This window comes from Streptomyces sp. NPDC127119 (assembly GCF_042677425.1).
Taxonomy (GTDB): domain Bacteria; phylum Actinomycetota; class Actinomycetes; order Streptomycetales; family Streptomycetaceae; genus Streptomyces.
In genome coordinates, this window is sequence record NZ_JBHXTO010000034.1 from 21,017 (window position 1) to 73,489 (window position 52,473).

Below are 52,473 nucleotides of genomic sequence, written 5' to 3' on the forward strand. Positions count from 1 at the left end.
CCGGGCCCCCCGGCGCTGGTACCCGCTCCTGTACACCCTGGTGTTGTAACGGCCCTGGGGTACAACCGCCGGGCACCCCGCGCCCCGTCGCAAGTTGCACGCCCCCAGGGCCCGCTACCGCCTCCGCCAGATCGCCCAGCTCACCGACGGCACCTGCCCGGACCCCGAACGCCACCTGGAGACCATGCTCGTCCTGACCTGGCTGCTCTCGCCGGCAGCCGCCTAGACGCCCGGGTGCCGACGGCATCCGGGTTCCGGCGCGGCGCCGGGCTCCGTACTCCGGCGGGGAGCCCGGCGCCGTCGATCAAGCGGTCAAGCCGGTCAGGCCGCGTCGATGCCGTTGGTGCAGGCGGCTCCCGGCTCAGGGGTCTGCGGGCCCTGCACATACTTCGTGAGGAACTGCTGGACCCGCGGGTCGGACGCCTTCTCGACGGTCAGCTGCTTGCCCCAGGCGGACAGCATGAGCGCCCCGGCCTGGTCCTCGACCGGACTCATCAGCGTGTAGGGCGTCTTGGCGACCTTGTCGGCGAGCGTCTTCACATCGGCGTCCGCCGCCTTGTCGTTGTACGTGATCCAGACCGCGCCGTGCTCCAGCGAGTGCACCGCGTTCTCGTTCGGTATCGCCTTCGTGTAGACCGAGCCGTCACACGTCATCCACGCCTGGTTGTGGTCGCCGCCGACCGGCGGATTCATCGGGTACGACACGGGCTTCGAGACATGGTTCTGGGTCAGCTTCTTCGCGTTCCAGGACTTCTCGCCCTCGACCGGCTTCTTCGCCGCGGCCTGCTGCTGCTCGTCCTTCTCGTTGGCCCGGTCGACGTAGTACGCGCCGAATCCGACGAGCCCGACGACGATGGCCGTGCTGATCGAGATGGTCAGGACGCGGTTCCGGCGCTCACGGGCCTTCTCGGCACGGCGCATCTCCTCGATACGCGCCTTGCGGGCCGTGGCGGCCGACTTCTTGCTGGTTCTGCTCATGGGAATGCGTTCCTTGTCCCCGCCGCGCCGGATCGACCGGGCGGGCGGCGATGGGTGAGGGGTCGGACGGACGTCGTCGTACGGACGCCGGTCTAGATCCGCTGCACCTGGAGGACATGGAGGTCGGGGGCCCCGCGGGCGGGCGGCAGCACGGGCACGCGCTCCGCCGTGGCCGCGGGTGTCACGACGGGCATCCGGGGCGCCACCGCGGGCAGCGGGTGGGCGCCCACCGGCAGCACGGCGCGTGCCTCGTGCGTGGGCAGCCCGCAGCACTGGTCGTGCTGGGCGGGGGAGGCCAGCCGTTCGTGCGGGACGGAGACGGTGACCACCGGCGCCGCGACCGGAGCGGTCCGGCCGTGCGCCGGTACGTACCCGAGGCAGGCCACCAGTACCGCGAGCAGCACGCCGAGCAGGACGGCCAGGGCAGGGCACAGCGCCGCGTCGCGGGTGACGCGGCGCGCTCGCGGTGGCGTCCGGCTGCTCATCCCCGTGATGGTATGCGCTGCCTGTGGCAGTGCTCCCGGTACCCCGCACAAAGACGAACCGCCCTCTCCCATCGGCGCGTAGACACTGTCTACGCGGCACTGGTAGACAGTGTCTATGAGCGAACGGGAAGCGGAAGCGGGCCAGGGAGAACCGGGCCGGGGAGACGCAGGCCGGGGAGAAGCGGGGATGCGGGCCCGGCTGGTGGCCGTCGGCGTGGAACTGGTGACCCAGGAGGGCGTACAGGCCCTGTCCCTGCGGGAGATCGCCCGCAGGGCCGGTGTCTCGCACGGCGCGCCCCGCCGCTACTTCCCGACGCACCTGGAACTGCTGTCCGCGATCGCGCGGGAAGGATTCGCCGAGCTGGGGGCCGAGGTGGCCGAGGAGTTGCGCGGCGGTGAGAAGGCACCGCGGGCCCAACTCGCCGCGCTGGCACGGATCTACGTCGACTACGCGCTGTCCCACCGCGGCATGTACGAGCTGATGTTCCGCCACGACCTGCTGGAGAGCGACCGCCTGGGCCTGCGCGAGACCAGCCTGCCGCTCTTCCAGACCATGGTGGACCTGGTGGGCCGGGCCCGCCCCGACGTGCGGGCCCCGGAGGTCGCGGGCGCGCTCTGGGCCAACCTGCACGGCGTCGCGCAGCTGTGGGGCTGGGGCAGTCTCCGGCTCGCGACGGGGGCGGACGGTGTCGAATCCTTCGTACGGGCCGCTCTGGACGCCCACCTCGGACCGGAGCGGTGAACGCGGCGCTCCGGCAACGCCTCACGCTTCAGCGCAGGTCCAGTGGATCAGCACCGGCTGTCTCATCGCGGTCGCCTGTCTGCTCGTCCTCGCCGCCGCCGCCGCGGCGCTCGGCGCGCTGTCGGCCACCGGACTGCCCACCGCATCGGACGACGGAAGGCCGGCGGTCAGGGTCTGACCTGGATCGGGTGCGGGTCAGACCCGGATCGGGGCCCGACCCGGATCAGCGCCTGACCTGGATGAGGGCATGCGTTCCGCTCGTACGCCAGGACTCCGCGCCCGCGTCCAGTTCCGCCAGGGTGGCGGGCGTCAGCCCGGTCATGACGTCGCACTTGAGTGTCCGCAGGGCCGCCACCGGGCCCGGGAAGTACGCGGTGGCCCCGGCGAACGGCGTGGTGGCCGGCCAGTGCCGATCGCCCACCAGGCGGCGGTAGTTGAGGTCGCCCTTCATGACGGTGAGCGTGGCGGACGCGAAGTCCTCCCGGAGGTCGGCGGGCATCCGGTCGTAGGGGTGCGGCGCGCAGAAGAAGGGGTGGCTGCGCAGGATCAGCCGCCCGTCGCCGACGGCGTCCCGCAGCCGTCCGCCGACCTCTGCGGCGCGACCGGACGCCCCGGTCAGCCGGTCGAGACAGGCGAGCGTGTCGGTGGTGGTGGCGTCGGAGACGTAGTACGGGTACGGCTTGAGGTGCAGGACGACGGAGGCGGCCCGGCCGGTGGCCAGCAGGTGGTCGGCGAGGACGAGGTCGGGGAGCAGTTCGGGGCCGGCGTTGTCGGCGACGAGACAGACCTTGCCGGGACCGCCGGGCCCACTTGGCCCACCTGTCTCTCCGGGGGCACCCGGCTCTCCGGCCGGGAGGAGGTCCCACAGCGCGTCCGAGTCGTCGACGACGAGTCCCTGGACCCGGTCGCCCAACCCGGCCTCACCCGCTGACAGTTGGAAGCCGAGGTCGGCCCGGTTGCCCCAGAGGGAGGAGAGCAGGAGCGTACGGTCCCGCTCGTCCGGGGGCAGTTCGGCGAGGCGGTCGAGCGCGGAGAGTTCGTCGTCGACCTTGGAGCCCGCGAGTTCGGCGTTCTTGAAGGGGGCGAAGGGGTCGATGCCCAGCCAGGGTCCCGGGGTGAAGTGCCGCAGAGCGGCCAGGAGTTTGCGGTAGAAGAAGCTCTCCGCCCAGAGGAACGGCACGTCCGCCCAGCGCTGCCCGTAGTACGGCTCGTCCCGCCAGAGGCCGGCGCTCGGCTCGTCGTCGTCCAGCCGCGCGATGGACCCCTTGGTGATCTCGTCGAGGAGGGCGTCCAGTGCGCGCTGCTGCTCGGGTGGATACGGGGTGGCCCGCCGGACGCGCTCGATGAGGGCCGGGTGCCGCTCGTCCAGCACGCTGCGGGCGAAGGAGCCCGGGGTGCCGGTCACCACGGGGGCAGGGGCGGAGGGGGCGGCTTCGGCGTCGGCGGGGGCTCGGCCGGTGTCCTGACTGGGGTGCGTCATGGCCCCAGTAAACCGTCCGTGCCTGCCGCCCGCGGCCGGCCGGGCAGGGTGTCAGCCCGCGGCCCGCCGGGCGGGTGTCAGCCCCAGCTCTGCGAGTACTGGTTGCGGTAGCGCTTGCGGCCCCGCTCCGAACGGATCCGCAGGGCCACCAGCGCGAGCAGACTCCCCGCGATGACGAACAGCCCCGGGCCGAGGTTCCGGTACTCCCCGAGCCGCTCCAGTGCCGAGGAGGCGTTGTCGGTCTGCCCCTGGGGAACCGTGTCCGCCGGTCCCATGGCCCCGGGCAGGGCCGCGCCGGGAGCGGTCGAGGCGGTGCCGGGCGGTACCGCCGCGCCCGCGTCGTTGCCCGTGCCGCCGTCGGCGCCGGCCGAGGACGGGGCCCGACCGGCCGCCGCGGGATCGATCGTCAGCTTCACACCGAGCGAGGTCAGCGCCTTGGTCACCGGCTGGAAGAACGTCGTACCGCCGGCCTGGCAGTCCCCGCTGCCGCCCGAGGTGACACCCATGGCCAGCCCGTCGGCGAACATGGGGCCGCCGCTGTCGCCCGGTTCGGCGCACACCGTGGTCTCGATGAGCCCGGTGACCGTGCCCTGCGGGTAGTTCACCGTCGCGTTCAGGCCGGTCACCTGGCCGGACTGGAGCCCCGTGGTGCTGCCGCTGCGGAAGACCTTCTGGCCGACGGCCGGATCGGCCGCTCCGATGATCCGTACGCCCTGGCCGTTGCCGACCGTCACGATGTCGGCGCCGCTGAGGGCGGTGCCGGAGTTGTACTGCACGAGCGAGAAGTCACCGCCGGGGAACGAGCCGGAGACGGTGGAGCCGACCGGCTTGGCCCCCTGCTGGTCGGAGAACCACGCGGTCCCCACGGGCCCGCAGTGGCCGGCCGTGAGGATGAAGTTGTTCTGGCCGTTGGTCACGTTGAAGCCCGCCGAACAGCGTCCCGAGCCCGCGAAGAGCGCGTCGGCGCCGTTCAGCCGCGGGGTGAACGTGCCCTCGGTCCGCTCCATGCGCACGGAGGCGCCGATGCCCTCGGCGACCGCGGTCAGCCGGGCCCACGCGGCCTTGGAGACGGTGGTGTCGGCGCGGACCACCACCTGATTGGTCGCGTAGTCCATCGCCCAGGAGGTACCGGCCACCTTGGGCGCGTCCTTCAGCGCCTCGGTGGCGGACTTCAGGTCCCGCATGGTGTAGCGGACGACCTTGGCCACGGCGCCGCCCTCGCGCACCTCGGCCGCGGCCTTCTCGTCGGTCACCGCGACGACCGGGCGCCCCTTGGCGTCGATCCAGCTGCCCGCCGTACGCGAGGTGCCCAGTTCGGAGACCAGTTCCTGTCCCGTGCGGGCGGCCCGGGTCTCGGCGTTGGGAGCCTTCGTGCCGTCCGACGAGGTCTCGCTCGCCATGGCCTGCGTGACCATCAGCCCTCCGCAGGCCAGCCCGCCGATGGCGGCGAACCGTGCGATTCGCTGAACATTACGTCGTGCATGCCTCATTCACGGCTCCCGTGCGACTGTCCTGACACAGCGTCACTCCTGTTGCGGGCGAACCCGCGAGGTGAACGCCCTCACTTCAGTACGTGCCGCCGCGCGGTCCGGTTCACCGAGCCGCCCGGCCGTTCGGAGACGGCGTGAACCCGCCGGTCGTCAGGACCGGGCCGCGCGACACGTTTTGCCGAAACGGCAAGGTCCCTCGCCGCTCGGCGGAGGCACCCGCATGATCGGCAGCAGAGCGCTGAGCGGTTCGGCAGCTCGGCGGTCGGGACAGTCGAAGCCAGGAGGACGACGTATGTCGCAGGAAGCCAGCCCGTTCACCCCGGCGGGCGCCACGCATCGGACGGTGGACGTCCCAGGTGGCCGGATCCACCTGGTCGAACAGGGCACCGGCCCGCTGGTCCTGCTGATCCACGGCTTCCCCGAGCTGTGGCACTCGTGGCGCCACCAGCTCCCCGCGCTCGCCGCGGTGGGCTACCGGGCGGTCGCCATCGACGTACGCGGCTACGGGCGCTCCTCGGCGCCCGACGACGTGGAGGCGTACCGGATCGGGGCCCATGTAGAGGACAACGTGGCGGTCGTCCGCGCGCTCGGCGAGGAGACCGCGGTGATCGTCGGCCACGACTGGGGCTCGACCATCGCCGCCGACTCCGCACTGCTCAGGCCCGACGTCTTCACCGCCGTCGGCCTGCTCGGGGTGCCGTACGCGCCCCGGGGCGGGATGAGGCCGACCGACGCCTTCGCCATGATCGGCGAGGACGAGGAGTTCTACGTCAGCCACTTCCAGGAGCCGGGCCGCGCGGAGGCGGAGATCGAACCGGACGTACGCGGATGGCTCGCCGGCTTCTACGCGACGCTGGCCGGCGACACGATGCCCGCGTCGGGAGAGGGCACGGGATCGGGCGCGGTGTTCTTCGTCCCGAAGGGCGGCAGGCTCTCGGACCGGTTCGTGAAGGACCGCCCGTCCTGGCTCACGGACGAGGAACTCGACTACTGCGCGGCCGAGTTCGAGCGGACCGGCCTCACGGGAGCACTGAACCGCTACCGCAGCATGGACCGCGACTGGGAGGACCTCGCCGACTTCGACGGCGCCCCCCTCACCCAGCCGTCGCTCTTCGTCGCGGGTGAACTCGACGCGTCCATCGCCTGGTTGGCCGACGCGATCAAGGCGTTCCCCGGCACGCTCCCCGGCCTGGTCTCCTCGCACCTCGTCGAGGGGTCCGGCCACTGGGTGCAGCAGGAGCGCCCGGACGAGGTCAACCGCCTCCTGACCGACTGGCTGCGGTCGCTCGACGGCCCGACGCCACCAGCCCCGACTCGTACGCGATGATCACGAGCCGGACCCGGTCCCGGGCGTCCAGCTTGGTGAGCAGCCGGGACACATAGGTCTTGGCGGTGGCGACGCTGATGGAGAGCCGTTCGGCGATCTCGGTGTTCGACAGCCCGCCACCGACGAGCGCGAGGACCTCGCGCTCCCGGCCGGTGATACCGCCGACCGTGCGCGCGGAGGGGGCCGCGTTCGTGGCCCGCGGCACCCGCCCGAGCGTGACGGTACGGGCCCCCGGACCTCTCGGCGCTCGCGGAACTGATGGCGGGGGAGGGGGCGGAGGTGCTTCAGCGGGAAGCGGGCACGCTGACGGTGATCGGTCTGAGTGCCGAGCGGATCGGTGAACTCGCCTTGCTTAAACGGGTGTTGCTGCATGAGCTGGCCACCCGGTCCGCGTCCCTGGAGGAGGCCTTCATGGAACTCACCGCGGACAGCGTCGACCATGTCGCGGGAGCGGACCGATGACCGACACCGGCGGCGTCGACAGCACGACCGCGGGCACGGCCGTACGGGGTCAAGTCGCCGTCCCTCGTGCCCGGTTCCGTGATCTCGTCGCCGCCGAGTGGACCAAGTGGTGGTCGCTGCGTTCCAGCGGCTGGGCGCTGGTGGCCACCGCGCTGACCGTCGTCGGCTTCAACGTCGGCATGGCCTATGACACGTACCGCCACTGGTCGGAGCGGGACACGGCGTCACGGGCCGACTTCGTCCGGGACGGGATTCCGCTGTCGATCGCGTTCTCCACGGACGCCGCCATGCTGCTCATGCTGGCTCTCAGCGCCATCGGCGCGACGGTGATCGTGGGCGAGTACCGGACCGGACTGATCCGCACGACGTTCGCCGCCGTACCGGCCCGCCGTTCGGTGATGGCGGCGAAGGTGTGCGTGGTCGCGGCCGTCACGACGGTGTTCGGGGCGGTCGTCTCCGTCGCCTCGTTCGGCCTGACCCAGGCCGTCCTGTCCGGCCGGGACGCCGGTGTGGCGTTCGGCCACCCCGGTGCCCTGCGCCTCGTCGTGGCGTCCGCGCTCCTCGCGCCGGTGTCCGCACTGGTCGGCCTGGCACTCGGCGCCGTCCTTCGGCACAGCGCGCCCACGATGACGGCCAATGTGGTGGTTCTCCTGCTGCTGTCCCTGATCTTCAGCGCCGACCGCCACTGGGCGGCCGTCGTCGACCACGCTCTGCCGGCGGGCGCGTGGAACCGGCTGACGGCCGTCGGCCACCAGCCGGTCGCGCACCCGTGGACGGCCGGCGGGGCGTGGACCGTCTACGCGGTCTGGGCCGTGGCCGCGGCGGTCGTCGCGGTGGCCTCCGTGCGGCGCCACGACCAGTGACAGGGCAGGCCTGCCGCTTCGGCACACCGTTGAAGCTTGTCGCCTCCCGTCGCCTCCCGTCGCCGCCCGTTGCCGTCTGTTGTCGGCAGTCGCTAGGCGCGGGTCCCGTGCAGGGCGGTGCGGGCGACGCCGACGAAGTCCACGACCGCCTCCCAGAACGGGGGGTAACAGTCCTTGAACCGCCGGCCCGCGTCCTCCTCACCGGCGATCATCGCGTCGAGCGCCCGGTAGTTGGCGCTGGTGGAGCGGCGCAGCCGGTCCGCAGCCGAGGCGACCTCCGGCGGGCCCTCCAGGTCCGCCACCCAGACCCGCTGGCGCAGCACCGCGTACTCGCCGCGCAGCCGGATCCGCAACTCCCGCAGGGCGACCAGTCGTTCGTCGGGGTCACCGATCTCGTGGGCGTCGGTCACTGTCCAGTACAGGTCGCCCATGCGCTGGGCCTGTTCGATGAGGTCGACGTACGCCGCGCGGCGGGCGGCCCTGAGGCCGTCCGCCTGTACGGTCGCGGCGGCGGCGTCCGCCTGTATGCGGGCCGCGCGTGCGGTGCCGCGGCTGGTCACCCAGCTCGCGAGCACCGCGGTCGCGGCCGTCAGCGCGGCCACCCACAGCGTGCTGTCGCCCATACCGAAACAGTCCCCGTCCTCGCCTTGGCCAGATGCTCCGCAGGAGTGTGGCACGGGGACAAGTCACGGGGTGCAAGCCACGGGGTGCAGGCCACGGGTACAAGTCCTAGGCGTGGCGGGAGGGTTCGAGGATGTTCGTCAGATGGGCGAAGACGACGACATTGCTCTTGTAGCCGGAGTGCCGGTCGTACACGCCTCCGCAGGTGATCAGTCGCAGCTCCGGACGCTTTCGTGCGCCGTAGACCTCCCGGCTGGGGAAGCGCGCCTTCTCGTACATGCGGACGGCGTCCACCGTGAAGACGGCGGTACGTCCGTCGGCACGCAGGGCCTCGACGAGTCGGCCCGGTTTCAGCGTGCTCAGGCCGGCGAAGACGGCGGGTCCGGTACGGGTGTCCAGATGGCCGACCACCACGGCGGTGCCCGTTTCTCCGGGTGACGGCCCGCCCTCGTACCAGCCGGCCAGTCTGGGCTTGTCGACCGGCGGGGTGGTGAGCTGTTGACGCCGGTCCAGGCCGAGCCCGACGAGCGGGGCCTCCAGGCGGAGATCCGGGATGCGCAGGCTGGTGGGCTTGGAACGCGAGAGGGGCTGCGGCTGCCGCGGCTGCTGCTGCGATTGCTGTGGGTTCCGCTGCCGCTGAGGCGGCTTGGGAGGTTGGGGCGGCCGGGATGCCCGGGGTGGCTGGGACGACCGGGGTAGCGGAGGTGGGGGCGACGAGGGTCGCGAGGGACGAGGGGGTGGCGGACTGGGACGGCTGACGGGGGGTTGTGCGGGAGCGGGGGTGCGCCGGGGCTCCGGTGCCGCGGCGGCGGGCGGACCCGGGGACGCCTTCGCGTCCCCGGGTTCCACCGCCGGGGCGGCGACCGGCCCAGCGGGCCGGCCGTCGTCCTCGGACCACCAGATGCCGCCCATCACCAGCGAGAACGCCAGAACCGCGGTTCTCGCCAGGCGGTAGGCACGCGTGCGGTACCAGGGCCTGGGCGCGCGCCTACGCGGCACCGTCGGACCGGCGACGCAGCTGCCGGAGGTAGACGAAGCCGGACACGCCGACCAGGCCCACCGCTCCGGCGGCGGCGACCGCCGACACGGTCGGCGTCTCGGCGAGACCGCCGCCGCCCGCGGGCACGGCGCCGTTGGGGGTCCGCGGCTTGGCGTCGGGCTTGGCCGCCGCGTCCGGCTTGCAGTCGACCTTGAACACCTTCGTCTTGCCCGCGCCCGACCCGCCCAGGATCTTCCAGGTGAGCTTGTACTGGCCGTCCGGCAGCGCCAGCGTGTCCGTGTAGCCGGTGCCGATCGGAAGGGTCAGGGTGCCGTTGAGCGTGGCGCTGGCCGAGGCGGCCGGCTGTGGCTCGATCGTCCACGTGATCCCTTGCACGCCGTCGAAGTTGAAGGCGGCCAGATAGAACTTGCAGACCTTCGGTTCCGTGCGCTGATCGGTGGGGGACGTCGTCTCCGCGTGGATCTTGACGTCGCCGTTGTCGCCGGGGGCGGCGTGGGCGGCCGGTGCCCCGAGGAGGGCGGCGCCCGCGAGGGCGACCGTGCTGAGGGCTGCGGCGCCGGTGCGGACGCAGGCGGAGCGGGTGAGCGGTGAGGCGGGCATACGAAGTCCTCCGAGCGGAATGATTGTCGTACAAATCGGTTGTGCACCTGACTCCCTTTCACATCCGCCGACGCGAAACGCGCCGCACCGCTGATACCACGTCAGGAATCCCCCGTCCGGACCAACATTTCGACGCTGCACGCCACCAGGAACGGGCCCGCGGCCACGCGCTTCGAGCCCTGCGCCGCGTGCGGGATCCGCTCAGGCTCTGGGCCGCCCCCGCTGTCGGGCTCGGTGCTCGCTCCGCGCCGGGCTCCACGCCGCGCCGCGCGCTGGGCCGCCGTGTCGGGTCGCATCAGGCCGACTCAGCCGAGTCGGGTCCGTGCGTCGGGTGCCCGACAGGCCTCGGCGTGACCCGCGCGTCGAGCGCGGCGGACCGGTCGGCCGGTACGTGCCCACACCCATGCCCACGGCCATGCCCACGCCCGCCGCTCAGGCGTGCCCGTACCGCAGCCAGGTGTACTCGACCGGCTGGCCCGTGTTCCAGGACGCGGCCTCCTCCGCGTCGACCGGGTCGAAGCCCGCTCCGCGGTAGCAGCGCAGGGCGGGTGTGTTCTGCGGGTGGACCCGCATGCAGATCTCCGGGAGTCCGGTCAGTCGTGCCTCCGCGAGCAGCCCACGGACCAGTCGACGGCCCAGGCCCCGCCCACGCACCCCGGGTGCCACGATGATCCGGGCCAGTTCGACCTCGTCCTCCTCGGTGTCGGGCCACAACTCCCCGTACGCGAGCGGGCTTTCGTCCTCCACGAGGGCGTAGGCCGTCACGTCGGGATCCCGCTGCCATGCCGAGACCGTCCGCCCCCGCACCGGGAACTCGCGCAGTCCGCACCACATCAGCACCTCCGTCGGCGTGGTCGGCCAACTCGCCACCAGAGAAGCGTGGTTGATGGTGAAGGGGCTGAGGCGCATCGGGGAACTCCGTCCTCGTGAGGAGTGGGCCGCGGTCAGTGCCAGGGCCCGCCGTCGTCGACCAGTACCGCCGCCCCGTCGAAGCGGCCCGCCTTGAGGTCCCTCAGGGCCTCCGGGGCCCGCGACATCGGATACGGATGCGTCGTGGCACGTACCCGGTGGCGTTCCGCGAGGGCCAGGAAGTCCCGGGCGTCCGCACGGGTGTTGGACGTGACGCTGCGGATCTCCTTCTCGTGGAACAGCTCGCGTTCGTAGTCGAGCGACGGCACATCACTGAGGTGGATGCCCGCGATCGAGAGGATGCCGCCCCGGTCCAGCGCGCGTAGCGCCACGGGCACCAGATCGCCGACCGGAGCGAAGAGGATCGCGCTGTCCAACGGCTCCGGAGGCGCGTCGTACGCCCCCGCCGCCGACGCGGCACCCAGGTCGAGGGCCAGCTGCCGGGCAGCCGGATCCCGCGTCAGCACATGCACGGTCGCACCCTGCGCGAGCGCCACCTGCGCGCAGAGGTGGGCGCTGCCCCCGAACCCGTACAGGCCCAGGCGCCCGCCGGGCGGCAGGGCGGCGCGCAGCAGTGCGCGGTGTCCGATGATGCCCGCGCACAGCAGCGGGGCCAGCGCGATGTCGTCGAGGTCGCCGGGCAGCGGGTGGGCGAAGGCGGCCGGCACGGTCGTGTACTGGGCGTAGCCGCCGTCGGTGTCCCAGCCGGTGTAGCGGGAGTCCGGGCAGAGGTTCTCCGCCCCGCGCAGACAGTACGCGCAGGTGCCGTCGGTACGGCGCAGCCAGGCCACGCCGATCCGGTCGCCGACGCTGTGCCCGGTGACCTCCGCACCGATCCCCGCCACCCGCCCGACGATCTCGTGACCCGGCGTCACCCGTGCCCGGCGCACCGGCAGATCGCCCTCGGTGACGTGCAGATCCGTGCGGCACACACCGCAGGCGCCGACGCGGACGAGGAGTTCGTCGGGCCCCGGCACGGGGACCGGTTTCTCGACGAGCCGCAGCGGCCCGCTCTCCACCGGGCCGGGCTCGGCCACCTCCCAGGCGTACATCGTCCCCATGTCCGCGGTCCCGTCCCCAGTCATGTTCCCATTCTGCGAGCAGAGTCCGCGGGACGCCCTGAGCATGGCGTGAGTGTGGGCGCAGGCACCTCCTGACGAACCGCTTTCACCTGCAGAACCAGCCGTCGGACGGCCACGTCGTATTTCTGCGGGACAACGGAAAGGATCGTTGACGCGGCGGAAGCGCGGTGCCAACGTGCTCGCACCAGTCCTTCCGGCCGGTCGGGACCAGGGGTGGCGTCGCGCGGACGCCACCCGTTGCGCGGCGCGTCGAGCGAACGGAGGGCTTGTCGCCATGTCAACAGCCAGTGGAGACCCGACAACGGGGACGGCCGACTTCTCGGCGACGCCCCTGGCCGACACCTCCTTCCCCGAGGAGTGGGAGAGCGGTCAGGAGAGCGTCCGGGGTGAGTACGCCACCGACGCGAGCACGACGGAACGCACCACGGCGGAAGGCACGGAACGCGGCACGGAACGTGGGACGGAACAGCGCCGGGCCGCAGGTGGACCGGCCGCGCGCGCCGAGTCCGGCGCCGCCCTCCCCGCCCACCGCCCCACCCGTGGCCGCTACCGCGGCATCAGCGGCGGCTACGAACTGACCCTGCGCGTCGACGTCGACAGCGTCCCCGGGGGCCCGAGGGTCCTGCGGAAGGTCAGCGGCGACTTCTCCAGTACGGGCGGCGGTACGCAGGCGTACTTCGGCTCGTTCCTCGTGGACGCGCCCACCGTCTCCTGGACCCCGACGCAGGTCGTCATCAGGGGGATCGCCACCTACACCTGGCAGACCGCGTACACGCTCGTGCGGGTCACCGTCCCGCGCAGCAGGACGAACCAGCGGCCCGGCGCCGCGACCGTCGAATTCCTGCGCCCGCCCGACCAGTTGGGCGCCACCTACGTCTGCCCGTACATCTCGCCGCACTTCCGTACCGTCGAGTGGGAGCAGGACTCCGTCACCGGGGCCGTGCCGTTCCTCTCGTACGACACAGGATCGCTGCCGCAGCCCGCCAACAGCCCCGCCCGGATCCTCACCGTGCCGCGGGCCTACGCCGAGGCCGGTATCGAACTGCTGGTCTCCGGCACCGCGAACGTCATCGCGAACAGCCAGAACGGCTGGACCAACACCGAACTCCACGCCGCCATGGAGACCAACTTCAGTCTCTGGCGCAACGCCCCGCAATGGAAACTGTGGCTGCTGGTCGCCAGCAGCTACGAAGGCATGACCGGCGTGCGCGGCATCATGTTCGACGCCGCCGACTCCTTCCAGCGACAGGGCTGCGCGGTCTTCTACGACCTGATCCAGGGCGCGGGCCCCGAAGAGCAACGCGCCATGCTGCGCACGTACGTCCATGAGATCGGCCATGCCTTCAACCTGCTGCACTCCTGGCAGAAGAACCTGGCCACGCCGCCGGCCCCGCTCGGCGGCAACAACGGCTTCGCGGACCTGTCGTGGATGAACTACCCCCAGAACTACCAGCCGTTGAACGGGAACGGCGGAGCGGCCGCCTACTGGGGCTCCTTCCCCTTCCAGTTCACCGACAACGAGCAGATGCATCTGCGGCACGGCTTCTACCGGGACGTCGTCATGGGGGCCAACGCGTTCGCCACCGGCGCCGCCGACATCGAACCGGCTCTCTTCGACGAGCCCCTCACCGACGAGTCCGGCCTCCGCCTCGGCCTGCGCGCCGACAAGAGCGCCCTCTCGTTCGGCGAACCGGTCGTCGTGGAGCTGAAGCTGGAGACGACCGACCTGCGCGGCCGTGCCACGCACAACCACCTCCACCCCGACGACGAACTCGTCAGCATCGCCATCCGGCAGCCCTCCGGACGCACCGTGCTCTACCGGCCGCTGCTGCGCCGCTGCGTCGACCAGGACCAGACCGTGCGCCTGGACGCCGGCCGGCCCGCGATCTACAGCAGCGCCTACATCGGCTACGGCCGCGACGGGCACTACTTCCAGCAGCCGGGCACCTACCAGCTGCGGGCCGCCTACCTGGCCTCCGACGGGTCCCGGATCGTCTCGCCGGTGCTGCGGCTCGACGTACGGCACCCGGTCAGTCAGGCCGACCTCCGGCTCGCCGAGCTGATGATGGGCGAGGACCAGGGCAAGATCCTCGCCCTGCGCGGCTCCGACTCGCCGTCACTGCGGTCCGGCAACGACGCGCTCCAGGAGGTCATCGAGCGGCACGGCACCCATCCCTTCGCCGTGTACGCGCGCCTCGCCAAGGGCCTCAACTTCGAGCACGAGTTCAAGAGCCTGAGCCCGGACAAGACCGAGCTGACCGTACGGCCCCCGGATCCCAAGTCCGGTATCGAACAGCTCGCCCAGGTCGTGAAGGTCTCCCAGCAGGGCAAGGGCGTCGACAACCTGACGCTCAACCTGGCCTCACGGCGCCTCGCCCGCGCCTACGCCCGCCAGGGCGACCTCGAAGAGGCCAACACCACGCTCGACCGGCTGGTCCGGCACTTCGACACACCCGCGTTCAAGCCGTACGTCAAGGACGCCGTACGCGACCAGGTCGACTCCACGAAGGCGCGGCTCACCGAGGAGTTCGGCGGCTGACCCCGGCCGCCCCGCGCCCGGAAGGGCGCTCACGGGACACCCCTCTGCCCGTGAGCGCCCATTCCGCTCCCCGGAGCGGTACAACTGCACGAACGGGTTCACGCACGGGCACGGGAAGGAGGTCGTCGCGTGATCGACCTCGTCCTGTACGGGCCGGGCGGCCCCCAGCCCCTCGGCCGCCCGGCCACCGTGCGGGTGGAGCTCCGCAACACCGGCGACCACGACCTGTGGATCGCGGGCGTGCTCGACGGCTCCGAGAACGGCCTGCGCTTCCCGCACTACCGGCCGACCGTCACGCGAGCCGGTGAAGGTGAAGGCGAAGGTGTCGGTGAGGGCGACGGCGGGGGCGCAGGTGCCGCCGGGTACGGCACCGTCGTGGCGTCCCCCGCACCGGCCGAGGACCCCCTCGTCGGCCCACTGCGCCCGGCGGACCTGCGCAGACTGGCGCCGGGCGAGTCGTGGGACCCGACCTCGGGCCCCGGCTGCCTGCCCCTCATGACCTTCGCGCACTTCATCCCCAGGCACCCCGGCCGCTACCGCTACACCCTCACGCTCGACACCGACGCCGCCCGGTCCGAGGACTGGCTGGGCGGCTTCGGCGTGCCCGCCGGCACCGAGCGAGAGGACCTCCTGGCGCTCGTCGCACGCGTGCCCCGTACGAGGGTGGTGGCAGCTCCGGTGGAGGTGGACTTCCGCTGAGCGAGCGCCACCGCCAGGAGTCTCGGCCGGCGGCGCTTGAGCAGCTTGACGGGTCGCCACCACGTCGATGCCTTGCCGGACGCCGTGTCGCGACGGGCCGTGACGACACCCCGCCCGACGGCCCGGTGTCGGCGACAATGGCCGGATGCGGGACGGGGAGAACGCTCACGGTACGGGGCTGACCGGGCTCCGGCGTCATACGTGGTGGACCGTGCCGGGCATGGCCGTCGGCGTTCAGCTGCTCTTCGTGGGGGAGTGGATCCTCGACGAGGACGTCTCCCGCTGGGCCCGGGGCCCGGCCGCCGTCGCGCTGGCGGTCGAGGCGGTGGCGAGCGCGGTGCTCCTCACCCGGCGGCTGACGCTCCTGCCCAGGGCGGGTGCGAGCCCCGCGGCGCGACCGCCCGTGGGCTGGCTGATCACCGCGTGCGCCGCCGGGACCGTACTGGCCGTGTGCGCGCTCGCCGTGCGCAACTACGGGCTGTGGGCGGTGGCGCCCGCCACGGTGGTGGCGATCGTCGCGACCTACCTCGCACCGCGGGCCAGACGGCCGCTGATCATCGCTTCCGTGCTCTGCGCGCTCCTGCCCGGCGGTGTCGTCAGTCTGGCCACCGGCGACGGCGAGTCGGTGCACGCCGCGCTCTTCCCGGCCGGGCTGGTCGCGTTCACCGTCTGGGTCGTACTAGGGCCTGTCGTCAAATTCCCGACGTCCGCCCGGAGGGCGGGCCGGGCGGCGTCTGGTGCGTGCTCTCGGTGTGCCGGGCGGAAGCCCTCGTACTGGACGTACTTGGGCTTTCGCCCGGTGCGGCGAGAGGGCGTGCCAGGCGTCGGCCGGCAGGCGGGAATTTGACGACAGGGCCTAGGCCCCCTGTGGGCCTGGGACACCGCACGGCGGCTCGACGAGGCGCGTCGGCTGGAGGCGGAACTGGCGGTGAAGGACGAGCGGCTCAGGTTCGCCGCCGACCTGCACGACATCCAGGGGCATCACCTCCAAGTCATCGCCCTCAAGAGCGAGTTGGCGGCCCGGCTCGTGGCCGCCGACCCGGAGCGCGCCGCCGCCGAGATGCGCGAGGTGCGGCAGCTGGCCGCCGACGCGCTGAGCGACACGCGGGCCGTCGTGCAGGGCTACCGGCGGACGACCCTGGACGACGAGATCACCAACGCGACCCGGGTGCTCGCCGCCGCGGGCATCGACGCGCGCACGAGCCTCGAACCCGCGACGGCCACCGACGGACTCCCCGAGCCGACCCGCCACCTGCTCGGCCTGGTCATGCGGGAGGCCACCACCAACGTGCTCCGGCACAGCAGGGCCCGGCACGCGGAGGTCGACTACCGGGTCACCGGCGGCCTCGCCCGTCTGCGGGTGGGCAACGACGGCGCCGACGAGCCGCTGGACACCGCCCGGCACACGGCCCAGGGCACCGGACTGCACTCACTCGGTGAGCGACTGCGCCTGGCCGAAGGCGAGTTGACCTGGCAGCGCGACGGCGAACACTTCGCGGTCACCGCCCTGCTGCCGACGGGTCCGGCCACGGAGGCCGGCCCGGCCGGTCCCGGAACCACCGCGACCACCGCGGTCGGCCCGGCCGATCCCGGAAAGGGGACGGCACGTTGATCCGTCTGCTGATCGCCGACGACGAGGACCTCCTCAGAAGCGCCCTGGTGGCCCTGCTCGGACTGGAACACGACCTCACCGTGGTCGCCGAGGCCGCCACCACCACCGACGCGGTGCGGCTGGCCCGGGAGCACCGCCCCGACATCGCCGTCCTCGACCTGGAGATGCCGCCCACCGACGGACTGCGGGCCGCCGAGGAGATCAGAGCCGCACTGCCCACCCGGATCGTCCTGGTCACCCGGCACGCCCGCCCCGCCGTACTGCGCCGCGCCCTGACCGCAGGTGTCCGCGGATTCGTCCCCAAGACCACCTCGGCGGCCGTCCTCGCCGGGATCATCCGCGACATCGCGGCAGGCCGCCGATACGTCGATCCTGACATCGCCGCCTCCGCGCTGACCGAGGACGACTGCCCCCTCACCGACCGCGAACTGGAGGTCCTGCGCGCGGCCCGCACCGGCGCCTCGGTCGTTGAGATCGCCGCCGCGGTCCATCTGGCCCCCGGCACGGTCCGGAACTACCTCTCCGCCGCCATGGCCAAGCTGGGCACACCGACCCGGCACGCCGCCGCGCACCACGCCTGGCAGCAGGGCTGGATCTGAACGAGGCCGGTCGCCCGGCCCGGCACCACGCTCAGACCTGCCCCGCCGACCGCACCGACGACTTCACCGCCGGCTCCGCCGACGACTCGACCAGCGACACCGTGAACGGATGCGCGGGCGCCGTGAGGACGTCCCGCGCCGGTCCCTGCTCGACCACCTCTCCGCCGTCCAGCACCGCGATCCGTGTGGCGAGCCGGGCCGTGTCGAGGTCATGGGTGATGAGGACGAGGGAGAGGTCGTCGCGGTCGCGGAGCAGCCCGGCGAGCAGGTCGAGGAGGCCCCGGCGGGTGACCGTGTCGAGCCCGGAGGTGATCTCGTCGCACACCAGGACCCGCGGCCGTGCGAGCAGCGCCCTGGCGAGCGCGGCCCGCTGAAGCTCGCCCCCGGACAGCCGGGCGGGCAGGCGGGCCGCCAACTCATCGCTCAGACCGAGGCTGTCGAGAGTTGCCGACGCCTCGGTCCGCGCCTCCGCGGCAGCCACAGCCCGCAGTCTCACCGCTGTCCTGGCCACCTGGTCCAGGACCGGCCGGTGCTCGTCGAAGGAGGCGCGCGCGTCCTGGAAGACGTACTGCACGGCCGCCAGCCGGTTCCGCCCCCGGTCCCGCAGACTGCGCGGGAGCGCGACCCCGTCGAGCAGCACCTCTCCCTCGTACGTGCGATGGAGTCCGGCAAGACAGCGGGCGAGGGTCGTCTTGCCGCTGCCCGAACGGCCGAGCACGGCGAGGCATTCGCCGGGGTGCACGGCGAGTTCCGGGACGCGCAGGACCTCGGCACCGGGCCGGTGGCGGGCCCGGAGGCCCTGGACCCGCAGTACGGCCTCCGGGCGCGGGCCATGCCGAGCGGCCTCCGCCAACGGCTGCCGGACGGCCAGGAGTTGACGTGTCCAGGGATGGGTGGGAGTCAGCCACACCTGTTCCGTCGGGCCCGACTCCACGACCCTGCCGTCCCGCATCACCAGCACCTCGTCGGCGAGCGCGCGAACCGTCTCCAGGTCGTGGCTGAGCAGGACCACCCCGATTCCGCGCGCGGCGACCGCCGCCAGCTCGTCCACGACCCGGCGTCTGGTGAGCGCGTCCTGGCCGGTGGTGGGCTCGTCCGCCACGACGACCCGGGCGCCGAGCAGCAACGCCTGGGCGAGTACGAGCCGTTGCTGCTGACCGCCCGAGAGCTGATGCGGGAAGCGCCGCAACAACGCTTCGCCATCGTCTAGTTGAGCCGCTTCCAAGGCGTCGAGGACTCCTTTCCGAGCCGCCGCGCGCCGCTCACGACGAGGCATCTCGCGCACCTGAGCCCGCGCGATGTCGTGCAGCAGCGCCCCCACCCGCCGCGCGGGATTGAGCACCGTCGCCGGATGCTGCGGGACATGACCGACCAACGTCTCCGCCACCCGTACGGAACCCTCGACGCGCGCTCCCTGCGGGAACTCGCCCAGCAGCGCACGCCCCGTGGTCGTCTTCCCGCTGCCGGAGGCCCCGACCAGCGCGGTCACCTTCCCAGGCAGCACCCGCAGGCTCACACCGTCGACGATGCGCCTGCCACCGACCTCCACGGTCAGCCCCTCGATCTCCGCCACCACCAAGGGGTCGCTCGGCCTGTCCGAACCGCTCGGCCCGTTCATGAACGCGGCCCCTTCCTGAGTGCCGGGTCCCGGGGCGCCGCGCCCCTGAGCGCCGCGTCGCAGAGCAGATTGCAGCCCATGGTCAGGGCCACGATCAGCAGTGCCGGGACGACCACGGCCCAGGGCTGCACGAACAGCCCCGTACGGTTGCGGTCCACCATCACCGCCCAGTCGGCCGCGTCCGGTGCCACCCCGATACCCAGGAACGCGGCCGTGGCCACCAGATACACGACACCCGTCAGCCGTACCCCCGCGTCGGCGGCGAGCGGGCGCAGGATCGACCGGCCGACATGGCCCACGGCGATACGCCACCACGACTCGCCCTGCATCCGCAGTGCCTCCACCGCAGGCCGTGAGGCCACGTCGGCCGCGGCGGCCCGGACGATACGCGCGGCGTCCGGGATGTTCACGAGCGCCACCAGCAGCGCGAGCCCGGTGGCCCCGGGCGAGAACACGGACGCCACCAGCAGGATCATCAGCAGGGACGGTACGGCGAGCAGCACGTCCAACGGCCGCATCAGTGTCTCCTCCAGCCAGATTCGGTGCGTCAGCGCGCTGATCAGCCCGAGCGGCAGCGCCACCAGATACGCCAGCGCCGTGGCCGTGAGCGCGACGACCACCACGGGCCGGCCGCCGAGCAGCACCTGCCGCCACACGTCACGCCCCACGAAGTCGGTGCCCAGCCAGTGCCCGTCGCCGAGCGTGAACGAGGCGGCCCGCGGCCCGGGACCACCCACGGTCAGCGGCCCGAGCAGAGCGAGCGCGAGCGGCACACCCACCAGGACGGCCCCGAGCACGAAACGCCCGAACGGCAGCTGTCTCCTGAGTACTCGCACACGGCCAAGTGCCTTCACGCGGCCACCTCCGCCCTCGGCGCGAACCGGTGGGCGACCAGATCGGCGCCCAGGTTCAGCACCACCGTGATCACCCCGAAGACCACCGCGAGCCCCTGCACCACGGGCACATCCCGCTCGGCCACGGCGTTCATCAGCACGGTCCCCAGGCCGGGGATCACGAACAGGGCCTCCACGACGATCACCCCGCACAGCAACCAGTCGACGGTGCGGGCGAGTTGCTGAGCGGCCGGTGCGACCGCGTTCGGCAGGGCGTGCGCGTACCGGACCCGGGCGCCCGGAATCCCGTACCGCCGGGCATGCGCGACGTACGGCGAGGCGAGCGCGTCGATCATTCCGGCGCGTACCAGCCGGGACAGTGAGCACACCGGACGGGAGAGGAGGACGAGCACCGGCAGGACCAGGGCGGCCGGATGCGCGAGCAGGTCCGTGCCGTAGCCGACCGCCGTCGGCGGCAGCCAGTCGAGCCGCAGCGCGAACACCGTCACGAGCAGCACCCCGAACGCGAACTCCGGCACCGCGTACACCCCCAGCGTCACCGCACTGACCAGCCGGTCCACGAACCGACCCTCGAACCGTGCGGCCAGCACCCCGAGCCCCACCCCGACCGGCACCAGCAGCACCACGGTCAGCGCGGCGAGCAGCAGCGTCGGCCCGAAGGCACCGGAGAGGTACGAGGTGACGGGCCGCCCGGAGGCCAGGGAGGTGCCGAAGTCGGCGTGCAGGAGCCCGGCCGCCCAGTCGGCTAGCCGTTCGTACGCGGGCCGGTCCAGGTCCAGCGCCTCGCGGATGGCGGCGATCCGCGCCGGGTCGGGCTGGTCCCCGGCGAGGGCCACCGCCGCGTCGCCCGGCAGCGCCTCGGTGAGCGCGAAGACCAGCAGCACCACGGCCACGGTCTGCACACCGCCGAGCAGCAGCCGCCGGGCGGCCCAGGAACCGAGTCCGCTCACGCCAGCCAGACCTTGTCGAACCGTGCCCAGTCGAGCGTGTTGGCGGGCGCCTTGCGGTCAACTCCCTTGACCGTGCGCGCTGTTCCGATGATCCAGTCGGCGAACCCCCACACCAGGAAGCCGCCCTCGGCATACAGTCTGCGCTGCATCCGGCCGAACACGGCGGCGCGCTCCTTGGCGTCCTTCGTGGCCTGCGCCTGCTGGTAGAGAGCGTCGAAGTCCTTGTGGTGCCACTTGGTGGCGTTGGTGGTGGAGTCGGTGAGGAGCCGCTGCGAGATGTGCGCCTCGATGGGCATGGCTCCGGAGCGGTAGCAGCACAGGGTGCCGGAGTCGAGGATGTCGGCCCAGTACGAGTCCTTGCTGCCCATCTTGACGTCGACGGTGACGCCGGCCTTCGCGGCCTGGTCGCGGAAGATGCCGGCCGCCTCGGTGAACCCGGCGGCGACCGCCGACGTGTCCAGGGTGACCTTCAGCTTCTCGGCTCCCGCCTGCTTGAGGAGGGAGCGGGCCCGGTCGAGGTCCTGCTCGCGCTGGGGCAGCCCGTCGGCGTAGTACTCGTACCCCTTGCCGAAGAGGTCGTTGCCGACCACGCCCGCCCCGGACAGTGCCCCGTCGACGAGTTCCTGGCGGTCGGCGATGAGGAAGAACGCCTCGCGGACCCGTTTGTCGTCGAAGGGTGCCCGGTCGGTCTTCATGGCGAAGGCCTGCATGGCGCTGTTGCGCAGCCGCACGATGCCGATCCGGCCCTTGCCCTCGTGGGCGCGGGCGGTCGTCGGGTTCAGCTCATGGGCGTACTCGACCTGCCCGCCGAGCAGGGCGTTGACCCGCGCGGACTCCTCGTTGGCGACGACGAACTCCACCTCGTCGAGGTGCGGGGCGCCGTCCCAGTGGTCGTCGTTGCGCCGGAAGACCGCCGAGCGGCCGGGCGCGAACGACACGAACCGGAACGGTCCCGAGCCGACCGGCTTCTTCTCGAAGTCGGCCGCCGAGGACCCGTCGGGCACGATGTACGCGCCGAACGCGGCCAGCACATTGGGGAATTCGGCGGTCGGCCGCTTGAGTACGAACTCCACGGTCCGCTCGTCGACGGCCCGGCTCGCCTTGAGATCGATGGGTTCGAGGGACGCCTTGGCGCGGAACGCCTTCTCGGGGTCGGCGATCCGGCGGTAGCTGAACAGGACGTCCTCGGCGGTGACGGGCTTCCCGTCGTGGAAGTCGGCCTTGCGCAGGGTGACCTTCCAGCGGTCGAGCCCCGCGTTCGGCTCCCAGCCGGACGCCAGGCGTGGCTGGGCGGAGAGGTCGTCGCCGTAGTCGGCCAGCTTGTCGAAGAGCGCCTTGGCGCGGGCCACGTCGGCGAACAGGTTGGCCAGATGCGGATCGAGCGTCTCGCTCGCACCGCCGCCCGCGAAGGCGGCCCGCAGCCGTCCGCCGCGCCGGGGCTTCCCGTCGTTTGCGTCGCCTCCGCCGCTCTGGTCGCCTGAGCCGTCCGAGCTGCCACAGCCGACGAGCGCGAGGGCGCCGAGACCGGAGGCCGCCGTGAGAAGGCCTCTGCGACGGAGGCCGGGGTGGTCCTGCATGAGGAAGTCCTTGCTGTGTGAGGTACGTGCAGTGCGTGGAGCGCTTGGAGCGCGTGAGGTGTGTGCGGCGCGGTCAGCCGGCCAGGCGTGCCACCACGTGCAGCCGGTCGGCGTCGGCCGCCGTGCCGGGCAAGTCGCCCTGCTGCCAGAGCGGTTCGGTACGGGGCCCCGGGCCGTCGTGCAGCTCCAGCACGGTGAAGCCGTGCGCGGTCAGGAAGTGGCGCAGTTCCTGCGGGAGGAGCAGCCGCCAGGCCGAACGCTGTTCGACGGGGGCCGAGCCGTCGTCGGTGGTCCAGACGCGGGTACGACGCAGGAGTTGCGCGGTGCGGTCGATGTGCAGCGTGGTCGTCGAACGGTAGAAAACGCCCTGCCAGGTAAGGGAGTTGACCCTGGGCGTGTCCAGCAGGTCGTTGCGGCCGAGGAAGTACGCGCCGTTGCGCATCTCCGCGACGAGGAGTCCGCCGGGGGCGAGGCTCCGGCGGCAGGAGGCGAGGAAGCCGTCGAGGTCGTCGTTGGTGTGGCAGTACAGCAGCGCGCTGTCCAGGCACACCGCCGCGTCGAACGCCTCGGGCCCGAGGGAGAAGTCCCGTAGATCTGCGCGTACGTACCGCGGGCCGGGGTGCCGGTCGCGGGCGTACGCCAGCATCGCCTCGGAGAGGTCGGCCCCGACAACCGCCCTTCCCACGCTGTGCAGTTGGGCCGCGTCCCGTCCGGTGCCGCATCCCAGGTCCAGGACCCCCGGCCCGGCCTGGTACCGGCGCAGACAGTCCTCCGCCCATCGCCCGGCCAGCCGTTCGGGATCGGGGAACCTGGCCTCGTACAGCTCCGGGTTGTCGGTCAGCAGGTTGCCGCTCGTCATACCGTCGCCTCCACGGCAGGGGCGGGACGCACGGGCAGGGCCCCGAGGCGGCGCAGCCAGGTGAATCCGCCCGCCGACGCCAGCCCGAACACCAGACAGCAGGCCCACGGCAGCCAGGCCGCGTCCTGCCGGTCCCCGGCGTCCATGGCCCAGCCCACGGCCGTGTTGCCGACGGCCGCGGCGATCCCCGACACCATGTAGAAGATGCCGAAGTACGTGCCGGTCAGCTCCGGCCGCCCGAAACCGGGGATCAGCTCCATCACGAAGGGCTGCGCGACCATGACACCCACATAGAGGAGCAGGACGCCCACGAGCACGGGAACGACGTGCCACAGCTCGGGGGAGCCGGCCCCCGACACCAGCATCGGCGGCAGGAAGGCCAGTCCCATCAGCGCGAGTCCGGCGCCGATCGCCCGTCTGCCGTACGGCTTCAGCGCCCGGGTCAGCCGCAGCTGCAGGGCGAGATTGGCGAGCGTGCCCACGAGGAAGACCAGTCCGGCCGCGCCGTCCCAGCCCGTGGCCCGGCGGGCCCCGTCGGGCAGCAGCAGATACAGCTGGTTCTCCAGGGTGAACATGCCGACCATGGCCAGCGAGAAGGCGAGGAAGGCGCGGTTGCCGACCACCTCGCGCCAGTCCGCGAGCACACCGCCCGCACTGGGCGGCACCGGCCGCGCGGGCAGCACCAGCGCCTGCGCCACCGTGAGTACCGCGAAGATCCCGGCGGCGGTGAGCGCGGACGCCCGGAAGTCGACCAGCAGCAGCACACTGCCGAGCAGCGGTCCGACGAGCGCCCCGGTGGTCGCGAAGACGTTGAACAGCGCGAACGTCTCGGCCTTGCGCTCGCCCGCCTCCTGCGCGAGATAGGTCCGCACGGCCGGGTTGAACAGCGCCCCGGCGAGCCCGCTCAGCACGGACGCGGCCAGCAGCACCGCGAGCCCGTCGCCTAGCGCGAACAGCGCGAAGCCCGCGGTACGCACCCCGCAGCCGGCGATGATCACCCCGCGTGCCCCGAGCCGGTCCGCGGCCGAACCGCCGATCAGGAAGAGCCCCTGCTGGCTGAGGTTGCGCACTCCGAGGACGATCCCGACGACGGCCGCCGACATGCCCAGGTCCTCGCCCAGGTGCGTGGCCAGATAGGGGATGAGCAGGTAGAAGCCGGTGTTGACACCGAACTGGTTGACGAGGAGGAGCCGGATGGCGGGCGAGAAGCCGCGTATCTCGTACAGCGTCTTCACGGCCGGCCGCCCGTCCCACGCGTCTCGTCCGCCGCCCGCTCCCGTACGCCGAGTCCGGGCAGTTCGCTCGCCCGTACGACGCCGTCGGCGCCGCCGATCCCGGTCCACGGGTCGTCGGCGAGCAGCAGATGCCCGTCGAGGTCGGCCCAGCGGGCACGGTCGGTGAGGTGCACGGCGGGTGCCAGTCCGAGCGTGCTGGCGGTGAGACAGCCGAGCATCAGCTCGGTGCCGCTCCCGGCGATCAGCTCGGCCATGCGCAGCGCGGCCCGGGGGCCACCGCACTTGGCGAGCTTGACGTTCACCCCGTGCACCCGGCCCGCCAGACGGCGTACGTCTTCGAGTCCGACGGCGTCCTCGTCGGCGATCAGGGGCAGCGGTGAACGCTCGGCGAGCCGCGCCAGCGCTTCGGGATCACCGGGGGCGATGGGCTGCTCGACGGCCTCGACGCCCAACTCGTCGTAGCGGGGCAGGAGATGGCGGGTCTGCTCGGCGGTCCAGGCCCCGTTGGGGTCGAGCAGGAGCCGGGCGCCGGGCGCGGCGGACCGTACGGCGCGTACGCGGTCGAGGTCGTCCTCGGGGTCCGGGGCGCCGGCCTTCACCTTGAGGAGGGCGAATCCGGCGGCGGCGAGCGTGCGCGCCTGCGCGGCGGCGTGCGCGGCCGGGACGATGCCGATGGTGCGCGCGGTGGGGGCGCTCGGAGCGGTCCGAGCGCTTTCGTCTCCGAGCAGCCGGAACACGGGGGTGCCCGACCGCTTGCCGCACAGGTCGAGAAGCGCGGCCTCCACGGCGGCGGTGACCGCGGGCGGCCGGTCGTCCGGCCGCCCGTCCTGTGCCGCCCCCTCGCGCAACGCGCTCTCCGGGTCGGGGAAGCGGCCCAGGTCGCGGCCGGACACGTACAACCGCTGTCGCAGTGTGTCGGTGTCGAGGCCGTAGTAGACGCTGGTGACGGCCTCGCCGTGGCCGTGCAGGCCGTCGTGCTCGATGGTGAGCCAGACGGCGTCACGGGCGGTCGTCACGGAACGGGATATGCGCAGCGGCTCGGCGAGGGTGAGCCGTACGGTGCGCAGGGTGGCCTTCACGGGCTCCCTTCCAGAGGGGTGAGCAGCGGGTCGGTCACCGTGGTGCAGCGGACCCAGCCGGTGGCCTCGACGGCGCGTGCGTGCGGGATCTCGACGGGGCGGGTGGCCGCGGCAGCGGGGTCGAGGCCGTGGGCCGCCGCGAAGTCGTCGTCGTAGACCGAACCGAGATAGCGGTGCGGGCCGTCGGGGAAGACGGTGGCGACCACGGCGCCGGGATGGACCCGGGCCGCCCACGCGGAGACCAGTGCGACCGCTCCGGTGCTCCAGCCGCCGCTGACGAAACTGCCGCGGGCGAGCCGTCGGCAGGCGTCCGCGGCTTCGGCCGGGCCCACCCAGTGCACCTCGTCGAAGGCCTCGTAGGCCACGTTGCGCGGATGGATGCTGCTGCCCAGGCCACGCATCAGCCGCGGCCTGGCGGGCTGGCCGAAGATGGTGGAGCCGGTGGCGTCCACACCGATCAGCCGCAGCCCGGGCCAGTGCCGGCGCAGCGGCCCCGCGATCCCGGCACTGTGACCGCCCGTGCCGACACTGCACACCAGGATGTCCACATGGTCCAGCTGGGAGGCGAGTTCGGTGGCGAGCGAGGCGTAACCGGCGATGTTGTCGGGGTTGTTGTACTGATCGGGCCAGTACGCGTCCGGCAGCGTCCCGAGCAGCTCGCGCAGCCGTGCCAGCCGGGCCGCCTGCCAGCCGCCCACCCCGGCGGGGCGGTCCACGAGTTCGAGACGGGCGCCGTACGCGCGCAGCAACTGCCGCATGGACGGTTCGAGTTCGGTGTCGCCGACGAGCACGATGGGGTGCCCCAGGGCCTGCCCGGCGAAGGCGAGTCCGATGCCGAGCGTCCCGGAGGTGGACTCCACCACCGGTGCGCCGGGCCGCAGTTCACCCCGCTCACGTGCCCCGAGCAGCATGGACACCGCCGCACGGGCCTTCATGCCACCTGCGGCGAGACCCTCCAGCTTGGCCCAGAACCCGGGCTGCGGGCAGGGCAGATCGGTGGTCACCCTGGCCAGCGGTGTGCGGCCGAGCAGGGCGAGCAGATCCGGGTTGGCGGCGAGGGGACGCAGTGCGGCCGTGGTCACAGCGCGCCCTCCGCACCGCGGTAGCGGTGGATGACACCGGCACCGCCGTCCAGCCAGAAGAAGGGGTACGGCTCCGCGCACACCGCGCTCACCCCGGCACCGAGGAACCAGGGCAGTACGGCACTGCCGGTCTGCGCGAACATCACCAACTGCTGCCCGCTGCCCAGGACATGGGTCCGCAGTGGCTCGAAGGACCCGTTGCCGAGGGTCATGCCGGAGGCCAGTACCGCGTCACAGCGGCCGAGTTCGGCGTGCAGGTCGGTGGCGACCGGCTCGCCCCACTCCGTCGTACCGCCCTTGAGGTCGCACGGTATGTACGAGACGCCGCGCGAACGCAGCACCTCCAAAAAGGAGTTGACGACGCCTACGACGAGCACGGTCTGTCCGGGGCCGACGTCCAGCAGTTCGACGACGGCCTGTGCCCGCGCCCGGGACTTCTCCAGGGAACTTCCGGCGGGCAGGGGACAGGGGAGTGCCCCGTACTCCGGGGTGTGGGGGCGCACATGCATCAGATAGGCGTCCAGCGCCGCCACGCGGACCGACGGGAGCGGATGCTCCAGCAGCCGTGCGATGTCGGCTCCGGCGCAGTCCTCCACCGCGCCGTGCGGCAGTGCTCCGGGCTCGACCGCGCAGGAGCCGACCGCCCGGCCGAGACGCAGACTGAGCACCTCGTTGCGATAGCCGCCGCGGCGCCCGTCGTGCCGTACGGCCTGGCTGGTGGTGAACGCCACGGCGACGCGCAGGCCTTGGGGGTCCGGACCCAGTTCACCGGCGAGAACCCGCCGCACGAGATCGTCGTACGAGACGGGTGTGGGCGTGGATGTGGCTGCGGGTGTTGATGCGGGTGACCTCATCGGGTGGTCACCCGCGGTCGCAGCTCGGACAGCAGTGACTCGACCCTGGCCCGCGCTCCGGGCCCTTCGGCGTCGCCCGCCATCACATGGCCGAGGTATTCGTTGTTGCTGCCCGCGGTCTTCACCGTCCGCCCCGGCTCGGCGAGCTGAACCTCCAGCACGCCCTCTGCCGAACGCACTTGCTCGGCCCCGACGATCACCTCCAGCGTCCCCTCGGTGTCCGGTACGAGGAAACCCACGGCCGCGCTGCGCAGCCCGGTGGCACGGGGCCGCAGATCGGGGGTGCGGTCGAGAGCCACGTCGACGCAGGCGGCGGCCAGATCGAGGCCGGTGACATGACGGATCAGCTCGGTGATGCGATTGCCGGCCGGGCGCGGGTTCACCTCGACGACGCGGGGCCCCGCTGCGGTCAGCCTGATCTCGGTGTGGGCCACGACGGAGTCCAGCCCGAGCGCCTTGATCGCCTGGACGGCGGTGTCCTGGGCGGCTTCGGCATCGGCCGGGGCGAGGGCGGCGGGGAACATGTGCCCGGTCTCGATGAAGGCGGGCGCCCCGCCCAGACTCTTGTCGGTCACGCCCACCACATGGGTCGAACCGGCGAACGACACGGTCTCCACGCTGACTTCGGGCCCGTCGAGGAGTTCTTCGAGGAGCAGGACGGGTGCTCGCAGCTGACCGCGGGCGTTCAACGGGAAGTCCGCGATCGCCCGGCAGGCCTCGGTCAGCTCGCGTTCGTCGTCCACACGCCGTACGAACATGCCGGCACAGAGGTCGACGGGCTTGACCACCAGCGGGAAGCCCTGCTCCCGGGCGGCCTGCTCGGCGGCGGCCCGGTCGGCACAGACGGCGAACCGGGGTCCGGGGACACCTGCCTCGGCGAGGACGCGACGGGTGGTGTCCTTGCGGCACGCGTTCTCCACGGCTTCGGGTGTGGGCCCGGGAAGTCCCAGCCGTGCGGCGATCCGCGCCACGGTGGGCAGGTAGTAGTCGCAGGAGGTGACCACTCCGTCGAAGCCGAGGGCCTCGTGCAGCCGCTCCACGTGCGGGAGCAGGGTGTCGATGTCGTTCGTCTCGGCGGTCGTGACGTTGCGGGCCGCGAGCAGGGGATGGGCCGTGCCCTCCGGGGCGGAGCGCAGATAGTGGTGCAGGTCCCGGGTGAGGAAGGTGAACTCGTGCCCACCCTCCCGGATCGCCCGTGGCAGCAGTCTGCTCATCGACCCGACCCAGCTTTCGACCACCAACAGATGAGCCACAACTCCCCTTTCGCGCACTCCGGTTGAGCTTCAGGGCACGCCGAGGGCGCCCCATGGCGGGGTGCGGACGACGTGACCGACGCACACGCTATCGACAATCATTTTCATTGTCATCCAGTGGGTCGGACTTTGTTGCCGCCCCGGCAAAAACCACTTGGCCGCGCGAGGCCCGCCGCTCTAGCCTCGGCCGGTCCGAGTGAGTGACGGTTCCTGGCGAGTGAGGTGCGGGAGATGACGGTGCGGAAGAACGCGGCAGCGTACGGCGGGCTGGGAACTCCAGCCCCCGTGACCTTCCCGACCCCCTCTGCCCCGTCGACTTTCTCGACCTCCTCGGACCGAAGGAATCCCAGCAGTGGATCTCCCACGTAGCTTCACCGTCCGCGAGAGCGGACACCGCATTCACAACCCGTTGACCAGCGAGAAGCTGGCCGTCCTGGGCCGGGCCCTCGACCCGGCGCCGGGCACCACCGTGCTGGACCTCGCCTGCGGCAGCGGCGAGATGCTGTGCACCTGGGCGCGCGACCACCGGGTGACCGGCACCGGCGTGGACATCAGCACCGTGTTCCTGGCGAAGGCACGCGACCGCGCCGGGGAACTGGGCGTCACCGACCGCGTCGGCTTCCTGCACGGGGACGCGACGGGCCATGTCGCCGACGAGCCCGTCGGCATCGCCGCGTGCGTCGGTGCGACCTGGATCGGCGACGGGGTGGCGGGCACCGTCGACCTCCTGCGCAGAAGCCTCGCCCCCGGCGGGATCATGCTCATCGGTGAGCCGTACTGGCGCCGGGAGCCCCGGGACCGGGCGACCGTCGAGGGCTGCCACGCCGGAAGCAGGGACGATCATCGTTCGCTCCCGGAACTGGTCGAACAGTTCGGCGCCCTCGGCTGCGACCTCGTCGAGATGGTCCTCGCCGACCAGGACAGCTGGGACAGGTACGTGGCTGCGCAGTGGCTCAGCACCCGCCGCTGGCTGGACGCCAACCCGGACGACGAACTGGCCGACGAGATGCGCGAGGACCTGGCGACCGGACCCCTGCGCCATGTCCGGTACCAGCGCGAGTATCTGGGCTGGGGCGTGTTCGCGCTGATGAACCGCTGACGGATGCCGGGTGCGGACCGGACGGGGCGCACCCACGCAGCGGCGGTCCGACGGTCCCACCCGGCTCGGCGGCGTGCGCCGGTGTGCTGGGGCGCGCGCCGGTTCGGTGTCGCGCTCCGGCCCGGTGCCCAGTCGTTGAACCGCCGGGCGGAGTGACCCGTATCCCTTCTCAGTAACGCCCGGAGGGAGAGCAGGTTGTCGACACCGTTCGACCCCGAAGAGTCACCGCGTCGCTCGCCGCTGGAGCCGACCAGTGTGCTGCGCCGCCGACAGCCAGGTTCCCTGGCGGATCTGCTGCGGCAGGTGCAGGAGAAGGAGCGCGAACCGGACGAGGGCTACGAGGTCGTCGCCGTCGCCGTACCGGCGCCGGAGGCTGCCCCTCTGCCCTGGGTCACGGAGGACGACACGCAGGAACTGCCGCCCGTGGTCGAGGGCGACAGCAGACCGGCGCCGCGCGAGCGCCCGGCCGGAAAGGGGCCGGCCCACGGCCGCAGCACCTTCGTCCGCAGCACGGTGCTCGGTGTCGCCGCGACGGTCGCCGCACTGGGCGGATTCAGCGCCGCCCTCCTGCTCACCTGGGACAAGGACGACGACCCCGCGCAGGCACGGCCCCCCGTCGCGTCGTCCGCGCCACCCGCCTCGGCCCCCGCGCAGGAAGGCGGCGCCCCGGCGGGCATCGATCCCGACGGCCCCGGCACCCTGCGCGAGGGCGACCGGGGCCCCGAGGTCAGCGACTTGCAGGAACGGCTGCTGCGCATCCCCGACGTCTACAAGGAGGGCACGCCCAGCGGCATCTACGACGCCACGCTGACGGCGGCGGTGGCCCGCTTCCAGCTCTGGTACGGCATCAGAGGAGACGAAACAGGCGTGTACGGCAACGACACCCGCACGGACCTCGAAGCGCGCACCACCTCCTGAGACACCGCCCCATTCACCCCGCGACCCGCCCCACGAACTCCCACCCCCCGTGCGCCACTTCGTACACCACGAAGCCGGGTTCCAGCCGTACGTACGTGGCCGCGGCCGGAGCACGTACCGCCGACCGTTGCGTCGCCGGTACGTGGACCTCGGCCGTGGACCCCACCGGGACGCGCACCGCGAGCCGTATCGCGTCGTCCACGATCGACCAGGACGCCGAGGCCTCCCCTCGGACGGTGCGGATCGAGGTGCGGGCCCAGTCGACTCCCGTACGACCGTCGGGGCGCACGGTGAAGGTGCGGTACCCGGCGTCGCCGGGGCGCAGTCCGGCCACGTTCTCGTACAGCCATTGCACGACCGTGCCCTGGAAGTAGTGGTCGCGGGAGCGTGAGTCGACCGGCCACATCTCCCACATGGTGTCGGCGCCGTTCTCGAACCAGTAGCCCCAACTCGGGTACGTGCGCTGTGTGGCGATCGCGTGGGCCACCTCGGGATGCCCCTGTGCGGACAACTGCCTCAGCAGGACACTGGTGCCGAGCGCGCCGGTGTTCAGGTGGTTGCCGCGCTCCTCGATGTCAGCGAGCAGCGAGTCGACGACGGAGGCCCGTGCGCCGGGCGGGACCAGCCCGAAGGCGAGCGGTACGCAGTTGTTCGTCTGCCGGTATCCGGGGTCCTTCGCCGTGCGGTAGTGGCCCTCCGGGCCCAGGAAGGCCGCGTTGAAGGCCTCCTTGAGTCCGGCCGCGGCCCCGCGATAGCGAGTGGCGACCGCCGACTCGTGGAGCAGGTCAGCGAGTTCAGCCGTGCCGGTGAGCGCCCGGTGCAGATACGCCGTCGCGGTGAGCCGGGTGTCCTCGGGCGGGTTGCCGCCGTAGCCCGGGGGCAGATAGTCGCCGAGCGCGGTCACGGCGAGCCCGTCCCTCAGCCGGGAGATCTCCCAGTCCAGATAGCGCGTGAGCGGCGTCCAGTGGTCGCGGGCCAGCCGCTCGTCCCCGTACACGCGGTACATCTCCCGCAGCAGGAACGGGTACACCGTCGTCCACTCCGGGGACGGGCCGAGGTCCCCGTAGCCCCAGCCGCCACTCGGCACGATCACCGGGAGCTGTCCGTCGGAGTTCTGACTGTCCTTCAGGTCGCCGAGCCACTTGGACAGGAAGCGGTGCACGCCGAGCGCGTACGCCATGACGGGAGCGCCCAGCTGCGCGTCACCGGTCCAGCCGTTCTTCTCGTACATCGGGGTGTCCGTCGGGATGCCGTGCAGGTTGTTGAGGAGAGTGCGCCGCATCGCGCGCTCCAGCTGCTGGTAGAACGGCACGGAACACGCGAAGGAACCCGTCGCCTCCACCGGTGTGTGCACGACCCGGCCCAGCACCTGCGCCGGCTCGGGCTTCGCGGGCAGCCCGCTGACCTGCACGTACCGGAATCCCTTGTACGAGAACCTGGGCTCCCACACCTCGTCGGCGCCGCCGCCCGCGCACACGTATTCGTCGGTCTGGAACCGGCCGGGGACGTGCCCGGTCTCGGCGTGCACGCTGCCGTCGGACTTCAGCTTCTCGCCGTGGACCAGGCGTACCGTCGTCCCGGCCGGGGCGCGCACGGTCAGCCGCGTCCAGCCGGCCGTCGTGCGGCCCATGTCGACCACGTACACGCCGTCGCTCAACTCCTCGACGGCGACCGGACGTACGGTCTCGATGACCTGGATCGGGTCGTGGGGCTGTGCGCGCAGCGTGCCCTTGGGGGCGTCCCGGCGTTCGGTCTGCTGCCAGCCGCTGTCGTCGAAACCCGGGCGGGTCCAGGCCACGGGTGCCTTGCGGGCGTCGTAACTCTCACCCGCGTAGAGGGAGTTGGAGCGGGTCGGGCCGTCGGTGATGCGCCAGCTGCCGTCCGTGGCGACCGTGGTGCGTGAGCCGTCGGGGTGGTCGATCTCCAACTGGCCCAGGAGGCGCGGCTCGTCGTGCCACGGCGGACGGTGCCAGTTCCATACGTTCGGTGTCGTCATGCCGAAGAAGCCGCGGCCGAGGGTGACTCCGATCGCGTTGGCGCCCCGGCGCAGCCGGTCCGTCACGTCGTGGACGGCGTACAGGACGGTCTCGTCGTAGTCGGTGAAGCCGGGGTCGAGGACCTGGCGGCCGACGCGTTCACCGTTGATCTCGGCGTCGTAGTAGGCGAGTCCGCTGATGTAGAGACGGGCACGGGAGACGGGCTTCGAGACGGTGAACTCGCGGCGCAGCAGCGGCGCCGGCTGCTCGGGCGCCGCGATCGACACACCGGAACCCCACGGGCCCTGCCCGTACGGGGCGAGCACGGCGGCCCCGGCCCACGCGGAGTCGTCGAACTCGGCCTGCTGCCATCCCTGTTGTTCGGTGTCGGTGCTGCGCCAGCCCTCGCCCGTGACCAGCTCCACCGTCCCCGCGTCCGCCCCCGACCCGTGCTCCACGAGGAGTCGTACGAGCAGGCCGCCGGGGTTGACCGACGCGTTGCCGCGGTTCGTCGCGAGGGCGGCGACCACCAGGCGCCCGGAGCCCGCCGCCTTCACCTCCTCGGTGACGTCGAGGAGATGGCCCTGCCGCCAGGCGTCGGTCTGCTCGGCCTGGTGCATCACCTGGACGCCGTCGAGATACAGGGTGAAGTCGTCGTCGGCCGTCGCCAGCAGCGTGGCTCTTCGGACCTCGGCCCCCGCGGGTGCGGTGAGCGCGCCGCGGAACCAACGAGGCCCGTTCGGGGCGTCGTTGGAGGTCGCGCCCGGCGACCAGATCCAGGACGCGCCCTCGAACGACGGCGGCTCGGGCGCGGCAGCGGCACCGATCCAGAATCCCTGCCAGGAGTCCTTGGACAACGTTGTCTCCCACCAGCGCGGCACACTCCACGCCGACGCCCGGCCCTCGCCGTCCCAGACCCTGACCTGCCAGTGGTAGCGGGTGCGCGGCTTCAGGGCGGGGCCCGCGTAGACGATCCCGACGCTGCGGTCCGACGCGACCCGGCCGGAGTCCCAGACCGCACGCTGCCCCTCGCGCAGGCCCTTCTCGCTCAGCGCGACCCTCACGTGGTACGCGCTCTGCCGGGCGCCGTGCCCGTCGGCCGTCAACTCCCAGGTGAGACGCGGCTGTTCCACCTCCGTGCCGAGCAGGGTCTCGGCGTACTCGACGGTCGTGCGCTCGACGCGCAGCCTGCCCGGCCGTGATGCGTCGGCGCCCGACGGGGCCGAGGCGGCGGCTGCGGTGGTACCGGAGGCGAGGGCGGCGGAGGCGCTCACTCCGGCGGCCGAACTCCGGAGGAAGGCGCGGCGGTTCCAACCCTTGGTCATGTGGTGTCCCTTGGTTGCGTACGTACGCGGGTGCGGGTGCGGGTGCGGGGGCGCGTGCGGGTGACGAAGCGAGGGGGCGGGAGGAGAGGGGGTGGGAGGAGTAGGGGGGAGTGTCGGGAGGGGGACGCGCGAGGCGTTTGAAACGTTTCACACGATTCTTGAACGATCCTATGGGCGCCGCTGTGGGGCTTCAAGAGGCGTGCATGTGCCAGCATGGCGCCGTGGACGGGGGGATCCTCGAACGCGAGCACGAGCTGGACCGGCTGGCCTCGGCCGCCAGGGAGGCGGCCGACGGAGCCGGTTCCGTGGTGCTCGTCCACGGCGAGGCGGGCATCGGCAAGTCGAGCCTGGTGAAGGCCATGCCGGGCGTGCTACCGACGGCGTCGCGCGTCCTGGTGGGGGAGTGCGACGACCTCGCGACGCGCAGGCCGCTCGGCCCCTTCCGCGATCTCGTCGGCGGTGTCGGCGCGGAGCTGGCGCGGGCGCTCACGGCGGGCGGCGATCGGCCCCGGGTGTACGACGCGCTGCGGGCGGAACTCACCGCGGCCCCGCACCCGGCCGTCCTCGTCGTCGAGGACGTGCACTGGGCCGACGAGGCCTCCCTCGACGCGCTGCGGTTCCTGGTGCACCGGGTGGAACGCCTGCCGGCCGTGCTGGTCCTTACCTACCGCGACGACGAACTGGACCGCCGCCACCCCCTGCACCACCTCCTCGGCCAGGTGTCCCGGGCCGAACGCGTGCACCGCCTGCCGCTGTCCCGGCTCTCCCCGGGCGCCGTGCACCGGCTCAGCGCGGTGAGCGGCCTGGACCCGGCGGAGGTGTACGAGGTCACCTCCGGCAACCCGTTCTTCGTCGCCGAGGTGGTGGCGGCCGGCGGCACCGGCGCCGTACCCCCGACCGTGGTCGACGCGGTCCTCGCCCGGCTGCGCGACCTGGACGACCGCACCCGCGACGCCCTGGAACAGCTCGCCGTCATGCCCTCCGCGGTCGAACGCCCCCTCGTCGACGCGTTGTTGCCCGATGGCGTCACCGAGCTGGCGGTCGCCGAACAGCGCGGACTGCTGACCGTCACCCCCGAACGGGCCGGTTTCCGCCATGAGGTGATCAGACGGGCCGTCGCCGACTCGCTCCCCGCCGCACGGCGCATCGAACTCAACCGCCGGGTCCTGGCCGCACTCGTCGTGAAACCGGGCTCCGACCCGGCCCGCGTCGTCCACCACGCGGCCCAGGCCGGCGACCAGGAGGCGATCGCACGGTACGGACCCGATGCCGCCCGGGACGCCGCCGGCGCGGGCGCGCACCGGGAGGCCGCCGCCCATCTGCGGCTGGTCCTGCGGCAGCGCGACCGCTTCGACGCGGCCGAACTCGCCGATCTGCTGGAGCGGTTCGCCATCGAGAGCTACACCGTCGCCGACTCCACGGCCGCCGTGGACGCCGAACGGGACGCGGTCGCCCTGCGCCGGTTCCTCGGCGACACCCGCGCGCTCGGCGCCGACCTGCGCTGGCTCTCCCGTATCCACTGGTGGGCGGGGAACGCCGACGAGGCCCAGCGCGCCGCGCGCGAAGCCATCGCCGTCCTGGAGGAGGCGGGCGACGAACGGCTGCTCGCGCTCGCGCTGAGCAACACCTCCCAGCTCCACATGCTGTCCGAACGCACCGCGCAGGCGGTCGACTTCGGCGAACGCGCGATCCGCCTGGCCCGCCGCACGGGCGACAACGCGATCCTCGCGCACGCCCTGAACAACGTCGGCACCGCCCGCTGGCGGGCCGGAGACCCTCTGGGCCGCGCCCAGTTGGAGGAGAGCCTGCGCGTCGCGCTGGCCGCCGGGGAGGTCGAGCACGCCTGCCGCTCGTACGCCAATCTCATCTGGACGCTGCTCGAACGCCTCGAACACACCGAGGCCGACCGTTACCTCGCCCCGGGGATGGAGCTGGCCGACCGGGCCGAGCACGTCGGCTTCCTCAGCTATCTCCATGTGGCCATGGGGCTGCGGAAGTTCGCCGCGGGCGCCTGGGACGAGGCGGAGAAGCACGCCGAGATCGGCGCCCACGACTTCGTCCCCGCCCGCTGCCCCGCGCTGACCGTCCTCGCCCGCGTCCGGGTCCGGCGGGGCCGCGAGGGCGGCGACGAACTGCTCGACGAGGCCTGGGAGATCGCCGTACGCACCCGTGAACTCCAGCGCACCGGACCGGTCGCCGCCGCCCGCGCCGAAGCCGCCTGGCTCCGCGGCGACCACGCCCTGGTGGCCGACCTGGCCGGGCCGGCCTTCGAGCAGGCACGCCGGCTGAACGTCGTTCCGCACCGCGCCGAACTCGGCCACTGGCTCACCAGGGCCGGACACCCCGTACCTGCGGACGGCTCGGACCACCCGTACGCCCTCCAGACCGCCGGCCGCTGGCGGGAGGCGGCCCAGGCGTGGCACACGGCCGGCTGCCCGTACGAGGAGGCCGCCGCCCTCGCCGAGAGCCCGGACCCGGACGACAAGCTCACCGCCCTCGCGGGTCTGGACGCGCTCGGCGCCGAACCCCTGGCACGGCTGGTCCGCTCCGAGCTGCGGCACCTCGGCGTCCGGCACATCCCGCGCGGGCCGCTCGCCGCCACCCGGGAGAACCCCGCCGGACTCACCGAGCGGCAACTGCAGGTCGTGCGGCTGCTGGCCCAGGGCCTGACCAACCCCGAGATGGCCGAGCGGCTCGTGGTGTCGGTCCGTACCGTCGACAACCACGTCGCCGCCGTCCTGGAGAAGCTCGGTGCCCGCTCACGGCGCGAGGCCGCCGCCCGCGCCACGGAACTCGGGATACTGCCGGGCCGCGAGACACAGACGCAGGCCGACGCGCAGGCGAAGGCGCGGGAACCGGGCGGACGCGGGGAGCGTGGGCGGACGCAGCGCGGAGAGCGCGGGCAGACGTAGGTAGGCGGCGCGGCCGAGCTGAGTGATGGGCACGGATGCCCGAGCGCGGGACACCGGACTAGAACAGGCCCATCGAAGGGGCCCGGAGAACGGGGCCCCGGATCGGGGGATGCCATGTCCGTCACGCCCGCGCAGGCGGCCCGCCAGGAACTCCAGTCGTTCGAGGGCCGGTTGGTCGGTCCCGAGGACTCCGGTTACCAGGAGGCGCGCGCCGTCTACAACGCGATGATCGACCGGCGGCCCGCCCTGGTGGCACGCTGCGCCGGCGCCGAGGACGTGGTCCGCGCAGTCGGCTTCGCCCGCGACCACGATCTGCCGCTCGCGGTCCGCGGCGGCGGGCACCACGGAGCGGGCCTCGGGACCTGCGACGGCGGCGTGGTCGTCGATCTGTCGCCGCTCAAGGACATCGAGATCGACCCCGCCGCCCGGACGGCACGGGTCGGCGCGGGCTGTGTCTGGGGCGAGGTGGACCGTGCCACCCATGCCCACGGGCTGGCCACCCCGAGCGGCATCATCTCCACGACCGGAGTCGGCGGCCTCACCCTGGGCGGCGGCCTCGGCCACCTCAGCCGCACGTGCGGGCTGACCATCGACAACCTCCTGGAGGCCGACCTCGTACTGGCCGACGGCACACAGGTGCGCGCGAACGCCGACGACAACGCCGACCTGTTCTGGGCGATCCGTGGCGGAGGAGGCAACTTCGGTGTCGTCACCTCGTTCCGGTTCCGGCTGCACGAGGTCAGCACGGTCGTCGCGGGCCCCACCTTCTGGCCCGTCGAATCGGCCGCCGAAGTCCTCACCGCCTACCGGGACTTCATCCCCCACGCACCCCGCGAACTGGGCGGCTTCTTCCTGTTCGGCGCCGTCCCGCCGGCCCCGCCGTTCCCCGAGGAGATCCAGGGACGCAAGGCCTGCGGTGTCGTGTGGTGCTACGCCGGGGACGACGCGGACACGGCGGCCCGTCTGATGGCACCCCTGCTCGACGCGCTCCCCGAACCGATGCTGCACGGGCCCGCGCCGATGCCGCACCCCGCGATCCAGTCGGCCTTCGACGGGCTCTACCCGCCCGGCGACCAGTGGTACTGGCGCGCCGACTTCGTCAACGAGATCCCGGGTGACGCGATCGACCGGCACGCCAAGTTCGGGGCCGAACTGCCCACTCTCAAGTCGACGTTCCACCTGTACCCGATCGACGGGGCCGTCCACGACCACGCCCCGACGGACACCGCCTGGAGCTACCGGGACGCACGCTGGGCCTCGGTGTTCGCGGGGGTGGACCCCGACCCGGCCAACGCCGACCTCATCAGGCGGTGGACCGTCGACTATTTCGAGGCCCTGCACCCGTACTCGGCGGGCGGCGCGTACGTGAACATGATGATGGACGAGGGGCAGGAGCGGGTCCGCGCCAGTTACCGCGACAACTACGCACGTCTGGCCCGGATCAAGGCCGACCGCGACCCGGACAATCTGTTCCGGCTGAACCAGAACATCCAGCCGGCCGCACGGTCCTGACCGGCCCCACCGACCGCCCGCAGAAGGGCCCTGGCGCCGACGGGGGGCACCAGGGCCCGTGCGGGCCGGGTCGTACGCCGAGCTCGTACGTCAGGGCCGGGTACGCGGCGTACGGCGTGAGCGCGGGTCAGGCGACGAGGAAGTCGGCCTGGCCGGACTTCGCGCCTGCCAGGAACGAGATCATCTCGTCCCGGGTGTAGACCAGCGCCGGCCCGTCCGGATCCTTCGACTGGCGGAGGGCGACGCTTCCGTCGGGGAGCCGCTTGGCCTCCACGCAACTGCCGCCGTTGGTACCGCTCCAGGGCTTCTCCCAGCCCTCGGTGCCCAGCTCACCGGCGGGCACACCGCTGTGGACGGGATCCATGGACGTCATGGCTCACAACTCCTCACGCAGTTCGGCCAGGATGCTCCTGGTCCGGGCGACCGGCTCCGCCTGCACGGACATCCGGTCCAGCACTTCGAGATACGTCACGACGTCGGCGGGCTGGTCCACGTAGACCGAGCCGACGAGGCTCTCGGTGTAGACGACATCGGGAAGTTCGGAGAAACCGAAACGGAAGTAGTGGAACGGGCCGAACGCGCCGGGGTGCGCGCCCACCGAGAAGCGCAGTATCTGGATCCGGACCTTCGGCATGTCCAGGGCCTCGCCCAGCCGGTCGATCTGGGCCCGCATCACCTCGGCCCCGCCCACCGGCCGGCGCAGCACGGTCTCGTCCAGGACGGCCCAGACCGCCGGGGCGTCGGGCTTGGTGAGCAGCTCCTGGCGCCGCAGCCGCAGATCGACGCGGCGGGCGATGTCCTCCTTGCTCGCGTTCGGAAAGCCGACCCGCATCAGCGCGGCCGTGTAGTCGTGCGTCTGCAACAGGCCCGGGACGTAGTGGGGTTCGTAGAGACGGATGAGGGCGGCTTCGCTCTCCAGGCTCACGTACGCGCTGAACCACTCCGGCAGCACGTCACGGTAGGAGTACCACCAGCCGGGCCGGTTGGCCTCCCGCGCCATCGTGAGGAAGCCGTCCACCTCCGAGGAGGGGACTCCGTAGGTGCGCAGCAGTTCCCTGACGTAGGGGATACGGAGGCCGACCTCGGCCTTCTCCATGCGGCGGACCGTCAAAGGGGTGACCTCGATGGTTCGGGCGGCGTCCTCGAAGGAGATCCCCGCCTGTTCCCGCAGGTGCCGGAGGCGCCTTCCGAGGACCATCCGCAGGACGGTCGGCGCGCTGCCGCCGGAGCGGTTGTCGCTCACGTCCTGCCTCCCGGAACGCCCGTCACGGCCAGCAGTGTGCCACGCGGTGGCTGACACAGACAGAGCCGTGCGGATCGTTCTGAAATTATCAGAACGCTTGTTACGAGTTGAGGGCGTACGCAATCATAGGGACCGAGTGACGAGCCGCACGGTCCGGCGGCCACGGCGCACAACGACGGTCGGTCGCAGCGCAGTTGGCGCCCCGGCGGGCCGGTCGAGCCCGCAGCAGCATGATGCGAGACCTGGATGGCCACCGTGAGAGACGGACGATCGAGGAACCCGGGCAGAGTTCCCGCCGCGGCCGACAAGGCGCTGGACACCCTTCAGGCACGGGAGTTCGGGTACGGGCCGCGCTCGGTGCCGGGGGCGGCGGCATGACGCCCGACGCGGGCGTGTCCGGCTTAGACGCGACCGGCTCCGGCACGACAGGCCTCGGCACGACAGGCCTCGGCGTGTCCGGTTCCGACCCGACCGGTTCGCGCGGTCCGTGTGGTCCATGTGTCGGCGGGACGAGGAAACCGGTGTGGTTCCCGTCGTGCATCCGACGGGCGCCATGACCGCTCCGGGTACGGGCGAACAAGGATGGACCGCGGCCACGGTGCCCGCGGGCCACCTGCCTCGCGACGAACGGGCGGACCGCATGCCCCACGGGACGCCGGAGACCCACGACGGGGTGGCGAAGACGCGCAGGGGATACGCGTCCGACACGACCGACGAGGACCGCAGGGGGCTCGCCCACGACGAGGTACGGGAGGGCCACCCGACCGTGCTCCCGGCGCTCGCGACCGCCCTCGCCCGCGAACTGGTCCGCCGCGTGGACGAGGACCACCGGGCGACGGGCGAGGCACACCGCACTTCCACACCGGCCGCGCGGCAGCGGCTCGCGAAGTGCCGCGCGGGCAACGCCGAGGCGCTCAGGGCCATCGTCCGGCGCCATGCCTGGCCGACCGCGGAGCTGGTCGGCGCGCCCGCCTCGACCGCGGCCCTGATGATCCTGCTGCACGCCCCTGATCTCGCCTTCCAGGTCGTGTGCCGCGACCTGATCGCCCAGGCCGTCGCGGACGGACGCTGCCCGGCGCCGCATCACGCCTACATCGCCGACCACTGCGCCGTGGAACTGGGCCAGCCGCAGTTCTACGGAACCCGTATCGACCCCGTGACCTGCTGCCCGTATCCGGTCCGCCGGCCCGAGACGCTCGACGAGCGGCGCCGCGACGTCGGTCTCGCCCCCCTCGACGAGCAGATGCGGACCCTACGACTCAGCGGGTGAGGCCGTTGGGTCGGACGGGTGAGCCGACGCCCACGCCGAGGATGACCCCAAGGGTGAGTCGAGGGTGACCGGGGTGCGCGGGCCGCTCGGCGCCGGCCTACGGTTCGAGGCGCAGCTCCCGCTCCTGCTCCTGGTCGCCGGAGGCCGCACCCTCCTCGTGGACGGTGAAGGCCGCCGAGAGTGTCTTGTCGGCCTGGCGCACCGCCTCCGGGCTGCCTTGGAGGGTGACGGTGACGGACGTGGAGAGCTTGGCTCCGGCAGACGGCTTCCCGCCGCCACCGCCGCCGTCACCGGTCGCCGCGTCACCGCCGCTGCCGAAGGTGGCCGTGTGGACCGTGGCGCCGTCGTCACCGGGCAGGGTGTCCGGCGAGCCGAAGGCGGGTTCGAGCGTGTGGACGACAGCCCGCGCGTCGGCGGCCGAACCGCCGGTGAGAGTGAGCGTCAGAGCGAGATGCGTGCCGGACGTCATGAACAGCCACCTTTGCTTGTACGTGTACTTGTGCTCTTGTGCTCGTTCTTGTGCTGGTACGAATGCGGGCCATCCGCTCGGGTAACCGGTTGCCCCGGACACAAACGGCGGCTCGATCCCGCCTACGCCTGTCTCCATGACACAGCCATCCGCCGGACCCCGCAGCCGCTGAGGCACACGCAGGCCGCACGACGACGCACCGATCCGGTCGCAGATCCGCCCGCTGATCCGTTCACAGGTCGGCCCGCGGGTCGGCCCGCCGGTCAGCCCGAGGCGGTCGGTTCCGCCCGGACCAGGCCCTCGCGGTACGCGATCGCCACCGCCTCCGTACGGCTCGCGGCGCCCAGCTTCGCGAGGATGTTGGAGACGTGCACGCTCGCCGTCTTGCCGCTGATGAACAGTTCCTCGCCTATCTGCCGGTTGGTGCGGCCCCGCGCGAGGAGCAGCAGGACGTCGTTCTCCCGGGCGGTCAGCGCGGGAACGCCCGCCACCGGGGAGGTCTCCGCGAGGCGGGCCCGGCGGATCAGCCGCTCCACGTCCTCACGCAACGGCACGGCGCCCAGCCGGACGGCCGTGTCCCGGGCCGCCCGCGCCTGCCCGGCGGCCTCCTCGCGGCGCCCCGCCGCGACCAGGGCCTCCGCGAACCGGACCCGGCAGCGGGCCTGCTCGTAGACGTCCCCGTAACCGAACGCCTCGACGGCCCTCTCCCAGGCTTCCGCCCTCTCCCGGGCGACCTCGGTCTCCTCCCGGGCCGGCGGGCCCGGCTCGGCGCGGCCCCGCGCCCACTCGGCCTCGGCGCGCGCCAGCCACGCCCGCCCCTCGGGACCCTGCGGCGCACCGTCCTCGCCCTCGGCCGCCGTGACCCGGGCCGTCCCCACCAGCTCCGCCCCGGTCTCCGACCAGCGCCGTACGCCTTCCTCGTCGCCCGCCAGACGGGCGGCCACGGCCGCGTCCGCCACCGGGGCCAGGGCGAGCGCCGCGAGCCGCACCACCACGTCGGGCGTCGTACCGGCGTCGTCGACCAGGGCCGCGACGCTCGTACGGACCTGCTCGACGGCCGCCTCGGCATCGTGGCGCAGGACCGCCGCGTCGGTCAGGAGGATGCCCGCCACGAGGGTGGCCATCCAGTCGAACGGTCCGTCGAGCAGGGCCCTGGCCCGCTCGGCCGCCCCCTGCTCACCGCGCGCCAGGGCCACCGACAGCGCCGGGCCGATCGCGTAGCCGCCCGCCGCGGGCAGCCGCTCGGCATCGCTCTCCGCGGCGCGGACGCATGCGTCCCACTGGCCCAGGGAGTAGAGCACCAGGGAACGCAGGTAGCGCATCTCCAGCGGATAGGGCGAGGCGAGCAGCCCCGCACGGCCCGCGCGCTCCAGTCCGTCGGAGAGCCAGGTCAGGCATTCGTCCAGGTCACCGGACTCGTACGCACCGATGGAGAGGTTGAACAGCGCGCGCATCTCGATCGAGGTGTTCCCCGCGCGCCGGGCCAGCTCCCGTGCCTCCCGCAGCCGGGCCCGTCCTTGCGAGGTGGTCCGGCCCGCTCCCTCCAGACCGACGAGGGAGATCATCAGGTCGGCCCGGGCGTCGGGTACGCCCAGTTGCTCCGCGATGCCCAGGGCCCGGCGGGCCACGTCACGGGCGGTCTCGTCGTCGCCCACGTAACGCGCCGCCATGACGTGGGTGGACGCGGCCCACACCCATGTACGCGAGGGAGGATCCGCGGGGATCATCGCGAGGGCCTCGCTGCTGTACGTGAACGCGGCGGTCAGGCTGTCGATCCGCATGAGGTTGCCCGCGAGCGTGTAGCGGACCCGGGCGGCCAGTTCGGAGTCCTCGTCGGAGCCCATGCGCGCGAGCGCGGCCCGGGTGAGCGAGACGGCCCGGTGGGTCTCGCCCGCGTGGGCGGCAGCCGCCGAGGCGCGCAGCGTCAGCGTGACCGTGTCGAAGCCGTCGGGCCGCGCGTCGGCCGGTACCGCCGACCACAGGTCGAGGGCGGCCTCAAGGTGGCGCAGTTCCTCGGCGGGCGCGCGGACCCTCGCCGCGTGGTCGGCGGCTTCCAGTGAGGCCGCCAGGGCGTCGGGCAGGTCGTGGCTCTCGCGCGAGTGGTGGGCGCGCTCGGCGGCACACTCGGCCGGCAGGCCCCGCCCGGCCAGTACATGGGCGAACGCCCGGTGCAGCCGTACCCGTTCACCCGGCAGCAGATCGGCGTAGACCGCCTCACGGATCAGGGCGTGCCGGAAGGAGTAGGCGCTGTCCCCGCCGGAAATCCCGCCCGAGCCGCCGCCGGAACTCCCACCCAAGCCCTCACCCGAGCTCGAGTCCGAGCCTGGTCCCGAGCCTCCGCCGGAACTCCCGCCGAAGCCTGCGCCGGATTCTCTTCCCGACCCCCCGCCGGCGACGAGAAGCTGGCGTCCGACGGCCTCGCGCAGCGCCGACTCCAGCTCCTCCTCCGGCAGTTGCACGGCGTCGCGCAGCAGATCGTGCTCGACGCGGCGCCCGGCGACCGCCGCCGTGCGCAGTACCTGCTGTGCGGTCGGCGACAGTTGCTCGAAGCGGCTGAGCAGCACGTCGGCCAGACCGCTGGGCACGGCGGAGGCGGCCCCGGGCGCGGACTCCGAGGTGGCGGCCAGCAACTCCTCGGCGTAGAAGGCGTTTCCCTCGGCGCGCTCGACGATGCGGCGGATCGTGGCATCGGGCACGGGGGCGGTCCGCTGGGAACGGACGAGCCGGTCCACCTCGCCGTCGGGCATCGGCCGCAGCTCCAGCCGCTCGACGGCGGGCAGCCGCACCAACTCCGCGAGCAGGGGCCGCAAAGGGTGTCTGCGATGCAGATCGTCCGCGCGGTACGAGGCGAAGACGGCGAGACGCTGACCGGGCGCGCCGCCCGCACTGCCCGCCCCGCCCAGGACGCCCCGGCTGAGCAGGAAACGCAGCAGGTCGCGGGAGGACTGGTCCGCCCAGTGCAGGTCCTCCAGGACCAGCAACAGCGGTGCGGCCCTGGTCAGTTCGGCCAGGAGCGCGGCCATGCCCTCGAACAGCTGCGGCCGGCCGCCCGCGTCCCGCGCCCCGTCCCCGCCGTGCCCGATCAGCCGGTCGACCACGGGATGCGCGGCCAGCGTGCCGCAGAACCGCTCGTCCCCGGCGAGCACACCCAGGATCTCGGTGAACGGCAGATACGGCAGACCCACGTCACCGAGGTCCACGCAGTGCCCCGTGACCACCGTCGTGCCCGCCGCCGCGGCCTGTCCGGCGGCCTCGGCCAGCACCCGGGTCTTGCCGACCCCCGCGTCCCCGGCGACCAGCACGGCGCGTGCCTCACCGGCCCGGGCCCGGTCCAGGACCTGGGTCAGCCGGGCTAGCTCGTCCGCACGCCCGATGAAAGGCCCGATGAAGGGCCCGTTGAGCGGCGTGGTGAATGCGGTGGTCGACACGGATCCATCCTGGCACGCGCCACCGACAGTCCCCTGGTCCCGGCCCCGCCCCCACCCCGCGACCCCGGCGCGAGGACCGGCCGGCGAGGCGGTGCGGGAGTGGACCGGATCGACGGACCGGATCGGCGGAGCAGGTCGACGGGGCGGGTCAGCGGAGGGTCTGCGCCCAGTTCGCCGGCACGCGTCCCGCGGGCCCTGGTGCGGGCTGGTCGGCGGGGTGGCTGAGCGGCGGGGCGAGGTCGGGCCCGGATTCGTACAGTTCGGACGTCTCGAAGTTCCAGAACCAGGCCTCGCCCGGCTCGAAGCTCCGGATGAAGGGGTGGCCCGTGCTCCGGTGGTGGGCCGTGGCGTGCTTCGAGGGGGAGTCGTCGCAACAGCCGACATGACCGCACTGGGTGCAGCGCCGCAGATGGAACCACCAGCCCTGCGCGGCCTCGCACTCGACGCATCCCGTGCCGCTCGGCGGTACGCCCGGCTCGATTCCGGCGGTGTCCGAGGTGGTCATGACGTCTCCTGAGGGGTGTCTGATTCCTCCGCGGTGAGCGGGAGGAAGACCTGGAAGCGGGTGTCTCCGGGTTCGGAGTGCACCTGCAGATGTCCGTGGTGTTTGTTCACGACGATGCGCCAGGAGATGTCGAGACCGAGCCCGGTGCCCTCGCCCACGGGCTTCGTGGTGAAGAACGGGTCGAAGATCCGGCCGCGGATCTCCTCCGGCACCCCGGGCCCCGTGTCACGGAACTCGACGAGCAGCTGCTCCCGTTCGAGCGCGGTGCGCACGGTGAGCGTGCCCTCGCCGCCCATCGCCGAGGCGGCGTTGTCGATGAGATTCGTCCACACCTGGTTCAACTCGCCCGGGTAGGCGGGGATCCGGGGCAGCGACCGGTCGTAGTCCTTGACGATCCGGACGCCGGGGCCGATCTTCCCGGCGAGCATCATCAGGGTGCTGTCGAGCAGTTCGTGGACATCGGCGACCTGGTAGGGCGCCCGGTCGAGCTGCGAGTACTGCTTGGCCGCGTTCACCAGGTTCGAGACGCGGGTCGTGGAGTCCTCGATCTCGTTCATCAGCAACTCGGTCTCGACCGTGTAGTTGAGCCACCGGACCGCGCCCTCCAGCGTCCCCTCGTCCACGGTCGCCGCCACCTGGTCCAGCCAGTCGATGTCCAGCCCGGCCTGCACGAACGTCGGCGCCAGCTCCCAGCCGCCCGCGATGCCGTGGTCGTCGAACCAGTCGCCCAGCGCGTCCTCCCGGTCGGAGGCCTCCAGCGGGCTCAGGGGCGTGGCCTTGGCGACCTGCTCCGCCGTACGCTCCTGGATCTCGACGAGTGTCTCCAGGGCGTCGCGCGCGTACGGACCCGCCGCGATCATGCCCAGCTTGTGCCGCATCCCGGCCACCCGGCCCCGCAGCGCGGACGTGGCCCGGACCGCCGCCGCGGCCGGGTTGTTCAGTTCGTGCGTCAGCCCGGCGGACAGCGAACCGAGCGCCAGCAGCCGTTCACGCTGCCCGATGGTCCGCTGGGTGTTCTGGCTGCCGAAGAACAGCCCCTCCAGCAGATGCACGGCCATCGGGAACCACTCCCGCAGCACCGCGGAGAACGTCTCCGCGGGCAGGATGAAGAACCGCGAGGGCTCGGTGACCCGCAGGGAGCCCTTGTAGCGCGCCTCCTCGGGGGCCGCCAGGTAGGCCTGCATGGCGCCCGCGTACACCCCGCGCTGGGAGGTGCGGTTGATCTCCACGTCGTCGCCGCCGACCCGCCGCGACATGACGAGCGTGCCCTCCAGGAGGACGAAGAAGCAGGTGGCCGGCTCGCCCTCCTCGTAGACGTAACCGGGCTCGAACAGCTCCACCCGGCCCTCGCTGCACAACCGCCCCAACTGCTCGGCGTCCAGCTTCTCGAACAGGAACAGCGTGCCGAGTTCCTTGATGTCGCACGGCATCGGCCGCCCGCTCATGACTGCTCCAGATACCGGTGGACGAGCATCACGGCCATGGCTCCCTCTCCTACGGCGGAGGCGACACGCTTGGCCGACTCGGCGCGCGCGTCACCCGCCACGAACACCCCGGGCACATTCGTCTCCAGGTGGTACGGCGGCCGGTCCAGCTCCCAGTCGGGCGGCGATTCCCCGCCGACCGCCAGGTCGGGCCCGGCGACGATGAAGCCGCGCTCGTCCCGCAGGACCGTGCCGTCCAGCCAGTCGGTCAGCGGCGCGGCGCCGATGAACACGAACATCCACTGCGCGTCGACGAGTTCGGTGTGGCCGCTCGCCAGATCGCGCAGGGTGAGCTGTTCCAGATGGTCGGAACCGTGCACCACGTCGACGACCGTCCCGGTGCGCACCGAGATGTTCGGCGCGTTCGAGATCTGCTCGATCAGATAGTGGGACATCGACGCCGTCAGGGACGAGCCGCGCACCAGCAGGGTGACCGACTTCGCGCCCCTGGCCAGGTACATCGCGGCCTGCCCGGCGGAGTTCGCCCCGCCGACGATGTACACGTCCTGCCCCTGGCACGCGGGGGCCTCGGTCAGCGCCGACCCGTAGAAGACCCCGCAGCCGGTCAGGTCCCCGGCGCCCGGCGACTCCAGCTGCCGGTACGAGACGCCCGTCGCCAGGATCACGCAGTGCGCGGAGATCGCGGAACCGTCCGAGAACCGCACGGTGCGGGAGGCCCCGGTGACCTCCAGAGCGGTCACCTCGCGTGCCGTGAGGATCTCGGCGCCGAACTTCGACGCCTGCCGCCGCGCCCGTTCGGTGAGCTGCGCCCCGGACACCCCGTCCGGGAAGCCCAGGTAGTTCTCGATGCGCGAGCTCTGCCCCGCCTGTCCGCCGGTCGCGGAGCGCTCGACGAGGACGGTCCGCAGCCCCTCCGAGGCGCCGTACACCGCCGCGCCGAGTCCGGCGGGACCGCCGCCGATGACGACCAGGTCGTAGAACTCGGCGGTCGGCGTCGTGGCGAGACCCACCTGGGCGGCCAGCTGCTGATCGTCGGGCTCCACCAGCACCGCCCCGTCGGCGGTGACCACGAGCGGCAGCCGCTCGCCGTCCTGCTCCGCGCAGGCCAGCAGCCGCCTGCCCTCCGGCTCGTCCGACGAGTACCAGCGGTACGGCACCTGGTTGCGGGCCAGGAACTCCCGTACGTCCGAGGACCGCGCGGACCAGCGGTGGCCGACGACCTTCGTGATCGGCACGGCCCGGTGGTCGGAGGTCCGCCAGGCGGCCAGCAGGTCGTCCAGGACGGGATACAGCTTCTCCTCGGGCGGGTCCCAGGGCTTGAGGAGGTAGTGGTCGAGATCCACCACGTTGATCGCGTCGATCGCCGCGTTCGTGTCCGCGTACGCCGTCAGCAGCACGCGGCGCGCAGTCGGGTACACGTCCAGCGCCTGTTCGAGGAACTCGATCCCGTTCATCTGCGGCATGCGGTAGTCCGCCAGGATCACCGCGACGAGATCACCGCGCAGCTTCAGCTCGCGCAGCGCCTCAAGGGCGCTCTCCCCGGACTCCGCGCGCACGATACGGTACGTCTCGCCGTAACGGCGCCGCAGGTCACGGGCCACGGCACGCGAAACTCCCGGGTCGTCGTCCACGGTCAGGATGACGGTCCGTGCCGAGTCTGTGCCCTGTGCCATTCGTCTCCCACCCCGAGAGGTCGGCGTCCTCGCGCGGTCGCGCGCGACGCCCTTCCAGTTGCACGCCCATCGTATGTTCGATCCCCCCGATCCGCTTCGGAAAAAGGGACGTACCGCCCGGCCGGGCCCGCCGGGTGTCGGACGGCCGACCCGGGGCAACCGGAGACGGGAGGCAATGATGAACGCAAGCACGTTGACACGAGGTGGCCAGGCGGGGAAGCGCAAAGCCGCCCCGGCGATAGAGGGGGCGGCGCGGGCGGGTTTCACCGCGCGCGGTGTCATCTACTTGCTGGTGGGGATGCTGGCGCTGCAGATCGCCTTCGGCGGCAGCGGCAAGCAGGCGGACCAGGGCGGCGCGCTCCAGGAGGTCGCCGGGAAGCCCTTCGGGGAGGTCGTGCTCTGGGCGCTGGCCGTCGGACTGGTCGGCATGGCGCTGTGGCGGCTCTCCGAAGCGGTCTTCGGCGCGGCGGGCCCCGACGGCGGCAAGGCGAAGAAGAGGGTCGCGTCGGCGGCACGAGCCGTGTTCTACGGGTTCGTGGCCTACTCCGTGATCTCCTTCGCCGCGGGCGCCGGCGGCAGCGGTTCCAGTGACGGCAAGTCCCGGGACGCCACGGCCAAGGCCATGGGTCTGCCCGCCGGGCAGTGGCTCGTGGGCGTGGCGGGCGTGGTGATCGGCTGCGCGGGCGTCTGGATGGCCGTGCAGGCCATCCGCCGCAAGTACCACAAGCACATGAGGCTCGGCGCGATGTCGCACCGGGTGCGGCAGGCGGTCGACGTGACCGGCATCGGCGGCGGTGTGTCCCGCGGTCTGGTGTTCGCCGTCGCCGGCGGCTTCGCGGTCCGCGCGGCCTGGGACTACGAGCCGGACAAGGCCAAGGGCATGGACGACACCCTGCGCTCGTTCACCGAGACCCCGGCAGGGCCCTGGCTGCTGGTGCTGATAGCCGTCGGCCTGATGCTCTTCGGCCTGTTCTCGTTCGCCATGGCCAGGTACCGCAAGGTCTGACCGGCCCCTGAACACGGGCGTGGCCCCGGATCCGTCATCCGGATCCGGGGCCACACCCCTGTCGAGCGGCTGTTCAGCGGGGCAGTCCCGCGGGCGCGGTCGCCCACGTGGTGTCCGGCTCCGTGGCCAGAGTGAACTTGAGCGTGCCCCCCGTCCGCAGCAGGCTGCCGTCGGTCCAGGACCGGTCGTGCGTACGGCCGTTGAGCCGCACGCCGCCCACATACGCGTGCGCGGCGTCGGCGGCGGGCGCGTCGATGACGAGGTCGCGGCCGGGCCGGTCGATCACGGCGTGCGGGAACAGCGGCGCACCCAGCAGGAGGTTCGCGCTGCCCGGCGTCTGCGGATAGACGCCGAGGGCCGAGAAGACGTACCAGGCGGACATGGTGCCGAGGTCGTCGTTGCCGGGCAGTCCCGTGGGCCCCGTGCCGTAGACGGTGTCGAGGATCTGCCGGACGGTCGCCTGGGTCTTCCACGGCTGACCGAGCGCGTTGTAGAGCCAGGGGGCGTGGATGCCGGGCTCGTTGGTCGGGTCGTAGCGCAGCGCGTCGCCGCCCTTCACCGACCAGGACCCGTCGGCCTTGTGGAAGAAGCCGTCGAGCCGGCCGGCGGCCACCTCACGCCCGCCCATCGCCTCGGCGAGCCCCTGGACGTCCTGCGGCACCATCCAGGTGTACGTGGCACTCGTGCCCTGGGCGAACCCGCGGTCGCTGCCGGGGCTGAACGGCGTGACCCACGACCCGTCCAGGTTGCGCGCCTGGATGTAACCGTCGGTGCCCGCCCCGTCCGTCGCGGCGGGGTTGTAGACGTTGCGCCACCAGCCGCCCCGATCGGCGAAGTAGGCGGCCTGGTCGTCATGGCCGAGCAGCTTCGCCCAGCGGCCGAGCGCGTCGTCGGCGACCGAGTCCTCCAGCGTCTCGGCGGCACCGCCCCAGCAGTGGCAGACGTCCTGCGCCGCGTACCCGGAGGCCATGTACTGGGCCAGGTTGGGCCGTTGGCCGGTGCACTGGCCGGGGCAGCCCGCGTCGGAGAGCCCGTCCGGGTGCGGCACGGTGGCCTGCTTCGCCAGTGAGCCGAAGGCGCCGCGGTAGTCGAAGTTGCGTACACCCATCGCGTAGAAGGTGGCGAGGGTGGCCGCCGTCGGGTCACCGGTCATGACATGGGTCGGGCCGTTGATGTGCACCCACCGGTCCCAGACCCCGCCGTTCTGCTCGGCGAAGTTGTAGAGCGACTGGGCGAAGTCCCCGGCGATACGCGGCTTCAGCAGCGCGAGCAGCTGGATCTGCGCCCGGTACTGGTCCCAGCCCGAGAAGTTGCTGTACTGCGCCCCCTGCCCGCGCTCGATCCGATGGGCCTTCCCGTCCATGCCGGGATAGCGGCCGTCGGTGTCGCTGACCAGGTTGGGCTGCTGGAGGGAGTGGTAGAGCGCGGTGTAGAAGGCGGTCCGCTGGGCTTCACTGCCCCCGCCGATGCGCACGGAACGCAGCTCACGGTCCCAGGCCCGGCTCCCGGCCTCCGCGACCTGGTCGACGCTCGCCCTCGGCCTTATCTCCTCGCGGAGATTGGCCTCGGCGCCCGCGAGACTCACGTACGAGATGCCGAGCCGCATGTGGACATCGTTGTCGGCCGCGGTGTCGAAGCCGACGTAACCGCCCGAGCCGCGGCCCGCGCGGTCCGCGCCCGTGGCGTAGCCCTCGCCGCCACCGCCCGTGGTGGAACCGGGGGAGAGGGTGCCGTCCTTCCACGTACCCGTGCCGGAGAAGGCGCGGTCGAAGGAGGCGGTGAAGTAGAGCCGGTAGTAGCTCTTGCGGTTGTTGGTACCGCCGTTGGCACGCCGACCGCAGAACGCGCCCGTGAGCACCGACCCGGTCACCTTGCGGTTGGCCTGGTCGATCTTCACCTCCGCGTCCTCGCTCCCGTTGAGCGAGTTGGAGACCCGGAAGAGCAGATTGGCGGGCTTGCCGGCGGGGAACGTGAAGTCGGCGACGCCGGCCCGCTGCGACACCGCGAGGTCGGCGCGGGCGCCGGAGTCGAGGCCGACGGAGTAACGGCCGGGCACGGCCCGCTCGTCGGCGTGCGAGAAGTTCGCCGCGTACTTGGCGTCCTGGGTGTCCGCCGAGGGCGACGAGGTGACGTCCCCGACGAACGGCATGATCGGTACGTCGCCCGCGGCACCCGGGTTGCAGCCCGCGCCGTTCACATGCGTCAGGCTCAGCCCGCGCAGCCGGGTCGCCCCGTACTCGTAGCCGTTGGCCGCGCCGGTGCTGGTCTGGTCGCCCCTGGTACTGGTGGGCGACCAACCGATCATCCCGTACGGGAGGTTGGCGCCCGGGTAGGTGTTGCCCCCGTTCGCCGTACCGATGAGCGGATCGACGTACGCGGTGGGGCGGGCGGGCGCGGCGGCGTCGGCCGCCGCGGAGACCGGCCCGGGCAGGGCGGCGGCGAGAGCGGTGGTCAGCGCGAGAGCGGCGGCTCTCCTGCCGAACCTCCGCGACACGGCGGTGGATCTGAGGACCATGTGCGAGAACCTTCCGTATGGACGGGCGGGGAATCCGACCGCCTGACGACGTCCGGGCCCCGCGAAGTGCCGCGGACGAGCGTAGGCCGCCACCCCACGCAACGAACCGACGCAAGCGACAACCACGATGAACGCCCGATGAACCCACAACACCCCCGAGCCCCGCAGGGGGCGCGGGGAACGGCGCGAGCAACCCCCACGGACGGTCAGTCGACGTCGATCGGTCACCCGGTAGGGGGCGCGGGGAACGGCGCGAGCAACCCCCACGGACGGTCAGTCGACGTCGATCGGTCACCCGGTAGGGGGCGCGGGGAACGGCGCGAGCAAC

General features: G+C 72.5%; 44 protein-coding genes and 1 pseudogene. 16 read left to right on the forward strand and 29 right to left on the reverse strand.

The window, feature by feature from the left end; translation table 11 throughout:
• Window positions 1-94: 94 nt before the first annotated feature.
• Window positions 95-226 carry a hypothetical protein gene (locus tag ACFVH5_RS17520; RefSeq protein WP_385834559.1) on the forward strand — a complete coding sequence of 44 codons (132 nt, stop codon included), beginning with the start codon at window positions 95-97 and terminating at the stop codon, window positions 224-226.
• A 95-nt stretch (window positions 227-321) separates the two neighbouring features.
• Here the strand turns inward: ACFVH5_RS17520 and ACFVH5_RS17525 are convergent, their stop codons facing one another.
• Window positions 322-978 carry a DUF3105 domain-containing protein gene (locus ACFVH5_RS17525; RefSeq protein WP_385834560.1) on the reverse strand — a complete coding sequence of 219 codons (657 nt, stop codon included), beginning with the start codon at window positions 976-978 and terminating at the stop codon, window positions 322-324.
• A 92-nt stretch (window positions 979-1,070) separates the two neighbouring features.
• Window positions 1,071-1,463, reverse strand: coding sequence for a hypothetical protein (locus ACFVH5_RS17530; RefSeq protein WP_385834561.1), 393 nt, complete (start codon window positions 1,461-1,463; stop codon window positions 1,071-1,073).
• A 187-nt stretch (window positions 1,464-1,650) separates the two neighbouring features.
• Between ACFVH5_RS17530 and ACFVH5_RS17535 the strand changes: the two genes are divergently transcribed.
• Window positions 1,651-2,205, forward strand: coding sequence for a TetR/AcrR family transcriptional regulator (locus ACFVH5_RS17535; RefSeq protein ID WP_385834602.1), 555 nt, complete (start codon window positions 1,651-1,653; stop codon window positions 2,203-2,205).
• 223 nt (window positions 2,206-2,428) lie between these two features.
• On the opposite strand, the gene ACFVH5_RS17540 is transcribed toward ACFVH5_RS17535, so the two are convergent.
• Complete coding sequence (locus ACFVH5_RS17540; RefSeq protein ID WP_385834562.1) at window positions 2,429-3,685, reverse strand: damage-control phosphatase ARMT1 family protein; 1,257 nt, start codon at window positions 3,683-3,685, stop codon at window positions 2,429-2,431.
• Between the two features lie 77 nt (window positions 3,686-3,762).
• Complete coding sequence (locus tag ACFVH5_RS17545; protein WP_385834563.1) at window positions 3,763-5,175, reverse strand: S1 family peptidase; 1,413 nt, start codon at window positions 5,173-5,175, stop codon at window positions 3,763-3,765.
• Between the two features lie 292 nt (window positions 5,176-5,467).
• Here ACFVH5_RS17545 and ACFVH5_RS17550 point away from each other — a divergent pair, with 292 nt between their 5' ends.
• Window positions 5,468-6,502, forward strand: a complete 1,035-nt coding sequence (locus tag ACFVH5_RS17550; RefSeq protein WP_385834564.1) for an alpha/beta fold hydrolase — start codon at window positions 5,468-5,470, stop codon at window positions 6,500-6,502.
• On the opposite strand, the pseudogene ACFVH5_RS17555 reads toward ACFVH5_RS17550, so the two are convergent.
• A pseudogene (locus ACFVH5_RS17555) lies at window positions 6,429-6,668 on the reverse strand (response regulator transcription factor); the annotation flags it as partial. The gene ACFVH5_RS17550 and the pseudogene ACFVH5_RS17555 overlap by 74 nt on opposite strands.
• 113 nt (window positions 6,669-6,781) lie before the next feature.
• On the opposite strand from ACFVH5_RS17555, the gene ACFVH5_RS17560 reads away from it, so the two are divergent.
• Together ACFVH5_RS17560 and ACFVH5_RS17565 are read left to right on the forward strand one after the other, a co-directional pair.
• Window positions 6,782-6,964 (forward strand): hypothetical protein, encoded by a 183-nt coding sequence (locus ACFVH5_RS17560; RefSeq protein ID WP_385834565.1) that lies wholly within the window; start codon window positions 6,782-6,784, stop codon window positions 6,962-6,964.
• Complete coding sequence (locus ACFVH5_RS17565) at window positions 6,961-7,827, forward strand: ABC transporter permease (RefSeq protein WP_385834566.1); 867 nt, start codon at window positions 6,961-6,963, stop codon at window positions 7,825-7,827. The genes ACFVH5_RS17560 and ACFVH5_RS17565 overlap by 4 nt, the downstream gene beginning before the upstream one ends.
• A gap of 92 nt (window positions 7,828-7,919) precedes the next feature.
• On the opposite strand, the gene ACFVH5_RS17570 is transcribed toward ACFVH5_RS17565, so the two are convergent.
• The 5 genes from ACFVH5_RS17570 to ACFVH5_RS17590 all read right to left on the reverse strand — a co-directional run bounded on the left by ACFVH5_RS17570 (window position 7,920) and on the right by ACFVH5_RS17590 (window position 12,009).
• Complete coding sequence (locus ACFVH5_RS17570; RefSeq protein ID WP_385834567.1) at window positions 7,920-8,450, reverse strand: hypothetical protein; 531 nt, start codon at window positions 8,448-8,450, stop codon at window positions 7,920-7,922.
• A 106-nt stretch (window positions 8,451-8,556) separates the two neighbouring features.
• A complete protein-coding gene (locus tag ACFVH5_RS17575) occupies window positions 8,557-9,360 on the reverse strand; it encodes a class F sortase (protein WP_385834603.1) in 804 nt (267 codons plus the stop codon).
• A 76-nt stretch (window positions 9,361-9,436) separates the two neighbouring features.
• Entirely contained in the window at window positions 9,437-10,048 is a 612-nt protein-coding gene (locus ACFVH5_RS17580; RefSeq protein WP_384809867.1) for a hypothetical protein, read from the reverse strand.
• A gap of 432 nt (window positions 10,049-10,480) precedes the next feature.
• A complete protein-coding gene (locus tag ACFVH5_RS17585; protein ID WP_385834568.1) occupies window positions 10,481-10,957 on the reverse strand; it encodes a GNAT family N-acetyltransferase in 477 nt (158 codons plus the stop codon).
• A gap of 35 nt (window positions 10,958-10,992) precedes the next feature.
• Window positions 10,993-12,009, reverse strand: coding sequence for a zinc-binding alcohol dehydrogenase family protein (locus ACFVH5_RS17590; RefSeq protein WP_385834604.1), 1,017 nt, complete (start codon window positions 12,007-12,009; stop codon window positions 10,993-10,995).
• Window positions 12,010-12,313: 304 nt separating this feature from the next.
• Between ACFVH5_RS17590 and ACFVH5_RS17595 the strand changes: the two genes are divergently transcribed.
• The 5 genes from ACFVH5_RS17595 (at window position 12,314) to ACFVH5_RS17615 (ending at window position 17,488) form a co-directional block, all read left to right on the forward strand.
• The gene (locus ACFVH5_RS17595; RefSeq protein WP_385834569.1) at window positions 12,314-14,578 is read left to right on the forward strand and encodes a hypothetical protein; all 2,265 of its coding nucleotides are present in this window, start codon (window positions 12,314-12,316) and stop codon (window positions 14,576-14,578) included.
• 129 nt (window positions 14,579-14,707) lie between these two features.
• A complete protein-coding gene (locus tag ACFVH5_RS17600; protein WP_385834570.1) occupies window positions 14,708-15,277 on the forward strand; it encodes a hypothetical protein in 570 nt (189 codons plus the stop codon).
• Window positions 15,278-15,497: 220 nt separating this feature from the next.
• Window positions 15,498-16,124, forward strand: coding sequence for a hypothetical protein (locus ACFVH5_RS17605; protein WP_385834571.1), 627 nt, complete (start codon window positions 15,498-15,500; stop codon window positions 16,122-16,124).
• 81 nt (window positions 16,125-16,205) lie between these two features.
• Complete coding sequence (locus ACFVH5_RS17610; RefSeq protein ID WP_385834572.1) at window positions 16,206-16,889, forward strand: sensor histidine kinase; 684 nt, start codon at window positions 16,206-16,208, stop codon at window positions 16,887-16,889.
• Window positions 16,886-17,488, forward strand: a complete 603-nt coding sequence (locus ACFVH5_RS17615) for a DNA-binding response regulator (RefSeq protein ID WP_385834573.1) — start codon at window positions 16,886-16,888, stop codon at window positions 17,486-17,488. The genes ACFVH5_RS17610 and ACFVH5_RS17615 overlap by 4 nt, the downstream gene beginning before the upstream one ends.
• Window positions 17,489-17,519: 31 nt before the next feature.
• On the opposite strand, the gene ACFVH5_RS17620 is transcribed toward ACFVH5_RS17615, so the two are convergent.
• From ACFVH5_RS17620 to ACFVH5_RS17665, 10 genes are all read right to left on the reverse strand, one after another.
• On the reverse strand, window positions 17,520-19,106 hold the full coding sequence (locus ACFVH5_RS17620) for an ABC transporter ATP-binding protein (RefSeq protein WP_385834574.1): 1,587 nt from the start codon (window positions 19,104-19,106) through the stop codon (window positions 17,520-17,522).
• Window positions 19,103-19,960: an ABC transporter permease gene (locus tag ACFVH5_RS17625; RefSeq protein ID WP_385834575.1), complete on the reverse strand. Its 858-nt coding sequence runs from the start codon at window positions 19,958-19,960 to the stop codon at window positions 19,103-19,105. Before ACFVH5_RS17625 ends, ACFVH5_RS17620 begins: the two co-directional genes overlap by 4 nt.
• On the reverse strand, window positions 19,957-20,910 hold the full coding sequence (locus ACFVH5_RS17630) for an ABC transporter permease (RefSeq protein WP_385834576.1): 954 nt from the start codon (window positions 20,908-20,910) through the stop codon (window positions 19,957-19,959). Before ACFVH5_RS17630 ends, ACFVH5_RS17625 begins: the two co-directional genes overlap by 4 nt.
• Window positions 20,907-22,487, reverse strand: a complete 1,581-nt coding sequence (locus ACFVH5_RS17635; RefSeq protein WP_385834578.1) for an ABC transporter substrate-binding protein — start codon at window positions 22,485-22,487, stop codon at window positions 20,907-20,909. Before ACFVH5_RS17635 ends, ACFVH5_RS17630 begins: the two co-directional genes overlap by 4 nt.
• Window positions 22,488-22,560: 73 nt before the next feature.
• Entirely contained in the window at window positions 22,561-23,346 is a 786-nt protein-coding gene (locus ACFVH5_RS17640) for a class I SAM-dependent DNA methyltransferase (protein ID WP_385834579.1), read from the reverse strand.
• Window positions 23,343-24,581: an MFS transporter gene (locus ACFVH5_RS17645; protein ID WP_385834580.1), complete on the reverse strand. Its 1,239-nt coding sequence runs from the start codon at window positions 24,579-24,581 to the stop codon at window positions 23,343-23,345. Before ACFVH5_RS17645 ends, ACFVH5_RS17640 begins: the two co-directional genes overlap by 4 nt.
• Window positions 24,578-25,660 (reverse strand): dipeptide epimerase, encoded by a 1,083-nt coding sequence (locus ACFVH5_RS17650; RefSeq protein ID WP_385834581.1) that lies wholly within the window; start codon window positions 25,658-25,660, stop codon window positions 24,578-24,580. The genes ACFVH5_RS17645 and ACFVH5_RS17650 overlap by 4 nt, the downstream gene beginning before the upstream one ends.
• Window positions 25,657-26,742, reverse strand: coding sequence for a PLP-dependent cysteine synthase family protein (locus ACFVH5_RS17655; RefSeq protein WP_385834583.1), 1,086 nt, complete (start codon window positions 26,740-26,742; stop codon window positions 25,657-25,659). The genes ACFVH5_RS17650 and ACFVH5_RS17655 overlap by 4 nt, the downstream gene beginning before the upstream one ends.
• Entirely contained in the window at window positions 26,739-27,596 is an 858-nt protein-coding gene (locus ACFVH5_RS17660) for a Rossmann-like domain-containing protein (protein WP_385834584.1), read from the reverse strand. Before ACFVH5_RS17660 ends, ACFVH5_RS17655 begins: the two co-directional genes overlap by 4 nt.
• Window positions 27,593-28,849: an ATP-grasp domain-containing protein gene (locus ACFVH5_RS17665; RefSeq protein ID WP_385834585.1), complete on the reverse strand. Its 1,257-nt coding sequence runs from the start codon at window positions 28,847-28,849 to the stop codon at window positions 27,593-27,595. Before ACFVH5_RS17665 ends, ACFVH5_RS17660 begins: the two co-directional genes overlap by 4 nt.
• A 352-nt stretch (window positions 28,850-29,201) precedes the next feature.
• Here ACFVH5_RS17665 and ACFVH5_RS17670 point away from each other — a divergent pair, with 352 nt between their 5' ends.
• Entirely contained in the window at window positions 29,202-29,948 is a 747-nt protein-coding gene (locus ACFVH5_RS17670; RefSeq protein WP_385834586.1) for an SAM-dependent methyltransferase, read from the forward strand.
• Window positions 29,949-30,143: 195 nt separating this feature from the next.
• The gene (locus tag ACFVH5_RS17675) at window positions 30,144-30,866 is read left to right on the forward strand and encodes a peptidoglycan-binding protein (RefSeq protein ID WP_385834587.1); all 723 of its coding nucleotides are present in this window, start codon (window positions 30,144-30,146) and stop codon (window positions 30,864-30,866) included.
• Between the two features lie 13 nt (window positions 30,867-30,879).
• Here ACFVH5_RS17675 and ACFVH5_RS17680 read toward each other — a convergent pair whose 3' ends face one another.
• Entirely contained in the window at window positions 30,880-34,167 is a 3,288-nt protein-coding gene (locus ACFVH5_RS17680; protein WP_385834588.1) for a family 78 glycoside hydrolase catalytic domain, read from the reverse strand.
• 221 nt (window positions 34,168-34,388) lie between these two features.
• Here ACFVH5_RS17680 and ACFVH5_RS17685 point away from each other — a divergent pair, with 221 nt between their 5' ends.
• Window positions 34,389-37,079 carry an ATP-binding protein gene (locus tag ACFVH5_RS17685; protein ID WP_385834589.1) on the forward strand — a complete coding sequence of 897 codons (2,691 nt, stop codon included), beginning with the start codon at window positions 34,389-34,391 and terminating at the stop codon, window positions 37,077-37,079.
• A gap of 114 nt (window positions 37,080-37,193) precedes the next feature.
• Entirely contained in the window at window positions 37,194-38,591 is a 1,398-nt protein-coding gene (locus tag ACFVH5_RS17690) for an FAD-binding oxidoreductase (RefSeq protein ID WP_385834590.1), read from the forward strand.
• Between the two features lie 127 nt (window positions 38,592-38,718).
• Here ACFVH5_RS17690 and ACFVH5_RS17695 read toward each other — a convergent pair whose 3' ends face one another.
• Together ACFVH5_RS17695 and ACFVH5_RS17700 are read right to left on the reverse strand one after the other, a co-directional pair.
• Window positions 38,719-38,964 (reverse strand): DUF397 domain-containing protein, encoded by a 246-nt coding sequence (locus ACFVH5_RS17695; protein ID WP_385834592.1) that lies wholly within the window; start codon window positions 38,962-38,964, stop codon window positions 38,719-38,721.
• Window positions 38,965-38,967: 3 nt separating this feature from the next.
• Window positions 38,968-39,834: a helix-turn-helix domain-containing protein gene (locus ACFVH5_RS17700; protein WP_385834593.1), complete on the reverse strand. Its 867-nt coding sequence runs from the start codon at window positions 39,832-39,834 to the stop codon at window positions 38,968-38,970.
• Between the two features lie 523 nt (window positions 39,835-40,357).
• On the opposite strand from ACFVH5_RS17700, the gene ACFVH5_RS17705 reads away from it, so the two are divergent.
• The gene (locus ACFVH5_RS17705) at window positions 40,358-41,104 is read left to right on the forward strand and encodes a DUF6624 domain-containing protein (RefSeq protein WP_385834594.1); all 747 of its coding nucleotides are present in this window, start codon (window positions 40,358-40,360) and stop codon (window positions 41,102-41,104) included.
• A 97-nt stretch (window positions 41,105-41,201) separates the two neighbouring features.
• Here the strand turns inward: ACFVH5_RS17705 and ACFVH5_RS17710 are convergent, their stop codons facing one another.
• The 5 genes from ACFVH5_RS17710 to ACFVH5_RS17730 form a co-directional block, all read right to left on the reverse strand.
• Entirely contained in the window at window positions 41,202-41,573 is a 372-nt protein-coding gene (locus ACFVH5_RS17710; RefSeq protein WP_385834595.1) for a hypothetical protein, read from the reverse strand.
• Between the two features lie 263 nt (window positions 41,574-41,836).
• The gene (locus tag ACFVH5_RS17715) at window positions 41,837-45,001 is read right to left on the reverse strand and encodes a helix-turn-helix transcriptional regulator (protein WP_385834596.1); all 3,165 of its coding nucleotides are present in this window, start codon (window positions 44,999-45,001) and stop codon (window positions 41,837-41,839) included.
• Between the two features lie 148 nt (window positions 45,002-45,149).
• Window positions 45,150-45,506: a UBP-type zinc finger domain-containing protein gene (locus ACFVH5_RS17720; RefSeq protein ID WP_385834597.1), complete on the reverse strand. Its 357-nt coding sequence runs from the start codon at window positions 45,504-45,506 to the stop codon at window positions 45,150-45,152.
• The gene (locus ACFVH5_RS17725) at window positions 45,503-46,951 is read right to left on the reverse strand and encodes an ATP-binding protein (protein ID WP_384809909.1); all 1,449 of its coding nucleotides are present in this window, start codon (window positions 46,949-46,951) and stop codon (window positions 45,503-45,505) included. The genes ACFVH5_RS17720 and ACFVH5_RS17725 overlap by 4 nt, the downstream gene beginning before the upstream one ends.
• A complete protein-coding gene (locus tag ACFVH5_RS17730) occupies window positions 46,948-48,624 on the reverse strand; it encodes an FAD-dependent oxidoreductase (RefSeq protein ID WP_385834598.1) in 1,677 nt (558 codons plus the stop codon). Before ACFVH5_RS17730 ends, ACFVH5_RS17725 begins: the two co-directional genes overlap by 4 nt.
• Before the next feature lie 178 nt (window positions 48,625-48,802).
• Here ACFVH5_RS17730 and ACFVH5_RS17735 point away from each other — a divergent pair, with 178 nt between their 5' ends.
• Complete coding sequence (locus tag ACFVH5_RS17735) at window positions 48,803-49,630, forward strand: DUF1206 domain-containing protein (RefSeq protein ID WP_385834599.1); 828 nt, start codon at window positions 48,803-48,805, stop codon at window positions 49,628-49,630.
• 73 nt (window positions 49,631-49,703) lie between these two features.
• On the opposite strand, the gene ACFVH5_RS17740 is transcribed toward ACFVH5_RS17735, so the two are convergent.
• On the reverse strand, window positions 49,704-52,145 hold the full coding sequence (locus ACFVH5_RS17740) for a GH92 family glycosyl hydrolase (protein ID WP_385834601.1): 2,442 nt from the start codon (window positions 52,143-52,145) through the stop codon (window positions 49,704-49,706).
• Window positions 52,146-52,473 lie beyond the last annotated feature (328 nt).

Coding starts and splice junctions, on each gene's coding strand:
- ACFVH5_RS17525 (WP_385834560.1), bottom strand. CDS start 978: ATGAGCAGAACCAGCAAGAAGTCGGCCGCCACGGCCCGCAAGGCGCGT.
- ACFVH5_RS17530 (WP_385834561.1), bottom strand. CDS start 1,463: ATGAGCAGCCGGACGCCACCGCGAGCGCGCCGCGTCACCCGCGACGCG.
- ACFVH5_RS17535 (WP_385834602.1), top strand. CDS start 1,651: ATGCGGGCCCGGCTGGTGGCCGTCGGCGTGGAACTGGTGACCCAGGAG.
- ACFVH5_RS17540 (WP_385834562.1), bottom strand. CDS start 3,685: ATGACGCACCCCAGTCAGGACACCGGCCGAGCCCCCGCCGACGCCGAA.
- ACFVH5_RS17545 (WP_385834563.1), bottom strand. CDS start 5,175: ATGAGGCATGCACGACGTAATGTTCAGCGAATCGCACGGTTCGCCGCC.
- ACFVH5_RS17550 (WP_385834564.1), top strand. CDS start 5,468: ATGTCGCAGGAAGCCAGCCCGTTCACCCCGGCGGGCGCCACGCATCGG.
- ACFVH5_RS17565 (WP_385834566.1), top strand. CDS start 6,961: ATGACCGACACCGGCGGCGTCGACAGCACGACCGCGGGCACGGCCGTA.
- ACFVH5_RS17570 (WP_385834567.1), bottom strand. CDS start 8,450: ATGGGCGACAGCACGCTGTGGGTGGCCGCGCTGACGGCCGCGACCGCG.
- ACFVH5_RS17575 (WP_385834603.1), bottom strand. CDS start 9,360: ATGGGCGGCATCTGGTGGTCCGAGGACGACGGCCGGCCCGCTGGGCCG.
- ACFVH5_RS17580 (WP_384809867.1), bottom strand. CDS start 10,048: ATGCCCGCCTCACCGCTCACCCGCTCCGCCTGCGTCCGCACCGGCGCC.
- ACFVH5_RS17585 (WP_385834568.1), bottom strand. CDS start 10,957: ATGCGCCTCAGCCCCTTCACCATCAACCACGCTTCTCTGGTGGCGAGT.
- ACFVH5_RS17590 (WP_385834604.1), bottom strand. CDS start 12,009: ATGTACGCCTGGGAGGTGGCCGAGCCCGGCCCGGTGGAGAGCGGGCCG.
- ACFVH5_RS17595 (WP_385834569.1), top strand. CDS start 12,314: ATGTCAACAGCCAGTGGAGACCCGACAACGGGGACGGCCGACTTCTCG.
- ACFVH5_RS17605 (WP_385834571.1), top strand. CDS start 15,498: ATGGCCGTCGGCGTTCAGCTGCTCTTCGTGGGGGAGTGGATCCTCGAC.
- ACFVH5_RS17620 (WP_385834574.1), bottom strand. CDS start 19,106: ATGAACGGGCCGAGCGGTTCGGACAGGCCGAGCGACCCCTTGGTGGTG.
- ACFVH5_RS17635 (WP_385834578.1), bottom strand. CDS start 22,487: ATGCAGGACCACCCCGGCCTCCGTCGCAGAGGCCTTCTCACGGCGGCC.
- ACFVH5_RS17640 (WP_385834579.1), bottom strand. CDS start 23,346: ATGACGAGCGGCAACCTGCTGACCGACAACCCGGAGCTGTACGAGGCC.
- ACFVH5_RS17660 (WP_385834584.1), bottom strand. CDS start 27,596: ATGAGGTCACCCGCATCAACACCCGCAGCCACATCCACGCCCACACCC.
- ACFVH5_RS17680 (WP_385834588.1), bottom strand. CDS start 34,167: ATGACCAAGGGTTGGAACCGCCGCGCCTTCCTCCGGAGTTCGGCCGCC.
- ACFVH5_RS17690 (WP_385834590.1), top strand. CDS start 37,194: ATGTCCGTCACGCCCGCGCAGGCGGCCCGCCAGGAACTCCAGTCGTTC.
- ACFVH5_RS17695 (WP_385834592.1), bottom strand. CDS start 38,964: ATGACGTCCATGGATCCCGTCCACAGCGGTGTGCCCGCCGGTGAGCTG.
- ACFVH5_RS17710 (WP_385834595.1), bottom strand. CDS start 41,573: ATGACGTCCGGCACGCATCTCGCTCTGACGCTCACTCTCACCGGCGGT.
- ACFVH5_RS17720 (WP_385834597.1), bottom strand. CDS start 45,506: ATGACCACCTCGGACACCGCCGGAATCGAGCCGGGCGTACCGCCGAGC.
- ACFVH5_RS17725 (WP_384809909.1), bottom strand. CDS start 46,951: ATGAGCGGGCGGCCGATGCCGTGCGACATCAAGGAACTCGGCACGCTG.
- ACFVH5_RS17730 (WP_385834598.1), bottom strand. CDS start 48,624: ATGGCACAGGGCACAGACTCGGCACGGACCGTCATCCTGACCGTGGAC.
- ACFVH5_RS17735 (WP_385834599.1), top strand. CDS start 48,803: ATGAACGCAAGCACGTTGACACGAGGTGGCCAGGCGGGGAAGCGCAAA.
- ACFVH5_RS17740 (WP_385834601.1), bottom strand. CDS start 52,145: ATGGTCCTCAGATCCACCGCCGTGTCGCGGAGGTTCGGCAGGAGAGCC.